Raw genomic sequence first — 57,047 nt, 5'->3', positions numbered from 1 at the left:
AAAATACCGTTCCCGCTTTTGGAGCCCCGCCATGGACCTCGCGACCCTCACCCTGTTTCTTCCCGCCTGCTTCGCCCTGAACATGGCGCCCGGGCCGAACAACCTGTTGTCGGTCAGCAACTCGACCCGCTACGGCTATCGCATCGCCTGTGTCGCCGGGATCGGTCGGCTGTTCGCGTTCGCCGGCATGATCGCCCTCGCGTCGGCGGGGCTGGCGGTGGTGCTGCAAACGTCGGAATTGTTGTTCTACGGGATCAAGATTCTGGGGGCGGCGTACCTGCTCTACCTCGCCTGGCAATTGTGGCGCGCCGATCCCGGGACGGAAAACGTGGTGGCGGGCGCGCCGGTGGGGATGTTGGCGTTGGCGCGGCAGGAGTTCCTGGTGGCGGCCGGTAATCCGAAAGCGATCCTGATCTTCACCGCGTTCCTGCCGCAGTTCGTCGACTCGACCCAAGCCGTATCGCCGCAATTCGCCGTGTTGGGCGCGTTGTTCCTGGTGCTGGAATGGATCGCCATCGGTGCCTACGCCTACATGGGCCTGCACATGCGCCGCTGGTTCGCCGAACCCCGGGGCAAGCGGATGTTCAATCGTTGCTGCGCGGGATTGTTGTCAGCGGCGGCTTCGGTGTTGCTGATGGCGCGCCGTGCGTGAGGTTATGGGTTGACTGGATGCCACGCAGGTTCAAACTGCGTTTCATCCCGTCTCAAAACCCAACGAGCCTTGAATGAACCTGAACATCGTCTACGCCCTTGGCGCTGCCGCGCTTTTTGGCGCGAGTACGCCATTGGCCAAGTTGCTGGGCCTGAACCTTTCGCCGATCCTGCTGGCCGGCTTGTTGTACCTGGGCAGCGGCCTGGGCCTGACACTCGTCAGACTGTTGCGTGACCGAGGCTGGCAGCCCAGCGGGCTGAAATCGTCGGAGTGGCCATGGCTGATCGGTGCCATCGCTTTTGGCGGCGTGCTCGGGCCGGTGGCGCTGATGTTCGGTTTGACCCTGACCTCCGGCGCCACGGCCTCGCTGATGCTCAACCTCGAATCGGTATTGACCGCCGTGCTGGCCTGGGTGGTATTCAAGGAGAACGCTGACCGACGCATCGTCGCCGGAATGCTGGCAATCGTCGCCGGTGGCTTGCTGCTGGCCTGGCCCCAGAACCCGGCGCAATCACAGGGCTGGATCGGACCGTTGGCGGTAGCGCTGGCCTGTGTGTGCTGGGCGATCGATAACAACCTGACGCGCAAGGTATCGGCTTCGGATGCGCTGTTTATTGCCGGCATCAAGGGGTTGGTCGCCGGGGTGGTGAACTGTTCTCTGGCGCTGCTGCTCGGCGCAACACTGCCGCACATGACGGTGCTGGGGCCTACGTTGATCGTGGGTTTCCTGGGGTATGGCATCAGCCTGGTGTTGTTCGTTCTGGCACTCCGGGGCCTGGGCACTGCGCGCACTGGCGCCTACTTTTCCACGGCACCTTTCCTCGGCGCGGCAATCGCCATCCTGCTGCTGAACGAACCCGTCACGCTGACATTTTGGGCCGCTTCGCTGTTGATGGGCCTTGGGGTATGGATTCACCTCAAGGAAAGTCATGCCCATGAGCATCAACATGAGGCGCTCAAGCATGCTCATCGCCACGTGCATGACGAGCATCATCAACATGAACATTCATTCCAGTGGGACGGGACCGAACCCCACAGTCACGAACATCAACACACGCCGCTGCACCACAGCCATCCACATTTTCCGGACATCCATCACCGACATAAGCATTAGGCAGCCCTCATGACGAATGGCTGGAATTCTCTGTCGATTTTCCGGTGGAGGCGCTGGGCGACGCGGCTTATGCTCGGCCCATGAACCTACAAAACGCTTTGCTTCCGCCTCACGCCGAGATGGTTCGCGCCATGCTCGAACGAGACACCGCCTACGAGGGGGTGTTCTTTACCGCGGTCAAAACCACCGGCATCTTCTGTCGCCCCAGTTGCACGGCGCGCAAGCCGAAACCGGAGAACGTCGAGTTCTTCGCCCATGCCGATGAGTGCATGTCCGCGGGCTATCGCGCCTGTCTGCGCTGCAAACCACTGGACGCGGCGGCCATCGCCCCAGACTGGGTGCAGCGGCTGCTCAAATCGGTGGATGCCGACCTCGAGCAGCGCTGGACCGATGCGCAGCTGCTGGCCGAAGGCATCGAACCGCTGAAACTGCGCCGCTGGTTCAAGCAGCATTTCGGCATGACCTTTCACGCCTGGCTGCGCACCCGACGCCTCGGCATGGCGTTGGGCGGGATCAAACAGGGCGACTCCATCGACAACGCGGCGTTCGACTCGGGCTACGAGTCCCTGAGCGGGTTTCGCGATGCGTTTCAAAAGTCCTTCAACATCACACCCGGCCGCGCCGCCAACAGCGAGCCGCTGCTGTTCACTCGCCTGACCACACCACTGGGGCCGATGATCGCCATGGCCGAACGACGCGGGCTGGTCCTGCTGGAGTTTCTGGATCGGCCAGCGCTGACCAAGGAAGTGGAAGAATTGCAGAATCGATACGGCTATGCCGTCGCGCCAGGACATAACGCGCATTTGCAGCAGATTGAAGCCGAACTGACGCAGTATTTCGCCGGCAAACTCACTGACTTCAAGGTTCCACTACACTTGCCTGGCAGCGATTTCGCCCGACAGGTCTGGGCCGAACTGGCGAAGATCCCGTACGGCCAGACCAGCACTTACGGCGCCATTGCGGCGCTATTGGGCAAACCCGGCGCCAGTCGCGCCGTGGGCCTGGCCAACGGACATAACCGTCTCTCGATTGTCGTGCCCTGTCACCGGGTGATCGGCACCGACGGCTCGTTGACCGGCTATGGTGGAGGACAACCGCGCAAGGCGTTCTTGCTCAGGCTGGAAAAAGCGGCGGTGCAGATCACGCAACCACTCGCATTCTGATCATTTGCAGGTTTCTCAAAAAGTCATAAGGAAGGACATTCGATGGACACGCCATTTCACCAACTGCACCACGACGGCTTGCTGATCCTCACCAATGTCGCCGATGCCGCCGGGGCGCGCATCGTGGAACAGTTGGGCTGTAAAGCCGTCGCCACCAGCAGCGCGGCAGTCGCCTGGGCTCACGGTTATCCGGACGGCAACGCCCTGCCCCTTGAGCGTCTGGTATCGACGGTCGAGTCCATCGCCCGGGTGATCTCGGTGCCGTTGACCGTGGACATCGAGGCCGGCTATTCCGATGACCTGACGCGGGTGGCCCAAGTGATTGATGCCGTCATCGCGGCCGGCGCGGTGGGGATCAACATCGAGGACGGTGCTTCCCCGCCCGAGCTGTTGGTGCGCAAGATCGAAGTCGCTCGTCAGGTGGCCGAACGTCGCGGCGTGAAGCTGTTTATCAATGCCCGCACCGATGTGTACCTCAAGAGTCTGGTGCCCGCCGAAGATCGCGTGGCCGAGACGCTCAAGCGCGCCGCGTTGTATCAGGCGGCCGGTGCCGATGGTTTGTTCGCGGCTGGCGTCACGGCTGAGTACGAGATCGCTGCGCTGTGCCAAGGCACTCCGTTGCCGTTGAACGTCCTCGGGCTCCCCGGCTTGCCATCGCCTGAAGAGCTGAAAGCCCTCGGCGTACGCCGTTTGAGTGCAGGCTCGCGCATTGCTGAGTTTCTGTATGGCGCCATGGGCGCACTGGCCAAGAGCTTTCTGGAAACAGGGACACTCGACAGCCGTGACCTGAAGGCCCTCACCTATGGTGAAGTGAACGCCCTGTTGGCGCCGTCCGGGAAAGCTTGAGCCCATGCCCGACGCCTATCTGCCCGCCACTGAGTTTCTATCGTCCATCGATGAGGACTGGCGTCGCCACATCGCCGCCGTGGGCCCTTGCCTGCATCAGCCCCATGCGGCTCGCGATCCTTATGAGTCGCTGGTGCGGGCGATTGCCTACCAGCAACTGCACGCAAAGGCCGGGGATGCGATTGTCGGTCGGCTACTGGCGTTGTTTGGGACGGGTGCGTTCCCCAGGCCTGAACAGATTGTCGCGACCGGGTTCGATCAACTACGCAGTTGCGGGTTTTCCGCCAGCAAGATCGCGACCATTCAGGGCATTGCCCAAGCGGCGCTGGACGGTGTGGTGCCGGATTACGCCACAGCACTGGCCATGGAGGATGAGGCGCTGATCGAGCGGTTGATTACCTTGCGTGGGGTTGGGCGCTGGACGGTTGAGATGTTGCTGATCTACAGCCTGGAACGGCCGGATATTTTGCCGGCCGATGATTTCGGGGTGCGTGAGGGGTATCGGCGGATGAAGGGGCTGGAGGTGCAGCCGACGCGCAAGCAGATGATTGAGATCGGGTTGGCGTGGAGTCCTTATCGGACGGTGGCTGCCTGGTATTTGTGGCGGATGACCGGCAAGTAGACCGCGTTATCGTTCTTCGCGAGCAGGCTCGCTCCCACAGGGGAATGCATTTCAAATGTGGGAGCGAGCCTGCTCGCGATGGGGCCTGCACAGCCACCGCATATCCGACGCCATCACACTCACTTATGGGCAATGACTTCCCCCAAACCCGACGCAGGTTACCCGGCGACGCGATTCTCGTACCGGTGGAGGGGCGCTGAAGGTCTAGGCTGTCTTGGGTAAGTTCCAGACCTGTCGGAGGTTCCCATGCAGCTCGAAGGTTCCTGCCATTGCGGCGCGGTGTCGTTCAGCTTGACCAGCGCCCACCCCTACCCGTATCAGCGTTGTTATTGTTCGATCTGTCGCAAGACTCAGGGCGGTGGCGGCTACGCGATCAACTTGGGTGGCGATGCCGACAGCCTTAAGGTACGCGGTCGCAAGCACATCGCGATTTATCACGCACGACTCAAGGACGAAGGTGATAAACGCGCCCACAGCAGCACCGCCGAGCGGCATTTCTGTTCGCTGTGCGGTTCAGGCTTGTGGCTGTTCAGCCCCGAATGGCCGGAGCTGATTCACCCGTTTGCCTCTGCCATCGACACCCCACTGCCGGTGCCACCGGAGCACACGCACTTGATGCTCGGTTCCAAGGCACCGTGGGTGGAAGTCGAGGCGCATCCTGGGGATCAGCAGTTCGACGTCTATCCCGAAGAATCCATCGCCGAGTGGCATGAGCGCCTGGGTTTGAGCCGCTAAGCCGGTTCACAGTCGTTGACATTTCGACGGTGCTGGCCGTGCAGTATCTGGCCAACAATGCGGCGGACAGCGGCGGACAGCGGCGGATGCAGGCTTCACTGGCTGGGCAGGTGGTGTACACCTTTTGACGTTGCGGTATTGCCGATGGCCTCTTCGCGGGCAAGCCCACTCCCACAGGGGTTTGTGCCGGTCGCATAATTTGAGTACGACTCGAAAGCGTCAGGCGGCCGCTGGCACACCGCTGTGGAAACGAAACTCCACATCCGGTGACTCGATCAGCTCTTGCTCGGCGGCGCGGACCTTGTCGATCACCTGGGCGATGTCCTTGGCGTCACCGTACTGGTAGGCCAGTTTCAGGTAACCCTGGAAATGCCGGGCCTCGCTCTTCAGCAGGCCGAAATAGAACTTGCCCAGCTCTTCGTCCAGATGCGGCACCAGCGCTTCAAAACGCTCGCAGCTACGGGCTTCGATAAAGGCGCCGACCACCAGGGTGTCCACCAGTTTGACCGGCTCGTGGCTGCGCACCACTTTGCGCAGGCCCGAAGCGTAGCGCCCGGCGGACAGCTGACGCAGTTCGATCTTGCGCTTTTTCATCAGGCGCATGACCTGTTCGTGGTGCACCAGCTCTTCCCGGGCCAGACGCGACATCAGGTTGATCAGATCGACGTGAGAGTGGTACTTGGCGATCAGGCTCAACGCGGTACTGGCGGCCTTGAATTCACAGTTTTTGTGATCGATCAGCAGGGTTTCCTGATCAGCCAGCGCGGCCTGAACCCAGCCATCGGGGGTGCGGCAGCCGAGGAACTCGTGAATTTCGGGAAGGATCATGGGGCTCACGGATAAGAGGTTCAACATCGAAGGGCGCCGATTATACCGGCCTGCCGGCAGACCACCAGTCGCGACCGTTGATATACATCAAGTCCCGAATGGCCAGCCAGCAACTATAGTTGTCCAACGCAGTATTTTTTACTTCATGGAGATCCCGATCATGCAAGCCATTCGCAGCATTCTGGTGGTCCTCGAACCTGAACACTCGGAAAGCCTGGCGCTCAAACGGGCCAAGCTGATTGCCGGCGTGACCCAGGCTCATCTGCATCTGCTGGTCTGCGACCGCAAGCATGACCACAGCGGCATGTTGGGCGTGCTCAAGGCCTCGCTGATCGAAGACGGCTACAGCGTCACCACCGAGCAGGCCTGGAACGAAAGCCTGCACGAAACCATTGTCGATGTGCAGCAAGCTGAAGGCTGTGGACTGGTGATCAAGCAGCATTACCCCGACAGTCCGCTGAAAAAAGCCCTGCTGACCCCGGCGGACTGGAAACTGCTGCGTTACTGCCCGACGCCGGTGCTGCTGGTCAAAACCTCGAAACCGTGGACTGGCGGGGTCATACTGGCGGCAATCGATGTCGGTAATACCGATGCCGAACACCGCACCTTGCACGCTTGCATCGTCGATCACGGTTACGACATCGCCAGCCTGGCCAAGGCCCATTTGCACGTGGTCAGCGCCCATCCGTCGCCGATGCTGTCGGCGGCCGACCCAACGTTGCAACTCAGCGAAACCATCGAGGCGCGCTATCGCGAACAGTGCAAATCGTTTCAAGCCGAGTTCGACATTGATGACGAGCACCTGCATATCGAGGAAGGTCCGGCGGATGTGTTGATTCCGTTCATGGCCCACAAGCTGCAGGCGGCGGTGACGGTAATCGGTACCGTGGCTCGGTCCGGGTTGTCAGGGGCGTTGATCGGGAATACGGCGGAGGTGGTGCTGGATGCGGTGGAAAGCGATGTGCTGGTGCTGAAGCCGGATACGATCATGGATCATCTGGAGGAGATCGTTACGCAACATTGAGATTTGCGGCGTCGGATAGATAGCCTTCGCGAGCAAGCCCGCTCCCACAGGGGGTTTTGTGAACGCCACAGATTTAATGTGGGAGCGGGCTTGCTCGCGAAGCTCTTAAGAATCAGCCGCCGAACGCGTCTTTGAGAAAACCCGGCGCAATGTAGCGCTGGTAATGCGCCTCGGAGAGCAAAAAGAACTCCCGATCAATGGCATCCCGCAGTTCCGGCAGGTTCCAGTCGCGAAACTCCGGCATCAGCACCATCCCGTAGGCTTCCAGGTTATTGATGACCCGCGCGCCCCGGGCGATCAACTGGTACGCCCAGCAATATTCCGACTGATGCGGCACAAAGCGGATCTTGCGCTGCTCCAGCTGCAGGCGCAGGCGCTGGGGATCGAAAACTTCAAGCTTGCTGGCCATCACCTGGGACAGCAGCAGCTCAAGACGCAGCCACACCGCGCGCTTTTCCTCCTCGTTGTAACCATTCCAGTTGATCACTTCATGGTGGAAACGCTTGCAGCCACGACACACCAAATCACCGTAAACAGTGGAGCAGAGGCCGACGCAGGGGGTCTTGATGGTCTGATTGGGCATAGGTTGGGAGAGCACGGGAAAGCAGAACAGGTCGGCATGTTAGCCCTTTGTCTAACATTGATCACCCCTCAAAGTTAAAGGCCTAACTTACCTTTAAATTTTTTTTGCCGTAGAATCAGCCAGCCTTTTAAGGCGCCAATGTCCGTTAGAAGCTGTTTTCAAAGCGTCACGAGCACAGTCGTTCCTTCAGAGCGGTGTTGGCGAAGGGTTTTTCCAGCGGGGAAAAACCCAACGCCAACCCTCATCAGCTCCCCGTTCTGCAGGCGTAAAACTTTGAAAGCAGCTTCTGTAAGGAATTGTCGGTAATTCTGGCTAAGCGGCCCACAACGCCACGCAGCGCATGAGTACGGCAATTTCGGGATGAGCGTCCCGGACACCCATTTGGGACCACTGATGAGGGTAATAACTGTGCTTGAAGCCTACCGCAAACATATCGAAGAGCGTGCAGCACTGGGTATCGTTCCCCAGCCGCTAAACGCCGAACAAACTGCAGGCCTGGTCGAGCTGCTGAAGAATCCCCCGGCTGGCGAAGAAGCTTTCCTCGTTGACCTGATCACCAATCGCATTCCGCCAGGTGTGGACGAAGCAGCCTATGTAAAGGCCGGTTTCCTGTCTGCCCTCGCCAAAGGCGAAGCAAAATCCCCTCTGATCGACAAGAAGCGCGCTGTTGAACTGCTCGGCACCATGCAGGGCGGCTACAACATCGTGACGCTGGTTAATCTGCTGGACGACGCCGAACTGGCGCCAGTCGCTGCCGAAGAACTCAAGCACACCCTGCTGATGTTCGATGCTTTCCACGACGTCGCTGAAAAAGCCAAGAACGGCAACGTTCACGCTAAAGGCGTGCTGCAATCCTGGGCTGACGGCGAGTGGTTCAAAAACCGCCCTGTCCTGGCCGACAAGATCAGCCTGCGCGTGTTCAAGGTCACCGGCGAAACCAACACCGACGACCTGTCCCCTGCTCCAGACGCCTGGTCCCGCCCGGACATCCCGCTGCACGCCCTCGCCATGCTGAAAATGGCCCGTGAAGGCATCGTGCCTGACGCCCAGGGCGTCACCGGTCCGATGAAGCAGATCGAAGAAATGCGCGGTCAAGGCTTCCCGATCGCCTACGTCGGTGACGTGGTCGGTACCGGTTCTTCGCGTAAATCCGCCACCAACTCGGTGCTGTGGTTCTTCGGCGACGACGTTCCTTTCGTACCGAACAAGCGTGCCGGCGGTTTCTGCTTCGGCAGCAAAATCGCTCCGATCTTCTACAACACCATGGAAGATGCTGGCGCACTGCCAATCGAATTCGACGTCACCAACATGCACATGGGCGACGTGATCGACCTGTACCCGCATGCTGGCAAAGTCTGCAAGCACGGCACTGACGAAGTCCTGACCACCTTCGAAATGAAGACCCCGGTGCTGTTGGACGAAGTTCGTGCTGGCGGCCGTATCCCGCTGATCATCGGCCGCGGCCTGACCGACAAGGCCCGTGCTGAACTGGGCCTGGGCCCTACCGACCTGTTCAAACTGCCTGAAGCACCTGTCGACACCGGCAAAGGCTTCACCCTGGCGCAGAAAATGGTCGGCAAGGCGTGCGGTCTGCCAGAAGGCAAAGGCGTTCGTCCTGGCACCTACTGCGAACCGAAAATGACCACCGTGGGTTCTCAGGACACCACCGGTCCGATGACCCGTGATGAACTGAAAGACCTGGCGTGCCTGGGCTTCTCGACCGATCTGGTGATGCAGTCCTTCTGCCACACCGCGGCTTACCCTAAGCCGATCGACGTGACCACCCACCACACCCTGCCAGACTTCATCATGACCCGCGGCGGCGTTTCCCTGCGTCCGGGCGACGGCATCATCCACAGCTGGCTGAACCGTATGCTGCTGCCGGACACCGTCGGTACTGGTGGTGACTCGCACACCCGTTTCCCGATGGGCATTTCGTTCCCGGCCGGTTCCGGTCTGGTAGCGTTTGCCGCAGCCACTGGCGTTATGCCGCTGGACATGCCGGAATCGATTCTGGTGCGCTTCAAAGGCAAAATGCAACCGGGCGTCACCCTGCGTGACCTGGTTCACGCCATTCCTTACTTCGCGATTCAGGCTGGCCTGCTGACTGTCGAGAAGAAAGGCAAGAAGAACGCCTTCTCCGGCCGCATCCTGGAAATCGAAGGCCTGGACAACCTGAGCATCGAGCAAGCGTTCGAGCTGTCCGACGCCTCGGCCGAACGTTCGGCTGCCGGTTGCACCATCAAGCTGTCGAAAGAGTCGATCACCGAGTACCTGAGCTCCAACGTCACCCTGCTGCGCTGGATGATCGGCGAAGGCTACGGCGATGCGCGCACCCTGGAACGTCGTGCTCAAGCGATGGAAGCCTGGATCGCCAACCCTGAGTTGATGGTTGCCGATGCTGACGCCGAATACGCTGAAATCATCGAAATCGACCTGGCCGACATCAAAGAGCCTGTGCTCTGCGCGCCGAACGATCCGGACGACGCCCGTCTGCTGTCCAGCGTTGCTGGCGAGAAGATCGACGAAGTGTTCATCGGTTCGTGCATGACCAACATCGGTCACTTCCGCGCTGCCGGCAAGTTGCTGGATCAGGTCAAAGGTCAGCTGCCAACCCGTCTGTGGCTGTCGCCGCCGACCAAAATGGACGCTCACCAGCTGACCGAAGAAGGCTACTACGGCATCTACGGCAAGGCCGGCGCGCGCATGGAAATGCCGGGCTGCTCGCTGTGCATGGGTAACCAGGCACGTGTAGAGCCGAACTCGACTGTGGTGTCGACGTCGACCCGTAACTTCCCGAACCGTCTGGGTGACGGCGCGAACGTCTACCTGGCTTCGGCCGAGCTGGCGTCTGTTGCTTCCATCCTGGGTCGCCTGCCGACCGTCGAGGAGTACATGGAATACGCTGGCAAGATCGACAGCATGGCGGCTGATGTTTACCGCTACCTGTCCTTCGACCAGATCGCCGAGTTCCGTGAAGCTGCTGCGAACGCCAACATCCCGGTCGTTCAAGCCTAACGCTGCAACGCAATAAAAAACGCCGCCCATCGTGAGATGAGCGGCGTTTTTTTATGCCTGCATGAAGACCAAATGTGGGAGCGGCGGTGCGACGATTCGACTTGCTCGCGAATACAGTGTGTCATTCGATGGTCATGTTGACTGACACACCGTATTCGCGAGCAAGCCCGCTCCCACAGGTTATGCGGATGACTTGAGTGCTTGTTGCACTGCAACGTCGACGCTCAAATCACTGAAGATCACCTGTGCTCGCTCCTGCGCCGGCAACTTCGACAGTACGGCCTGAGCCTGATGCTTGAGCCGCGCCAAAATCAGCTGTTTGTCCTCAGCCCGTACCTGCAAAAAGAACGCCTCCAGCGCCTCGATGCTGGTGCCATCCAGGTCAGGCGTCTCTTCCAGACTGAGAATAATCGTATGAACCGGCGTTAACGCGTGGCGGGCCAGATGCAATGCACCGCCGAGAATGCGCTCCACGTTCGCGAAAAATAACGCTTCGCTCGGTCTGACGATCAGCACACCGGGGATCTCGCGGGCCTGAGGGTGGCGCTGCAGATCGACAAAATCATGACCGCTGCCTATCCGCCCCAGCACCTGAATATCCGCCGATGACATTTGTTTCAACATCAGCACCACACTGATCACCACCGCCACCAACAGACCGTCCAGTACCCCCAACACCAGCACCGCCGCCACGGCACAGATCACCAGCAGACGGTCACGGCGCCAAATGAAATAACGGCCCAAGGGCTGCAGGCTCAAGCCACGCCCCAATGCGTAAATGACAATGGCCGCCAGCACCGGCTCGGGGGTCAGGGCGATCCAGGGCAACACCGTCAAGACGATGAGCAACACCACCCCCGCCGCTACCGCACCCGCCAGACGCGAGCCGGCACCCGCCGCCTCATTGGCCGCGGTCGCCGAGTAACCGGCGCCCGCCGGCATGCCATGAAACAGGCCCGACAGCAGATTGGCCGCGCCGAGTGCCAGCAGATCGCGGTTCGAGGACACACGGTCGCCGTGCTTTAGCGCAAACGAGGTGATCGATCCGTAAGACTCGGCATACAAAATCATCAACATGGCGAACGCCAATTCGCCCAGGCGCAGCCAGTCGGTAAACGGCAGCACGGGAAGACGAGGGACTTCCAGGCTCAGATCAATCACGCCGATCAGTTTCACCCCGTAGGCTGGCAAGTCCAGCCATTGGCCCGCCGCGATGCCGAGCGCCACCACCAGCAAACCTCCCGGCAAACGCCTGACCCGCGCGCACAGCCACAGCACCAGCAAGGACACCGCCGCCACGAGGGCGCCGACCCGGTTCCACTGCGGTAATTGCTCAAACAGCTGCGGCAGGAAACGGATCAGGTTGCCATTGCTCAAGTGCACATCGACGATGCTCGCTACTTGCTTGAGGATGATCGTCACTGCCAGGCCGAAGGCAAAGCCTCGCAGCACCGGTTTGGCAATAAACGACGTCACGCTGCCGAGTTTGAACAACCCGGCCAGCAGGAAAAATCCGCCCGTCACCAGCACCAGACCGATCGCCAGGGTCATGCGCAGGCCCGAGTCACCATTGGCCAACGTGGCTGTGGCGGCGGCGAGTACCGCTGCCGAAGACGACGTAGCAGAAACGATGGCAAAGCGACTGGTACCGAACAGCCCGTAGCACAGCAGACCAGCAAATAACGCAATGACACCCGCCTGTGGCGGCAACGCGGCAATGCTTGAATAGGCGACCGCCTCGGGCAACAACAACCCGGCAATCGACAACCCGGCCACAACGTCCAGCCAGCGGTTTGGCCTGTCGGCACGGGGTTGCGCCGATGCGCCGTGAGCACCTGCCATAAAGCGTCTCCAGAGAAAGGGGCAATCCTGCGGCAACCGGTCTACGACGCGCTGATGCAGCCGCAAGCTTAGCCGCTAATCCCATGGGACGTGTGCGCTGGATCAGGGGCGTGCGTTCTCCAATGCAAAAAAAACGCCGTCCATCGTGAGATGAGCGGCGTTTTTCATGCCTGCAAGATTTGCACTAACCCCCGGTGGGAGCGGGCTTGCTCGCGAAGGCGGTGTGTCAGCCAGCAGTTAGGTGACTGACACACCGCCTTCGCGAGCAAGTCGAATCGTCGCACCGCCGCTCCCACAGGGTTATTGCGTGTCAGCCAGTGGTTGGCTGACCTGTGATTCAAGCAGTCAGCGAATAGATCAACGCCGAAATTGCCACCAGGCCCACCGCCGTCACGAAGACGTTGGAAGCCTGACCGCGATAACGCGCCATGGCCGGAACCTTGCGGATCGCGTACATCGGCATCAGGAACAGGATCGCGGCGATGATCGGGCCACCGAGGGTTTCGATCATCCCCAGAATGCTCGGGTTCAGCGTAGCAACGATCCAGCAGACCACCAGCATGAAGGCGGCAGTCATGCGATCCAGGGTCTTCGGTGCCGGGCGCTTGCCACTCTTCACGATCAGACCTTTAAGACCTTCGCTGGCGCCGATGTAGTGGCCCAGGAACGACTTGGAAATGGCCACGAACGCAATCAACGGCGCCGCGAAGGCGATGGTCGGGTTGCTGAAGTGGTTGGCCAGGTACGACAGGATCGACAGGTTCTGCGCCTTGGCTTCCGCCAGTTGTGCGGGCGACAGAGTCAGCACGCAACTGAACACGAAGAACAACACCATCACCACCATCAAGAGATGGGCCCGGGACAGGATCTGCGAGCTGCGCTCTTCGGCGTGATCGCCGTAACGACGTTTCTGGTCCACCGCGAACGCCGAGATGATCGGCGAGTGGTTGAACGAGAACACCATCACCGGAATCGCCAGCCACAGCGTGTGCAGCAGTGCCGACGGTTCTGGCAGCGTCGATGCGGTGGCGAGGATGCCGCCGTTCCAGTGGGGAATCAGGAACACCGCGAGGAACAGCAGCGCAACAATGAACGGATAAACCATCAGGCTCATGGCCTTGACGATCGCCTGCTCGCCGCAACGTACCACCGCCAACAGGCCGAGGATCAGCACCAGCGACAGCACGGCGCGCGGTGGCGGCATGATGTGCAGTTGATGCTCGAGGAAACTGCCCACGGTGTTGGTCAGGGCCACGCTATAGATCAGCAGGATCGGGAAGATCGCGAAGAAGTACAGCAAGGTGATCAGCGCGCCAGCCTTGATCCCGAAGTGCTCTTCCACGACTTCAGTGATGTCCGCGCCTTCGCGTCCGGACAACACAAAACGGGTCAGGCCACGGTGTGCGTAAAACGTCATGGGGAACGCCAACACCGCCAGGACCAGCAACGGCCAGAAGCCGCCCAGACCCGCGTTGATCGGCAAAAACAGCGTGCCAGCCCCGATGGCCGTGCCAAACAGGCCCAGCATCCAGGTGGTGTCATGGCGATTCCAGCTCTCAAGCGTCGCTGGTGTCGCCGATACATAGCGTTCGTCGACGCTATTGGCCTGATCATTCATCCGGTGGGATCTCCGCATTCCGGTCAGTTGCTACCCGGTCAGGACGAGTCGGAAAAATCCGACAGGCAGCGCCCTGGCCGAAACAGGGGCGCGATTGTCCGGGATTAATGAGCAGAAGCAAAGACTTAGCTGAGGAGTGGTTGTGCGGATCAGATCCATTGGCACACTTTATTAAATAGATGTTTTAAAAAATCTATTCAATAAAAGAATGCCGTCATGTAATTTCGATGCTCACTGCTGACCGTCAGCCCTTACTTGCGGAGCCCTCTCATGCCACTCGTTCGCGTCGACATCAAGAAGCATCAAGACCCGACTTACGCCAAACGTGTCGGGCAATTGATCTACGCCGCCATGCACAGCGCCATTGGCGTGCCGCAGAACGATAACTTCCAGATTCTTGCCGAGCACGACGAACAGCATTTCATTTTTGATCCCGGTTACCTGGGCATCAATCGCACCGACAATCTGGTGGTGATTCAGATCACCTTGAGTGAAGGCCGCACCATCGAGCAAAAGAAACTCCTCTACAAAACCATCGCCGAGAGCCTTAACGCGGAACTGGCGGTGCGCCTGGAAGATGTATTCATCAATCTGGTGGAGGTAAAGAAAGAGAACTGGTCGTTTGGCAATGGCATAGCCCAGTACGCCAGCTGATTTCTACCTTTTATATAGCTGTGAGCCGCCAATGCCCCGAGTCTCCCGCAAACAAGCCGAACTCAACCGCGAGATCATCGTCGAGGCCGCCACCCGTCTGTTTCGCGAACGCGGCCTGCACGGGATCAGTGTCGTCGATGTGATGGCCGCGGCCGGCCTCACCCATGGCGGGTTCTATGGCCACTTCGAATCCAGGGAAGCGCTGGCAAAAGAAGCGTGCAGCCGGGCGTTCACCCAATCGATGGAACGCTGGAAGCAGAAAATAGAAGACAACGACGACAGCCTCTCGGCCCGCGAGAGCATCATCGCGCCCTACCTGTCCGCGGCCAATCGCGATAATCCGGGCGAAAGCTGCCCGGTGACCGCGTTTGCCGGCGACATGTGCCATGAAACCGCTGAAAGCGGATTGCACCAGACCTACACCCAAGGACTGGAGGCATTGTTGCAGATGCTGACACCGCTGATGGGCGCGGATCAGCCCGACACCAATCGGCAAAAAGCGTTGGTGGACTATTCGCTGATGGTCGGCGCCCTGACCCTGGCCCGCGCCACCCGGGGTGACGCCTTGTCCGATGAAATTCTCGACGCAGCCCGGACATTTCTCACCTCGGACACGGCCGTTGACACAGCCGCGACGCCGCAACGCTGAACGGTGCCTTCGCAAAGGTGTTGAACACCGTGGAGATGTAAGCGCTGCGGAAACGCTCCTACACTGAGGTCGAAGGCCATAAGCCTGCTATCGTTGGTAGATGCCAAACCGTCGCGGAATCAGCCATTTGAAGCAACGTTTTCAAGCCTCTTTCGAGCCCCGACTTTCCGATGTCCACAGGAGCCCAGCATGCCTGCAACCGTTCTGGTACTGGTTGAAACCATCAATGAGTACCTGCCGATTCTCGAACATCAGGGGTTTCACCTGATTCTGGCTCCGACACCCGCCGAGCGCGCCGACGCCATCACACGGCATGGCGCCCGGATCGATGCGGTGCTGACCCGCGGCCCATTGGGCCTGTATGCCGACGAAATCACCGCCCTGCCCAATCTCAAGATCATCTGCGTGATCGGCGCGGGCTACGAACACGTCGACCTGCAAGCTGCCGCCAACCGGGGCATTACGGTCACCAATGGCGCCGGCGTCAATGCCTCTTCCGTCGCCGACCATGCCATGGCGATGCTGCTGTCGTTGGTGCGTGACATTCCCCGTTGCGATGCCGCCGTGCGCCGGGGTGAGTGGCCGAAAATCATGCGCCCTTCCCTCGCTGGCAAACACCTGGGTGTCCTGGGGCTCGGTGCGGTCGGCATGGCCATCGCCAAACGCGCCGCCCACGGCTTCGACATGACAATCAGTTACCACAACCGCCAGCATCGCAGCGATGTGCCGTACAGCTTCCGCTCGACGCCCACCGAACTGGCACGGGAATCAGACTTTTTGGTTGTCGCCACCCCCGGCGGGCTGGGCACCAAACACTTGATCAACCGACAGGTACTCGACGCCTTGGGCCCCCAGGGCTTCATCGTCAACATCGCCCGAGCCAGCGTGATCGTCACCGCCGACCTGATCAGCTCGCTTGAGCAGCGACGCATTGCCGGCGCCGCACTGGATGTGTTCGATGCCGAACCTCATGTGCCGGACGCACTCAAGGCGTTGACCAACGTGATCCTGACGCCCCATGTCGCGGGGCTGTCCCCGGAGGCAACGCAAGGGACTGTTGAACTGGTCGGGAAAAACCTGGTGGCGTTCTTTTCCGGTCAGCAGGTGTTGACGCCCATTGCCTTGCCCACACCGATCATGGCCATGCCAATTCGCTGATCAAAGGACGCCCAACAGCGTCCACAGGCGCCGGGATTCGGCATCGGCCGAGATCAGTTCGCCCAACAGTTCGCTTAGAGGTTTGTTGCCCCACTCCACCCCGCGCTTGATCAAGTACGGGACAGGGCTGTGGGGTTCGGTGCGCGCCAGGTACTCGGCAATCAATAGCAATTGTCGATACGCCTCGTCGCGACTCGCCGGCTCGCGAAACACCTGAGGCGCCGATGTCGCTTGCGGCAAATCGACAGGTCCGGACGCCGCCACGGGTGGCGCCCCGACAGGTACCTCGGTTGACTGTCGTGGGTGCATGGCAATGAACTCCTGGACCAGCGTCAATAGCGCCTCGATCACGTCCTGCAAGGCTTTGAAGCCCGGGGCCTGAGTACCGAGATAGGCATCGCTCCAGCCTTCCAGCCGTTGCAGATGTTGCAGGCTCATCAGCAGACAGCCCTGGCTGTGCAACCAGAATGACAGGGGCGTTGCACGAATCTGTTCGGTAAGTTTTTTCTGTTCGCTGCGCGCAGTTTCCGCCGAGGCTTTCGCCGCCTTGCTGTCATTGACCAGCACCTGTTGCACCTGCAAACGCCGCCAGGCATCCAGACACAAGCCATCGAATTCGCTGTTACGTGGATCGAGCAACGGCACTCGGGTCAGTAGCACTTCACTGTAGCGCCGGGACAGCCATTCAAGCGGTATTACCCGCCATGACTGATCACCGTCCTCAGCCTGAGGATGAAGATGCTCGGGATAGCGTTCGCATAACCCGGCAACCAGCGCGAGACTGCCCGGTAACCCTTCCAGCCCGTCCTGATGCAACCAGGCCTCGCCGAGCCAGGCGCTGAGCATCAGGTCCTTGCTGCGTTCCAGCAGCAAGGTCGTGGTCAGTTTTTCCAGTTCCGGCCATTGCGCCCGTTTGATCGACGACTGCCAGACGCCCGTCGGCAGGCTCGTGTCGTCCTCGCGGCGCAGTTCACGCGCCTGGTCGAATTCACGTTCATAGCGCAAATCCTGACCGCAAGGTGCCTCCTCGCTGATCGGCTCTAGCAACCGGACAATCAGTTCCGGTAACGGTTTTGAAGGCAGGCTCACAGTCCCTCCTCATTGTTCACCAGATTCGCGGTCGCCCCTGTCACCATGAACGGCGAACGCGGCGCTCGGGTGGGCAGCGGCTGAATGGATAGCGGCAGCTTCGAGCCCTGGGTCATCAGCGACAGGCGAACAAACATCAGGGTCTGCTCAGCAGTGGCGGTCTGCGCCGTTACCGGCAAGCGCAACGTCAGCGGAAAATCGGTGTAATCCATATTCGGCTGGCGCTGCACCGACTGGTGCGAACGGATCAATCGCAGCAATGACCACGGACCGCCGTACTCCCAACCGGCTTCAAGATCGCGCACGACCAGGCTTGGCTGCAACGGATCGTTGGCCGGGCGCTGGTAGCCGTTTCTGGCCCAGCGCAAGGTCAGCCGGACGGGTTGGCCGACCATCCAGCGCAGGTTCGGCTGGGCCTCGCCGGGGTAGCTGATCTGTTGATTGCCGGCATCCAGCCCCCAGGCAATCACTTGATCGGCACCGCGCTCCTCCTCTCGATCGGTGCGCCAGCGCACGTCCATTTCAACGCCGAGGATGCCGCTCTTGTCCCGCACAAATAGCGGGCTCAGCCAGGTACTGGCCTGCTTCAAACGGTTGAGAAAATCCTCGGCGGCCAGGCGCTCCGGCGTCTGACTGAGCTGCAATCCGGCCTGGGCCACGGGCAAACGCTTGTCGATCAGTTCGAGGAAATGCTGAACCCGCGCAGGGTCCGCGTCGGAAGCCTGAATACCATTGGCAAACGGAAAGCGCTCGGCCAGGTACTGGTTGAAATAGTTGGCCACATCGTTCCACGCCGCCGATGCCTGCCGCTGTTGCAGGTACTGACAACGTTGCATGGCGCTTTGCTGCAGTTCCAGGGCGCGCATGGCCAACGTCCCGCGCCCGCCGGACAGGCTGACGGTTTGCAGCACCTGGACGCAGGACGTGGCATCCATTTCGATGAAGTCGCGGCTCACCAACTGCTCGATCTGGGCCGGCGAACTGGCGGGGTTCTGGTCCTTGTACTTGAGCAGTTCATCGTTGAGCGCGCTGAATTGTGTCACCCGCTCGTAATCCAGCGCCGAGAGATTCTGCTGCTGGGTTTTCAACCACTCCAGCGCCGAGGTGCGTCGTTCGGTGATGCCCAGCATGGTATTGAATTGCTGTTTGAGACTCAGCTTCAAATCCTGCACGTCGCTGGCGCCATACAGTTGCAGACCGAGGTTTTTAGAGCCGTCCCACTGGCTGATTTCAGTGCGCTCGCTGAAGAGCGGCTGGGCGACGATTTCACCCAGGCCGTCGACCACCTGGTTCAGTGCGCGTCGGTTCAAGGCGCTTTGCAAACGCGTCGCCAGGTCGCTGCGGCGCAACTCGACAAAGGCTTTCTGCAAGGCCACCGCCTGAGGCGCCTGTACATTGAACACCCCGTCGGCAGGAGACTGGTCATTGTGCTCCTTGAGGCTCAACCACATGGCCTTGGCCGCCGCGCCTTCGGCGGCTTGCAACAAGGCACCGCGATAATCCGGCGGGATACGCGGCAGTTCTTCGGCGGCGTAACTCTTGTAACTGGCGAAATAGTTCAGCGCGCCGTTGAGGTCATCGCCATCGACATTCTGGCCCTGCATGTCGCTGGCATCCGACTGATCCGCACGCAAGGCAATGGCCACGAAGTCGCGTTTGAACAGGGCCTGCACCGCGTTGTTCAACTGGCTGACATGCTCTTGTAACGTCAGTTGCCCGCTACCTTGTTGCACCAGCAAGTTGCCTCTGGTCCCTGCCTGAGCGATCCACTGATCGCGAAAACTCTGCTGCAACTTCGACGCTTGCTGATCCAGTTGCTGTTCGACCTGCGGACCGAGCAAGATGCTCTGGCGCACCTTGTCCATCATCTCGCGATAGCCAGGTACCAGATCCTGGCCTTTGCCGCGGCTCCATGCCGAGTTGGTCAGGCCGATCAGCGCTTGCAGGTCGTCGATCAGCGCCCGCAGGTCCTCAAGCTCAGTCAGGGAGTTGCCACTGCCGACCTCGAGCCGCTCCAGGTGCAACTTGAGATAACCGGCCTGGCGCACGAAGTTGTCCGCGAGAAAGTACTGGTCCAGCCAGCGTTCCATGAGCCCGGAAAAGTTTTCCTCTATCGTCGAGCGCTCCATGACCAGGTCCAGCGGTTTGAAGTCGCCGCCATCGGTATCGAGCAACACCCGGTTGTAAAAACCGGCATGGCGCAATGTGCCGACATTGAGGTTCAGGGACAACGCGTTGTTGCTCAACAATGCCAGGTCTTCAAGCGGCGCCTTGGGGTTGTTCAGCGCCTGATTGAACCATTGATTCTGTTGCTCAAGACGTACCGCGCGCGCCACCAGATCTTTGGCCTTGGCATAGTTCTGCCATTGGGCCGGGTCTTCGCTTTCGACGTTGCCACGTCGCTCCGTATTGCGGATGGCCTTGAGTTGCACCAGTTCCGCGCTCAGCAGGCTGTGCAATGGCTGCAACAAATGGCTCTGGGCGGTCAAGCGCAGTTGATTCTCCAGTTGCATGTCCAGGGATGAGAACCAGGAGGTGGGAAACACCACGCGAGTAAAACTCCACTGCGGGGCCTTCTCCAGAACTCGCCAGAAACCCTGGACGTTGCGCCGGGTCGACTCCAGTCGATGAGACTCATCCGTAACCGCCACGTAATTCTTCTGCGCGCCTTGCAGCAGGCGCGACAGTTCATGAGCCTCCTTGACCGAGTCCTGCCAGACCCACAGCATGCTCACGGCCCAGACCACACCGACCACCAGCGCCACCACACCGGTCAATCGCTGCCAACGCTGACGCAGGCGCAACAGTCGGGGCACGACCTGGGCCACCCCCCGTTCGGCGACCACACGCCGTTGCCACAATTGCCGGGCAAACGTACTTTGCTGCAATCCGGTGTCGTAGGCCGAAAATCCGTTGAGAGCGTCCTGCGCAGGCTGGTTGGCGGTGAAATAAACCCCTCGAAAACGCGGCGCCTCACCTTGGGCATTGCCCTGAAAAACCGGTTCCAGCAGGGTTTGCAGGTTGCGCCTCAAGGCTTCAAGACGTTCTGGCAAACCAAATAGCTCGCCACTCAAATGGCCGGACAAGGCACCGATTTCGATGATTGACTCCGATAAGGCGCGGTTAACCTGATCCAGCGCCTGATCACTCCATTGCGCTTGCCAGGTCGCATCGGGGCCATGGGGTGAGGACCAGCCCAACACCTGCTCGCGGGTTTCGACCGGCAGTGCTGTGATCAACTCTTGAAAACCCGGCAGCTCTTCCATGCCGGTAATGACCACGTACACCGGCAGGCTCAGGCCGAACCGTTGCAATAGATCGATGAACCGTCGGCGAGCCGCCAGGCCCAGGGTCGCGGCCTGTTCGGTATTGCCCAGGCGACTGACCGGCACGGTCCAGATCACCCCGTCCAGTGGCCGTCTGCTACGCAAGCGCAAGATCAACCCCAGCAAGCGCCACCAGCCGCCCCTTTGCAGGTTCATGCCTTCATCCGGCAGAAACAGCGCCTGTGGCACCACCAATACCGCGCCTTCGGAGTCCGACCACCAGCGCCCGAACCAGGCCGGTTTGTCCGTCGGTTGCAGGTGCCACTGACTGCATAACTGCGTGCCCTGGGTTTCGTTGCCGAGCATCAGCAACCATGGAATCTGGTAGCGGTCCTGAGCGCCCTGCTCCTGCTCCATGTGCCGCACCGAGGCATAAAAACTGCGGATCGCCGCTCCGCTCTGGGTGCGCAACCACCAGACCGCCACCCCGATAATGCTCAGCACCAATAGCACGGCGATGACCAAGCCGATAATCTCCAGGGTGCTCATGAGTCTTGCTCCGAGGTGGCAACCGAATCGGTCATCTGCAAAACCGGTTCGAGCTCCTGGCGAATATCCCGCCAGAACAACTGGCCGAGTCCGGTCAGCAACAGGATCATGGCGAGTATCCCCAGGCCCAGGCGAAAGCCATCGGGCAACGACTGACGCACGGGCAACTGCACCGGCGGCACGGCCGAAGGTTGCGCGAGCCTGGCGCTGACATCGACATAATCCGCTTCGTGCTGCCAGGCAAAGGTGAACAACGCCAGGCGTAATTTTTCATGTTGAGCCTGACTCTGCTCGCCCCGCAGCCGCCCCTCAAACCCTAATACCAGGCACTGCAAATAGACATTGGCGAGGTCGCGGGTGGTGGGAATCTGCTCGTCCAGCAACGTCTTGATGGCCAACGGCAGCCTCTCACCGGCCTGCCGGCTGGCGTACATCCTCGACTCCAGGGGTTTTTCCTGCCAGGCGGACTGGCCCGGCCACGGGGTAAACAACAGGGTTTCATCGATCAGCGCGACAAAGGCATAGACCAGCGCCTTGACCTGTTCGGTCGCGGCGTCGCCGACCCGAGCGAATGCCGTTCGCCACAGCCGCTGGGAAATTTGCGTAGACAGTTCGACCACGGCCTCCACCAGCGCCTCGTCGTCATTGTCCTTGGGTAACTGGTTCCATTCCTCGGACCATTGCAGCCAGGCCTCGCGAAAGGCACTGCTCAGCGGTGCTTCGTGGAGGCCCCGTGTACCCGTCCCGGCATTCCCCTCAGACATATGACGCCCCTTCCTTGATCAAGCACTTTCGCTCGCCTGGGTCACAAACAACACCACTTGCCATGGGCTGCTCGCCGGTTTTGAGGCCGGCGCGACAATCAGCAACGGCAACTGCCCGTCGAACCATTGGCCTTCGGCCGTCACCACAAACAACCGCGTATCGTCGCCGACGCTGTAGGCCACTTGCTCGTTACGGCTCATGGCCTGATGGGACAAGCCGCTCATGCGCTGGCGGCTGAGCAACGGGATGTGCGGCTGCGACGCGATGATCGCGCCGCTCAACCATTCGCTGGCGGCTTGCTCGCCCACACCGTTGGGCATGCGCAAACCGATGACCAGGCGCTGGCTTGGCTGATCGTCGGGCAGTTGAATCGAGAAGCTCTGTTCACTGCGCGAAAACGGCAGGCTGCGATAGCCGGCGCGAATCAATTCGAGGGTTTTCTCCAGCCAGTCGAGGACCGCTTCATAGCCGCGTTGCAGCTCCAGAAAATCCAGCGGTGCAAACGGCGGCACTCCGGCCAACGGGTCCAATGCAGACCAGGCGCCAGCCAGTCCGAGCAACAGGCCATACAGGGTTTGCGGGTTGGCTTGACGGCTGCTCAACGCGCCTTCGACTTCCGGCAGCCGGGCCCAGAGTGCGGTCAACTGGCGACGAATTTCCATCGCGTCGTCCTGATTGCCGGCCTGCTGCGCCTGACGCAAACGCCCGGCGAGGAACATGCATTTCTCCCGCGCCCGGGCACACAAACCGGCCACCCGACGGCCGATGACGGACTCCGGCAACAGGCTGGGGGTGGGTGGTGTGTAAGGCAACGGGATAAAACCGCCACCCTCCTTGCGGATTTTCAGCAGCGGCAGGCAGATGGAGTCGGCCTTGTTCAACTGCGTGCACAACCGCGGATTCGGACGCCACACGGTGATCGATTCGGGGGACTCGCCGCTGGTTAAATCCGGCAACGCATCGCCGACCACTGATTGCAGTCGGCCCTTGAGCGGCAGCAACTGCCCGGCACGCCACAACGGACTGACCGCCAGAAAAACCGTCACCGTGGCGTCGTCGGTGGCGTTGATGGTTTCGCTAACGTCGAGCTCCAGTGTCGGTCCCACACCGGCTTGCAGATTGACCGGCAAACCGTCGGGCATTGTCCCTTGCAGATGGAGCAACCGCACCAGCCCGGCACTGAGTGCGCCGGGGTCGATTTCGACCCGACTCACGCCCCAGAACCATGGATTACACGCCTGGGCAAAATGCGCCACCAGCGCCTCCGCCCGTAGCCCTTGTAACTGAAAATGCTGGGGCAATAACTGCATGCCCTCGTGCCAGCAAACTGCGTCAGGTAACAGGCTCATACGATTCCTTTCGACGTCGAAGTGTCGCCGCGCACATGGGCGTTTTTGCGATGCATTCAGTTCGGGCTGTCGCCAACCAACGTCATCTCGCGACTGTCGAACTTGAGCCAGACATTGCTCTGGTCATCCAGCCGCAACCGGTGTGCTCCGGGAGTGTTATAGCTGGCGAAGACCAAAAGTCCAGCCGCCCGCTTGCCCCCCAGCGGGAAGGGTTGTTTATCGATGAATTGACCGGGGACCAGCTCAAGCCCCCAGACCGTCATCAGCTGCCGGTAATCGCGTTGATACTGCTCACGCTCGGTGAACCACTGCCGCGCGGTGATGCCCGACAATTGTTTGAGCAAATCCTTGTCGTTCACTGCAATAAAATCCACGGCAATCGGGGTGTCGTCGTTGGCCTTCGGAGCAACGTCGAGGGTCAGGTTGTCGAGCTCCACACGAGGTCCGAATAACGAACAGCTGGTGAGGGTCAGGAACAAGACCAAAGCAAAAAAACGTGCAGGCAAAATGAGTTTTCCTTTTCTCGAGACAGTCCAAAAATCTTTTCGCTTGCTTTTTTATAGACCTGTTCTAGCTTCTTGGATAGTTCGGCCCACACAGCGAACGAGGAAGGTTTGTCAAAGGAACGACAGGTCCATCTGCCACCCTTTCTAACCTACGGTCCAGCAAGGGAAAGCGATGAACGGGCCTCCCGATGCATTGCGCCCGCTCATGCATCGGAGTCAGCCAACATGGCAGAAAGTACTCAGCACAAGCTCGACAGGGTCCGCCCGCCCAGGGTGCAAATCACTTACGACGTCGAAATCGGCAACGCCATCGAGAAAAAAGAACTGCCATTGGTCGTCGGCATTCTCGCCGACCTTTCCGGCAAGCCCCTCGAACCACTCGCGAAACTGAATGAACGGCGCTTCACCGAAATCGACCGCGACAACTTCAACGAAGTGCTCGCCTCGATCGCACCCCGCGCCACCTTGCAGGTCACCAACACCCTCAGCGGCGACGACAGCAAGCTCAACATCGAGCTCAACTTCAAACACATCGACGACTTCGACCCGGTCAAGGTGGTCGAGCAAGTGACCCCGCTGCGGCGCCTGTTCGAAGCCCGCCAGCGTCTGCGTGACCTGCTGACCAAGCTCGATGGCAACGATGACCTGGACAAGCTGTTGCGCGATGTCATCGCCAATACCGAGGGCCTGCAAGAGATCAAGTCTGCGCGTCCGGAAACCGCTGCCGCTGCTCCCGCAGGCGACACCGAAGCCCCGGCAGAACCGCAAGCCTGATCACTCATTCACTTAGGGAGATGTCGCCATGCCCGCTTCAGCCGCCGCCAAAACCAGTGAAAGCACCACAGAAAGTCTGTCCCTGCTAGACCGCATCATCGCCGAAGGCCGCATGGCCCATGACGACAGCCAACAGGATTACGCCCGCGACATGCTCGCGGAATTCGCCACCCAGGTTCTCGACGAAGGCATGGCCATCGACAAGGACACCGTGGCGATGATCAACGACCGTATCAGCCAGATCGACGAGCTGATCAGCGCCCAGCTCAACGAGGTGTTGCACCATCCAGACCTGCAAAAACTCGAGGCCTCCTGGCGTGGCCTGCACCTGCTGGTGCAGAACACCGAAACCAGTTCCCGGCTGAAGCTGCGCCTGCTCAACGTGACTCAGAAAGAGCTGCAAAACGATCTGGAAAAAGCCGTCGAGTTCGATCAGAGCGCGCTGTTCAAAAAAATCTACGAAGAAGAATATGGCACCTTCGGTGGCCACCCGTTCAGCTTGCTGGTGGGTGATTACACCTTTGGCCGGCACCCGCAGGACATCGGCCTGCTGGAAAAACTGTCGAACGTCGCCGCTGCCGCCCATGCGCCGTTCATTGCTGCCGCCAGCCCCAGGTTGTTCGACATGAACAGCTTCACCGAGCTGGCTGTGCCACGCGATCTGTCGAAAGTCTTCGAGAGTCAGGAGCTGATCAAATGGCGCTCCTTCCGCGAAAGCGAAGATTCGCGCTACGTCTCGCTGGTGCTGCCGCATTTCCTGCTGCGCCTGCCTTACGGCCCGGAAACCTCGCCGGTGGAAGGCATCAATTACGTCGAAGACGTCAACGGCAGCGACCACGGCAAGTACCTGTGGGGTAACGCCGCCTGGGCCTTGTCGCAACGCATCACCGAGGCCTTCGCCAAGTACGGCTGGTGCGCGGCAATTCGCGGTGCCGAAGGCGGTGGCGCGGTCGAAGGCCTGCCGGCCCATACCTTCCGCACCAGTTCAGGTGACTTGTCACTCAAATGCCCGACCGAAGTGGCGATCACCGACCGCCGGGAAAAAGAGCTCAACGACCTCGGCTTCATCGCCCTGTGCCACAAGAAAAACAGCGACGTGGCGGTGTTCTTCGGTGGCCAGACCACCAACAAGTCCAAGCTTTACAACACCAACGAGGCCAACGCCAACGCACGGATTTCGGCGATGTTGCCGTACGTGCTCGCCGCCTCGCGTTTCGCGCACTACTTGAAGGTGATCATGCGCGACAAGGTCGGCAGCTTCATGACCCGCGACAACGTGCAGACCTACCTCAACAACTGGATCGCCGACTACGTGCTGATCAACGACAACGCGCCGCAAGAGATCAAGGCGCAGTACCCGTTGCGTGAAGCCCGGGTAGATGTGACCGAGGTTGCCGGAAAACCTGGCGCCTACAGGGCCACGGTGTTCCTGCGGCCGCACTTCCAGCTCGAAGAGCTGACTGCGTCGATCCGCCTGGTCGCCACCCTGCCGCCACCGGTAGCCGCCTGACCTGCCTCTCTCCCGCCGGCCAACCCGGCGGGAGTTCTCCGTTTATCTAGCGCGATAACCTTCAGGAGTTTCATGCGATGGATGCAATCATTCTCGACCTCGGCGGCGACATCAAAGGCGACAGTCTGCTCGAGGGCTACGCGGACAAAATCGAAGTCATGTCCTACAGCCACAACGTGGCCATGCAGGTAACCAACGACGTCAGCAACTCGGAACGGACCTCCGGCAAGCCACACATCGGCGAGTTCACCCTGACCAAATTCGTCGACAGCTCCACCCCATCCCTCAACGAGTATTGCTGCGCCGGCAAACCGATCCCTGAAGCCAAGATCACCATCGGCCGCAACGCCGCCGAAGGCAGTGGGAAGCTGATGCCGTTCATCATTTACACCCTGACTAATGTCGTGCTGTCGAACGTCAGTGTCAGCGGCGGTACGGGTGGTAAACCGGTGGAAACCCTTTCCCTGAACTTCACCAAGATCAAATGGGAACTCACTGCCCAGAAAGACGACGGTACCAAGGAAGGTACGGCCGCCTCGACCTGGGACATGGCTGCCAACAAGCTCGTCAAGTAAGCGGACGCGTCGGCCATGGCAGGCACCGGCATGCTCCCTCCGTTGTTCGAGCGACTCGCCTCAAGCGAGGTCGACACTGTGCAGGTGTTCGACCGCCAGGGGTTGCTCGACTCGGTCCGCACGGAGTTGCTGCGCTTGTTCAACACCCGGCGCGGCCGACGCCCGCTGACCTCCCCTCCGAGCATTCTCGACTACGGCATCGCTGACTGGACTGCATTGCAACAGCAGCGCAGCGATGACCGCCGTCAGTTGGCGCGGGAAGTGCGCGAGGCCATCAACCATTTCGAACCGCGCCTGCGCCTGGGCGAGGTTCAGGTCGATCCGGTGCCCGGTCATCCGCAGCAACTGTGCATTCGCCTGGTCGGTGAGTTGCGCAGTGGCCAGCAGCACTGGCCCGTGGCATTTGTCATCGAGAGGGCCAGCGATGGCCTTGAGGTGCGTCATGAGCGACTCGATTGACCCGCAACTGCTCGACTACTACCAACGCGAACTGACCTGGCTGCGCCACGCCGGCAGCATTTTCGCCGAGCGTTATCCCAAGGTCGCCCGGCGCCTGGAACTGTCACCCGGCGAATGCCCCGACCCGCATGTCGAACGGCTGCTGGAAGGTTTTGCGCTGCTGGCGGCGCGCCTGCAACGGCGGCTCGATGACGACTACGCCGAATTCAGCGACGCCTTGCTGGAACAACTTTACCCCTTGGCCATGCGCCCGCTGCCGTCCTGCGCGATCGTGCAGTTCGAACCGGACCCGAGCAAAGGCAATCTGGCTGGCGGCTATCCATTGCCACGGGACACACCGTTATTTGTCACCACCAGCAAGGGCGAAAGCATCCACTTTCGCACCAGTGCAGCCGTTCGATTGTGGCCAGTGGAAATCAACGAAGCGTTGCTGCTTGGCAGCGACGAAGCTCAAGCCCTGACCGGTGTGCCTCAGGCCCGTTCGGCGTTGCGCCTGAGTCTGCGTTGCCTGGGTGAAAGCCAATGGTCGGAGCTGAGCATCCAGCATCTGCGCATCCACCTGGCCGCGTCCCCGGTGATTAATGCCTGCCTGTATGACCTGCTCGGCGCCCACGCCGTGAAGGTGTTGGCCGGGCCGGCGGGAAGCGTGCCGTCGGTGTTGACAGGGCTGCCTGAGATCGTCGGATTTGCCAGCGGCGAAGTCCTCCTGCCGGACGAGGACGGTGTGCATCCCGGCATGCGCCTGCTCGCCGAGTACTTTGCCTTCCCGGACAAATTCAACTTCTTTGACCTGCCACTGGCCGGCGCCAGCAGCGACACCCAGACGCTGTTTCTGTACATCGTCTTCGACCGCCCGCTGCCCCATCGCATGCACCTTCAGGCCAGCGACATCGCCCTCGGTTGCGCGCCGGTGATCAACCTGTTCCCGCGCACCTCCGAACCCCTGCGTCCAGATGGCACCCGCAGCGAGTACCGCCTGGTGGCCGACAGTCACCGGGAGAACAGCGTCGAGATCCATAGCATCCGCGCGGTGCGCGCCACCACCCGCCAAGGCGTGCAAAGGGTGCCGGCCTATTACGGCAGCCAGCATGTTGGCGGCGATAAACAGTGCTACTGGCATGCACGACGGGTCAGCGGCATGACCCCGAATCGGCTGGGCACCGACGTGTTGATGAGTCTGGTGGACACCCGGCTCGACCCGCTTTCCGAGGCCGTCGAATACAGCCTCACCGCCGAGTTGCTGTGCACCAATCGACACTTGGCCCAGAGCCTCGCGGCAGGTACGCCGTTGGGTTTTGAGCGACCGGGGCCGGTGGCCTGGGCACGCCTGCGCAACCCGCCGAGTCCGCAAAGTTTGCCGCGACTGGAAGGTGAATCGCGCTGGCGGCTGGTGTCGCAACTGACCCTCAATCATTTGTCGCTGGTCGAAGGACCGCAGGCGCTGGATGCGCTCAAGGAAATTCTCCAGCTGCACAACCTGCGTGACGAGGCCAGCGCCTTGCGGCAGATCGAGGGTTTGCTGAGCCTTGGCTGCGAGCGAGTGATCGGCCATGTCGGTGAAGACGCCTGGCGCGGTTGGCGCAATGGGTTGGAAGTGCGTTTGCAACTTGATTCGCAGCATTTTGTCGGCAGCAGCGCGGTGTTGTTTTCGGGCGTGCTGGCGCAATTCTTTTCACTGTATGCCACGGCCAATCGGTTCGTGCGCACGGTCCTGGTTCAGTCAGACAAGGAGGTGAAAACATGGCAACCCCAAGCCGGCATGCCGCTCTCCCTCTAAACCTGAGTGAAAAACTACGACGCGATCCGCAAGCGTTTGAACTGTTGCAGGCGCTCTTGTTGCTGGAGCGTGAACATCCGCAAGCCGAATCCCTCGGTAGCGGCACCTCACCCCAGGCGGAAGCCATTCGCCTGCGCGGGCCGTTGACGCCGTTGTTTGCCGCCAGCGAAATCGAAAGCCTGACCCAGCAACCCGGCGAGCCTCCGATCCTCAGCACACCGGTGTTCGGCCTCGGTGGCCCTGACGGTCCCCTGCCCTACGCCTATCAGGAATGGCTGCAACAACGGGCTCGAGCCAAGGATCATGCACCGGCCGAGTTCCTCGACCTGTTCCAGCATCGCTTGCTGAGCCTGTTGTACAAGGTGATGCGCAAACACCGGATTGCCGTGGGGTTCACCGTCCCCGGCGCCTCGGCGGTTCAGGCTCAGTTGAGGGCGCTGACCGGGTTGTTGCCCAAATCCTTGCAAGAACGCCAAGCCGTGCCCGACTCTGCCGTGCTGGCGTGTAGCGCGCTGTTCGCCGACGGGCGCCGCTCCCTCGCGGGTTTCGCTGCCATCGTGCGCGAACACTTCGAACTGCCGGTGGAACTCAGCGCCTACGAAGGCGCCTGGCGCGAGATCCCGCCCGCCAGCCGCAGCCGCATGATCCCGGGCGGGCGCAACCTGCAACTGGGCCGCACAGCCGTGGCCGGCACTCGGGTCTGGGATGAGCATGCCGGCTATCGCCTGACCCTTGGCCCGTTGACCTCGGCCCAGGCTGCGCGATTTTTACCGGATGGCGAATCGCACCCGGCGCTGGCCAGCCTTAGCGCGCTGTATTTCGGCCCGGATCTGGATTGCACTCTGGTGTTGCTGGTGCGCGGCGCAGGCCCGATGAAACTCGGTCGCGAGGCGCCGCCGCTGCTCAGCTGGAACGGCGGTTTGCAACGTCAGACCAGCCTTGCCGTGCAACGCATCGAAACCCGTCTTCGTCAGCTGGAGATTACCTGAACATGGAACTGGCCAGTCTGATCGGACGCCTCAACCCGGACAATCGCCGCGCCCTGGAACGGGCAGCGCAACGCTGTCTGCAACGGGGTCATCACTATGTCGAAATCGAGCATTTGTTGCTGGAGTTGCTGGACATCGAGGGCGGTGACTTTGCCTATCTGCTGCCACGCTTCGGCCTGGAGCGCGACGCCCTGACCGCAGAAATCAACAAGGCCCTGGAGTTGTTCAAATCCGGCAGCACCCGCACTCCGGCGCTGTCGACGCACACCACCGGGCTGCTGGAAGACGCAGTCGTCCAGGCCAGCGTACTGGGGTTGGACAGCATTCGCTCGGGCTTGTTGCTACTCGCTTTGATCGACCGCGATGAGCGCCGCAGCCTGCTGCTCAACAGTGCTTCATCGCTGTTGAAGATCCCGCGGGAGGCGTTGCGCAGCAACCTGCTGGAATGGACCGAAAGCTCTCGCGAGCACGTCGGCGGCCCGCGTCCTGTCGTGGCTGGCCATTCAGCGCCAAAACAGGATTCAGTACTCGATCAGTACACTCAGGACCTGACTGCCGATGCCCACGCCGGGCGTATCGACCCTATCGTCGGGCGGGATGGCGAGATCCGTCAATGCATCGACATCTTGCTGCGGCGTCGGCAGAACAACCCGATCCTGGTGGGTGCTCCGGGTGTCGGTAAAACCGCCGTGGTCGAAGGCCTGGCCCTGCGCATCGCCGCCGCAGACGTGCCGCCGTCGTTGCAGGAAGTCAGCCTGCGGGTACTCGACCTCGGGCTGTTGCAGGCCGGTGCCGGGGTCAAGGGCGAGTTCGAACAGCGACTCAAAGGCGTGATCGACGCCGTGCGCAGCGCGGAAAAACCGATCATTTTGTTTATCGACGAAGCCCACACCCTGATCGGTGCCGGTGGCGCAGAAGGTGGCAGCGACGCGGCCAACCTGCTGAAACCGGCTCTGGCCCGCGGCGAGTTGCGCACCCTGGCCGCCACCACGTGGCTGGAGTACAAAAAATACTTCGAGAAAGACCCGGCCCTCGCCCGGCGTTTTCAGCTGGTGCAAGTCGAGGAACCGGATGAAATCACCGCCGTGGAAATGCTCCGTGGCGTTGCCGCCAAACTGGAGCAGCATCACGGTGTGCAAGTGCTGGACGCCGCGATTCATGAAGCGGTGAAACTGTCCCATCGCTACATTTCCGGACGCCAATTGCCAGACAAGGCCATCAGCGTGCTCGACACCGCGTGCGCCCGGGTTGCCCTCGGCCAGCACGACGTGCCGCCGCCGTTGGAAAGCCTGCGTCATCGCCAGAACAGCCTCAAGGATGAAGTCGAACGCCTGCGTCGCGAACAGGCCACCGGGCTCGATCACCGTGAACGCATCACCCTGCTGGAAACCGAATCCGTCGCCAATGTGCAGGCCATTCGCGAACTGGAAGTGCGCTGGAATGAAGAACGGGTCGCCGTGCGCGAACTGCTGGAAACCCGCCGCGAGTTGCTCGCCTTGAGCGAACGCGCCGACAGCGACAAACCGGACGAAGGCACCGACAGCCGCATCGATCACCTGGCCGCTGAACTGGTGCGGCTGGAAGCCGGACTCGACGCGATTCGCCAGGACGACCCACTGGTGCCGGAACAGGTCGACACCAAAACCGTTGCCGCCGTGATCGCCGGCTGGACCGGCATCCCGGTGGGCAAAATGCTCGCCGACGAAGCTCACGCCGTGCGCACCCTCGGTCAGCGTATGGGCCAACGGGTGATGGGCCAAAGCATCGCGCTGGGCACCATCGCCCAGCGCTTGCAAGCCTACCGCGCCGGCCTCACCGACCCGCAGAAACCGGTCGGCGTGTTCCTGCTGGTCGGTCCCACGGGCGTCGGCAAAACCGAAACCGCTTACGCCTTGGCCGATGCGTTATATGGCGGCGAACGCAACCTGATCAGCATCAACCTTTCCGAGTACCAGGAAGCCCACACCGTCAGCCAACTCAAAGGCGCCCCACCCGGCTACGTCGGTTATGGCAGCGGTGGCGTTCTGACCGAAGCGGTGCGGCGCAAACCCTATTCGGTGGTGCTGCTCGACGAAATCGAAAAGGCCCACCCGGATGTACTCGAAGCCTTCTATAACGTCTTCGACAAAGGCGTCATGGAAGACGGAACCGGGTTAGTGGTGGATTTCAAAAACACCGTGATGCTCGCCACCAGTAACGTTGGGGCTGAGTTGTTGCTTGATACGCCGGTGGCGCAACTGGGTACCGATGCGTTTAACGAAGCGCTGCATAAAGTGCTGCTGCAAGCGTTTCGACCGGCGTTTCTCGCTCGCATGACGGTGGTGGCGTATCGACCGCTGGATGAGGCGACGCTGGAAGGAATTGTGTTGGCGAAGCTGGAGAAATTGCGTGGCCGGTATAAAGCGGCGACGGGCAAACAGTTCGAGTTTGATGCCGGGATTGTGCAGGCGGTGTTGGCCAAGTGCAGTGCCGCGGGTGCACGGGATGTCGAGAATGTGTTGATGACCCAGGTGACGGGGAAGTTGGCGGAGTGGGTGTTGGAATAACGTCCCCCTCTGTTCAAACGCTGAATTTCGAGAGAGCAGACATGACAGTTCAAGTCGTACTTCATACGTTAACGGCGGTAAAAAAAACGCCACCCACCTGGAAACAGGACAAAAAAACCTATGAAACAGGGAATAAAAGAAACCCCTGCGAACACGCTGAAATGCTGGCCTTCAATGCAAGAGGCGGCGCCAACATCATCTACCTGGCGCAAAACGCATTTCCCTGTCAGACCTGTCACGACTTCCTGATCGCCAATAGCGCGACGTGCAAAGTCATTATCAACATTCAGGCCGATGAAGGTTCGTACAGCCTGGATCACAAGAAAAAACTGGGTGTAGCCACAGTGACAGTGCCCTATACCTTCTACTACCCAGGCACCACTGCCGGAACAGCAAAGATGGTCGCGGGCAGCAATGTTGCGGACGCACCCGCCGGATTTCCGGCGATTCCGGCCTTTACCGCCTATTGGTAAGTGCGGCAAAGGGGACAGGTTTATTTGTACCGAGCCCCCCTTTTTAATGAAAGACATGGAGCCTTGGTTATGACTTACGACATTTACCAAGTAAAACAGGAACATTACGTCGAGGCCGCGAAAGCTTTCATCCTCCAGGTAAATGCTTTAATCAAAAGCAAAACGGTGATTGACCAGCGAGCCATCCAGGCAAACGACGCGCTCAACATTGCAGAATCATATTTGACCGACGGCGACGGGGTATTCAAATTTATTGCGCTGACCAAAGCAGGCGGAAGTGTTGCAGGACTGATGACACTAAAGGTCCAGGACACCGACGTTAAGGTGGAAGATCTTTGCGCCAGTCCAACCCTGCCAGGAACGGGGACAGAACTGATAGAACGTGCCGTTCAGTTTTCCGAGCGCAGAGGAAAAAATGGATGCTTGACCTTAACCGACATGAGCAAACCAAAAGTGGAAGGTGGCAAGACATTTTATGGCGCGTTGGGTTTCATCGGGCCACCTGGCGACCTTAAAAGAACACTGAACCCCAATGCCAATCCGGGAATTTGGACCCCACTCCAAAAACAGAGCGGCAAATCATGGATCAAGAAAAAATGACATTTGTCGCCTGAAAAAGAGACGGATTTAATTTTCAAGGAGTTCCCTTATGCGCCCAGTATTGCAACTACGCACCCAAAACGCCTACAACTGTGGTGCCTTCTCCATCTGGATGGCTTTGGAATCGATATATGGCATCGATAATAACCTCATTACCGCCATAGAAAAAAAAGCAAAAGTCTTTTCAAACAGCGCGGGAGGATTGTTTCGATATTACGAAATAATGAAAGTTATCTTATCACTCGACTACAACGCCGAGGCTGTCAGTTTCCACGACCGTATATCCTTTATAAATGGTCTCAACGCTCACGCTAACGACGCTATTCTGATCGCGTACTCGTTTTATGGATTAGATGGAAGAGTTCAGTCAGAACATGTAGCTGCCGCCAGTGCTCACTGGAGCGTGGCGGACCGCTGCGAGGGCGGTTACATACGGCTTGCCAACCCTCATGGAAACTGGAAATGGATCAGTGTCGACACCATTGTCAGAGCCAACCTGGACTTGGGAAATGGGAATTTCCACTGGGCCGAATTTGTTGACGAATACGAAAATACCGCCACGTTCAATCAAGAAACTACTCTGTACACAACCAGTGCTGCTGACTTACAAAATCGAGTTCACGAGCAGACCGATCTCAGCGGCTATTTCATTGCCATCAAAGGTTAAAAAAGAAACCGAGGAAGAGAAAAAGAAGAGAAAAAGGGGACGACATAGATGGCAGGCAAATTAACGGAGTGAAGTGACCGGAGTTTTCAACAGGAGATTGGCATGACAGAAATACACAAGGTCGGTCGTTACTCAGGTGGCAATGTGGCAATGACAGGGGCAAATCCCCTGTACGCCACCTGGCTGGCGGCCAACCAGGCCACGAATGGCGGGACCATTCCCGACCTGGCCAGTATTTGCCATGAGTCCTCTTCAAACCGCCGCGCCCTGGCGGGGTCAGGGGCGTCTCATGGGACCTGTTTCGCCCTGGTCGAACATTTCGATGCCGCACGGGGCGTGCTGATGTACAAATTCGGCGACAGCGCATTGAAGCTGGATCTTCTCGGCAACTACACCACAACGACCAAGAAAGTCGTAACGACCCTGCGCGGGCATGCGGAAATCAGTGCATTGGTCCAGGCTATCAATAGCGTCGCCCTTCCGGACGGTGATTACAGCAACTTCGTCACCCGTATCTATATCGAACTGAGCCCCTGTCAGCTTTGTGGACCGCAACTCGCTCCCTATGTCGCAAATTCGGTATTGATGTACAGCTACGACTATGGACAAGACCGCGACATGGATGCGTGGGTCAGTGATAACCAGGCTTCAATCCATGAAAGAGGTGGCACGTTCAGGTGGTAAGCCTTCCCCTTGTCCACTCCCTGAGGCCATTCAATGCCCCGTACCACCGACAGCAATACCAGCCTCTCCCTCACCGCCGCTTCGCTGTCGGCGCTTTACCCTGAATCGCTGTCCGGTGAAGAAGCGCTCAATTCACTCGGCTCGCAAACCCTCAACGGCCTCAACGACGGCGCCTCCCTCGCCCTGACCACCGCCGTCGCCACCCACGTCACCACCACCCTGCACAATGATGCTCTGCTCCGCCCGTTCGATGCATTGGTCGCTGAAATCCGCCAACTCCCCGCCGATGCCACCGCCGAACGTTATCAACTGGTGTTAAGACCATGGCTCTGGTGGCTGACCCTGGCCAGCAACAACCGTGTGTTTCAGAACCTTGCGACCTCGGACATCGTCACCACGATTTTCAAGGCCCATGGTTTTACCGATTTCAAACTGTCCCTGACCGGCAACTACACCCCGCGCGAGTATTGCGTGCAGTACGGCGAGACCGATTTCGCCTTCGTTTCGCGGTTGCTGGAAGAGGAAGGGATTTTCTGGTTTTTCACCCACGAGGATGGCAAGCACACGCTGGTGCTCGGGGACAGCAACGACGCTTTCCCGCAGATTCCCAACGGGCCGAAGGTCACCTATCTCGGTCAGCAACTGGGCGAGCGCGAACTGCACGGCATCCGCTCCGGCCAGGTGTGCATGCAAGCCGTCGCCGGGGTGTATCGGGCGACGGATTATGAGTTCACCACGCCGACCACGTCGCTCTATGGCCAGGCTGAAGCGGTGGCCGGATCGCTTTCGATGTACGAGCATCCAGGCGGCTACAACGCCAAGGCCCGGGGCGATGCGTTGACCAAGCAGCGGGTCGATGGGTTGCGCAGTCAGGAGAAGCGTTTTGTCGGTGAAAGCGACTGCCGTTGGCTGGTGCCGGGGCACTGGTTCACCCTTGCTGGGCATGACGACGCGACGTTGAACATCGATTGGGTGGTGACAGCAGTTACCCACGAAGCCAGTCACGAGGATTATCGCAATCGCTTCGAAGCCATACCCAAAGCCACGCCGTTTCGCCCGGCGCGAACCACGCCCAAACCACGGATGCATACGCAAACCGCTATCGTCGTCGGCAAGTCCGGCGAAGAAATCTGGACCGACGAATACGGCCGCATCAAGTTGCAGTTCCCGTGGGATCGCGACGGCAAGAACGACGAAACCAGTTCCTGCTGGGTCCGGGTGGTGCTGCCCTGGAGCGGCAAGGGCTTCGGCATGCAGTTCGTGCCGCGCATCGGCCAGGAAGTGATCGTGACCTTTATCGATGGCGACCCGGACCGGCCGCTGGTGACCGGTTGCGTCTACAACGGTGACAACGCCCTGCCCTATGCGTTGCCGGCGAACCAGACTCAGTCCGGGATCAAGACCCAATCGTCCAAGGGTGGCGGTGGATTCAACGAATTGCGCTTCGAGGACAAGAAGGACGCCGAAGAGGTTTTTCTCCAGGCGCAGAAGGATTTCAAGATCAACGTACTCAACGACACCACCGCCACCGTCGGCCACGACGAAACCCTGACGGTGCAGAACGCCCGCACCCGCACGGTGAAAGAAGGCGACGAGACCGTGACCCTGGAGAAAGGCAAACGCAGCGTGACCATCCAGACGGGGAGCGACAATCTGGATGTGAAGGACAGTCGCACAGTGACCGTCGGCGCTGACCAGACCCACAGCACCGGTGGCAATTACACGCACAAGGTCACTGGCGATTACAGCCTGACCGTGGACGGCAATCTGACGATCAAGGTGACCGGTACCCTCACGTTGCAAAGTGGCGGCAGTTTTTCAATCAAGAGCGGTGCGGATCTGGCGGCCGAGGCCAGCACCTCGATCAGCCAGAAAGCCGGCACCTCCGTGAGCAATCAGGCCGGTACTTCATTGGAAAACAAGGCTGGCACGACAATGACCAATGATGCAGGGATCAGCCTGACCAACAAGGGCGCCGCTTCGCAGACCGTGGATGGCGGCGGCATGCTGACGATCAAGGGTGGTCTGGTGCAGGTCAACTGACAAGGAGAATCCATGGCCATCACGCCGCTGGACTTGCAGCAGAACGATAAACAGCTCAAAGGTCGCTTGCTCGATGGCAGGCTCGACGGTGCGTTGCACATCAAGGATGACGGGCGCGCGCAGGCTGATTTGCACTACAGCCAGGGCGAGCTGCAAGGCACTACCCTGCTCTATCACCCCAACGGCAAGGTCTCGGCGCAACTGCCGTTTGTTCGTGACAAGCTGCAGGGGATCGCCAGTTTCTATGCGCCGCAGGGCTGGCTACAGCGCAAGGCGACTTACCGCCGAGGGCTGCTGCATGGAGAGGCGTTCAATTACTTTCCCCATGGGCAACTGGCCGAGTCGGAGTTCTACCGCGATGGCGTGCGCGAGGGGCGGTATCAGCGCTTTCATCCCAACGGTCAACCGGCCGTGGAGGCCCGTTATCTCAACGGTCAACTGCTGGAGCCGGAACAGGGTTTTGCTGCTGATGGGCGACCGCTGGACGCCGAGGGCAAGCCGATTTCCAGGGTTCGCTGGTGGTTCAGACGCTGGAGTGATCCGGCCGAGGCCTGACCCTTGTATTGGCTGAGATGCCCCCATCGCGGGCAAGCCCGCTCCCACAGTGATCACTGTTGTTCACAAATACTGCATTAACAGAAGATCCCCTGTGGGAGCGGGCTTGCTCGCGATGAGGCCCTCACATTCAACATCAATGTCGCCTGACACGCCGCCTTCGCGAGCAAGCCCGCTCCCACAGTTTGATCGTGTGAGTCAGGGAATCAGCATTTGCATCTGCCCCGGCATCACAATCTTGATCACCCCGGCCCAGTTGCACATCAGCGTGCTGTTGGCATCGATGGCCGGCATGCCGCCCAGCAGCAGGGTCGGCGCGCCACCGGGAATCCAGGGGGTGGCGGTGGCCGGGATGCAGGGCATCGGCGTCAATACGCCAAGCGCTGCGGCGGTGGCGGCCGCGACCATCGGGTTGGCCATGCTCATGCACGTGCCGAACGGCATGACGTTGACCAGCGGGATGTGATCCATGATGTTCGCCGCCGGCATGCCTGCGGTCAGCATGCGATTCACCGGCAGTACGTTGAGCACGGCTGGCGCCGCGCCGAAGCTGCACTGCAGGGTTGCGGTGGCACAGACTTGCGGACAACCCATTTCAAACCTCCTTCCTGGAAGTACCCTCCCCTGAACCATAGTCCGCCGAGGCTGCTTTCGCACATCAGGAACGTTGATTATCCAGCAACACGCTAACCTATAAGACCGTGCCACGCTTGTGGCTCCCCCGGCGCACCATTAGATTAGTCAATGATGTCTGGCCTCCAAAATAAGCAGAAGGGATAAGCATGGCGCTTACTGACCAGTCCACCCGTATCCGCACCGGCGAAGAGCTCGATGCCAGCCTGATCGATCCGTACCTCAAGGCCCACATTCCGGGCCTGAGTGGTTTGCCGCAGATCAGCCAGTTCCCGGGCGGTGCGTCGAACCTCACCTACTTGCTCGAATACCCCGAACAGGAGTTTGTCCTGCGTCGCCCGCCGTTTGGCCACAAGGCCAAGTCCGCCCACGACATGGGCCGCGAATTTCGCATCCTCAATCAGCTCCGGGACGGCTTTCCGTACTGCCCGAAAGCCTACGTGCATTGCACCGATGAATCGGTGATCGGCGCCGAGTTCTATGTGATGGAGCGGGTCAAGGGGATCATCCTGCGCTCCGAACTGCCCCCGGAACTGGGTCTGGATTCGGCGAAAACCGAAACGCTGTGCAAGAGCTTCATCGACAAGTTCGTCGAACTGCACCGGGTTGACTACAACGCCTATGGCTTGGGTGACCTCGGCAAACCCGAAGGTTATGTCGCGCGGCAGATCAAAGGCTGGAGCGATCGCTACGAGAAAGCCCTGACCCCGGACGCGCCGAAGTGGGAAGCGGTCAAAGCCTGGCTCAACGACAAGATGCCGGCCGATCACCCGACCTCCAGCATCGTCCACAACGACTACCGCTTCGACAACGTGATCCTCGACCCGAACAACCCGATGGACATCATCGGCGTGCTCGACTGGGAACTGACCACCCTCGGCGACCCGCTGATGGACCTGGGCAACACCCTCGCCTACTGGATCGAAGCCGACGACCCGGCACCGGTGCAATTGATGCGCCGCCAACCGAGCCACGCCCCGGGGATGCTGACCCGCCGTGAGTTCGTCGATTACTACGCCGAGCGTTCAGGCATCCAGATCGACAACTTCGACTTCTACTACACCTACGGCCTGTTCCGCCTGGCCGGCATCGTGCAGCAGATCTACTACCGCTTCTTCCATGGTCAGACCCAGGACAAACGCTTCGCACAGTTCATTCACATGAACAAACTGCTGGAGCAGATGAGCCTGCAAGTCATTTCAAAATCCAGCCTCTGATCACGCCACTGGCCCCAATAACAAGGAAAAACCATGTCCAAGACTCAGTTGTTCGACCTCGACGGCAAAATCGCATTCGTGTCTGGCGCCAGCCGTGGTATCGGTGAAGCCATCGCCAAACTGCTGGCCCAGCAAGGCGCCCACGTCATCGTCTCGAGCCGCAAACTCGACGGCTGCCAGCACGTGGCCGACGCGATCATCGCCGCTGGCGGCAAAGCCACTGCGGTGGCTTGCCACATTGGTGAAATGGAACAGATCAGCCAAGTCTTCGCCGGCATCCGCGAACAATTCGGGCGCCTGGACATCCTGGTCAACAACGCGGCGACCAACCCACAGTTCTGCAACGTACTGGACACCGACCTCAGCGCGTTCCAGAAAACCGTCGACGTGAATATCCGCGGCTACTTCTTCATGTCGGTGGAAGCCGGCAAGCTGATGCGCGAAAACGGCGGCGGCAGCATCATCAACGTCGCCTCGATCAACGGCATCTCGCCGGGAATCTTCCAGGGCATCTACTCGGTGACCAAAGCGGCGGTCATCAACATGACCAAAGTGTTCGCCAAGGAATGCGCGCAGTTCGGCATCCGCTGCAACGCCCTGCTGCCGGGCCTGACCGACACCAAATTTGCTTCGGCACTGGTGAAAAACGAGGCTATTTTGAACACCGCACTGCAACAGATTCCACTCAAGCGTGTGGCGGACCCGAGTGAGATGGCGGGAGCGGTGTTGTATCTGGCCAGTGATGCGTCGAGTTACACCACTGGGGTGTCGTTGAATGTGGATGGTGGGTTCTTGTCCTGATCCGATTTACCGGATGAACAAAAGGCAGCCTTCGGGCTGCCTTCTTTTTTTGCGCTAATGATCGTTCACAGAGCGTGGGAACGAACACGCGAAAGAATATTAATTCCACCATTTGCAAATAAGGAATATTTATTCCATAAATAGCCCCTCCTGAAAACAAAATCCCAAAAGGACCCCGGCTATGCGCGAACTCGGTATCGGACTCATCGGCACAGGTTTCATGGGCCGCGCCCATGCCTTGGCGTTTCGCAACGTCAGTGCGGTTTTCGAACTGCCCCTCAAGCTCAAACTCGCCGCCCTGGCCGACGCCGATCCGCAGCGTGCCCGCCACTGCGCCGACGCCTGGGGTTTCGACACCGCGCATAGCGACTGGCAGCAACTGATCGATGACCCCAAGGTCAATCTGATCGCCATCACCACACCCAACCACCTGCATTACCCCATGGCCATGGCCGCCCTCGCCGCCGGCAAACCGGTGTATTGCGAAAAGCCGTTGGCGGTGAATCTGCAACAGGCCGACGCCATGCGCCTGGCGGCCAAAGCGGCAGGCGTGGTGACGCGGGTGGGTTACAACTATCAGCACAACCCGATGATCGGGCTGGCCCGGGAGCTGATTGAAAACGGCGACCTGGGTCAGATCATCAGTTTCCAGGGTGAATTCAGCGAAGACTTCATGGCCGATCCCGCGTCGCCCTGGTCGTGGCGTTGCGATGCCAATCATGCCGGTGGCGCACTGGCCGATCTGGGCAGTCACTTGTTGGCCATGGCCCGCTATCTGGTGGGCGATGTCGAGGCAGTGAGCGCCGACACCCAGACCGTGCACCGGCAACGTCCCGCCACGGCGGGCAGCCCGGAACAACGCAGTATCGCGGTCGACGATCAGGTCCACGCCTTGTTGCGATTTGCCAACGGCGCCCGTGGCACGTTCAGCAGCAGTTGGCTCAAGCACGGCTACAAGAATCACCTGAGTTTTGAAATCAGCGGCACCCGAGGGACGCTGGTGTTCGATCAGGAGCGCCTGAATGAACTGCGTCTGTTTCGTGCCGGCCAGGACGGTTTCCAACGCTTGCTGGCAGGGCCGAATCTGCCGGGTTATGCGGCGTTCAGTCCGGCGGCAGGGCATCAGTTGGGTTACAACGAACTCAAGACGCTGGAAGTCCATGATCTGGTGATGGCGCTGGCAGGCTTGTCTCAGGGTGGAACGGATTTCGAACAGGCGTGGGAAGTCGAACGCCTGGCGACGGCGATCCGGTTGGCAGCGCGGGAGTCGCGTTGGGTCAGGATCGAGGAAGTCTGAGCGAAACGCGCGGACACCCGCCAGCAGCACAGTGCCGCTGGCGGTTCAGCGTGAGCCGATGGAGGCTTATTGAGTAACGCAACGAGTGAGCGTCGTTTCCCGGGTCACCTGCCCCTCAGCCCTCACATCGCCTTGTACATCAGTATTTTCAGTGGTTTGGCAGGTGCGCACAGGGGGTGGAGGCGGTGCAGCGGGAGGTGGCGGTGGCGGACTCGCACAACCACCCAGAATCGCCATGCAGAGTGCGAACGACAGTGTTGTAAAAGTGCGTTTCCCAAGACTTTTCATAGATTGACCCGCGGTAAGTGATCGACATATTCCGCGACCCAACGTTCTCACCGCGTATCCGCGGACCGGTCACAGAAAAATACTCTCGTATTCCTTGTACGACCGTCGGCAAAACCTGACAGTTCCTAAGATGTCTCGCGACAATGCAATGTGTTGCTCTCAAGTTCATAACGCAGCTCTTCGATCAACGCTGCCACCGCCTCCGGCGTTCTGAGGTTGGCCACGCTCAACCCACTGACCACCAGATCCACCTGCCCCGACACCGGATGATAGAGCTTCACCGTCAGTGAATGTTCACCCGTAACCTTGCACTCACAGGCCAACGGCGAAAAGCTCCGCTCCAGTTGCATACGCAATTGCGTCACATAAATCATCTGGCAGTTCCTGTCGCTGTTTTGAAAGGACGCGATACCTGAAGACCTGTATCGCACCCTTACAGCCTAAGAACTGCCGCCCCCGTCCAGAACATCAATTTGCACCCCATCGAGTAGTGCATTTGCACCTAACGCTGAGCCTTGGGCCGCCACTCGCTGGAGAACAAACCGCGCTCGCGAGCCCAGACAATCGCCTCGCTGCGACTGTGAACATCGAGCTTGGAATACACCGTCGAGACATGGTTGCGCACCGTATTCGGTGCAAGTTTGAGCCGTGCAGCGATTTCCTTGTCGGCCAGGCCTTCGCAAATCAGGCCAAGCACATCACGCTCGCGGGCAGTCAGGTCGGTGAAAGACACACTAGGCAACAGCGGCGAGTTGACGTTTTTCACGTTAGCGAGTTTCTCGATGAGCGTGCGGCTGAACCAGGAGGCGTCTTTCATGACCTCTTCGATCGCCGACACCAACTCCAGCTCCGTGCGTTTACGTTCGGTGATGTCCATAAACACCAGCAGGTAGCAGGGCCGGTCCTGAATGTTCACGGTGTCGGCCGAGACCGCACAATCGATCAGCCCGGCGCCTTTCTTGCGTACCCGGACATCGACACGATCCACGCTTCCGTTTTTTTCCAGCGCCGTAAACAGTCGCGCGCGGGCACCTGTGTCATCAATAAAATCGATCTGCGTTACCGATTTACCAAGCACTTCCTCACTGGAATACGCGAGCGTATCGAGGAAGGCTTCATTGACGTCCATCACCACCTGATCGACGGCGTTGCACACCAGGATCGGCACAGGGGTCAGTCGAAAAGCCTTGGCAAAACGTTCCTCGCTCTGGCGCAGGGCGACTTCGGCTTTATGCCGAGGCTCGATGTCGACGAAGGAAAACAGCATGCAGGCTTCGTCGTTCAGTTCAAGGGGCTGGCCAGCGACGATCACCTGTTTGCTGCCACCTTCGGCTAACTGCAACTGCGCCTGCATTTGCGGAATGGTCACCCCTTCGCGCAACCGCTGCTTGGCCAGGTCTCTGTTTTCGGCGCCCTCCAGCACGTCCAGTTCATAGGTCGAACGGCCGATCACCTGATCACGGGTATAGCCGGTCATCTCCAGGAAACCCGGGTTGACCTTGATGTAGCGTAAATCGCTGAGGCGACAGATCACCGCCGGGGCCGGGTTGGCATTGAAGGTTTTTTCGAAACGCTGTTCGGCGCTGGCCCACTCCGTGACATCGTTCATGATCAGCACCAGCGACTCCGGCTTGCCAGCGCTGTCGGCCAACACCATGCTGCGCACGCTGTGAACCCAGGTGCGCTCTTCGTCGTCGGCAGGCGTCACCTCAACCAACACATCACTGAAGGACTCGCCTCGGGCGACGCGGCTGATCGGATAATTGTCGGTCTGAACCGGGTGATTATTGCGATAACGCAAGGCGAAGCGCTTGGCGTACTCCCTGGCATCCGCCCCCAGCTCGCTGAGTTGCCCGACGCCGTGCATGGCCAACGCGGCGTCATTGGCCCAGAGAAGGGTCTGGTCGAGCTCCAGCAGAATCACCCCATCGGACAGGCCGGCGATGATCTGCTGCAACTGACGGCGATTGGTTTCGGTGGTCAGGACGTCCTGGCTCATTGGATCTCCACGCGTACGGCGGCGCATTCATGCGCCGCCCTGTGAAGATTACGACCGCGAGGGGGTGGGATAGTGCAAATGGCTCACCTGCGGGATCTTGCGAACGCGATCCCTGTGACGAGGACGGCAAATTTCCGGAGGTGAGATCTTTGTGCTCGCCTATACTCAAAAGGGTAAATAGTTCTGCTGGGCGCGATTGGAAAGCTATTGATAAATATGGAAATTTAAAGGCTTGGGTATCCTTGGAGATTGCTGGTTAAAGAATATTTCTCTGTGATGATTTGGTGTCGTGAGGATTTGATATGAACGTCTTGTTGAAAGAACTTCAGGCCTATCATCATGAGGTGGCTATAAAAATTACTCAGATCAAAGAGTTGCTGAGAAAGATGAAGCATGAACCCGATGGTGCTGATGACTGCAATCTGTTGTTCAAGATGCTGGAAACCTTGCATGGTGATGCAGAGCGACACCACCACGAAAATGAAGAACTTATTCGGCTGGCCTTGCTAGCGACTGAGGCACCGATCCACCAACGGGTCAAGGATATCGAGCGAGATCACCAAGCATTTGGACGCATTGCCGGACAGTTGAAGACATTGGAGGACACAACTCTGGAACCGAGAGTAATTGCTGACACTGTCGAGGATTTCATCAAAAAATATTTCGATCATATGGACTCGGAGGAAAATATTTTCTTTCCGGTGGCAGATAAGTGGCTGTCAGACGATCAGTGGCAGGAAATAACGCGTCAATGGCATTAATTGGAGCTCACCGTATACCGTCAATATTGCAAATCCCTTCGCTCTGGGGCACAACGCCGCTGCACTGCGTCACTGCACATCCAACAAATCCTGCAACCCCGCCAACTTCTCCGGGTTACGCATGATGAAAATCCGGCTCACCCGCCCCCCTTCATCAAAACCAAAGGTCATCGACGCAGTAATGACCCCGTCCGCCTTGATGATCACGCCTTGAGCACCATTGATTTCGCTGGGCAGCCATTCGCAAGTCTGCCAATAGACGTGCAACGACTGGCCAATGAAATCCAGCACGCTGGACATGCCAGACAACGTTTCGCGGATCGCCGAGGCCTTGCCGCCGCTGTCGGCGCAGAGTTCGACGTCTTCGCTCAGCATCGCCATCAGAGCGTTGGTCGAGCCGCTGGCGATGGCGCTATGGAAGGCGTTGAGCAACTGGTCCTGACGCGCCGGTTCCGGCTGAAAGCGCGTTTGCCCGCTGCCGAGGCTGGCCTTGGCTCGGGACACCAGTTTGCGGCAGGCAGCCTCTTGAACCCCGACCGCATCCGCGACTTGCGCGTAATCCATGTCGAAAATTTCGTAGAGCAGGTACGCCGCACGCTCCTTGGGGGTTAACCGCTCCAACAGCAACAGGAACGCGGTGGACAGCGACGAGGCCAGTTCATGCCGGTGTTCGGGTGAGTCGTGATGGGTGGTGTGAATCGGTTCCGGCAGCCAGGTGCCGATGTAATCAACCCGCGACGTGTGAGCAGAGCGCAGCAAATCGATGCAGTGCCGGGTGCACGCCGTGGTCAGCCAGGCGGCCGGCGTGGCAATGGCGGCGCGGTCGGCCTCCAGCCATTTGATGAACAGCTCTTGCACGACATCCTCGGCTTCGGCGCGGGAGCCGAGGATGCGATACGCCAGACCGAGCAAAAAGGGCCGGCGCTGCTCGAACACAGCGGCGGCGTTTTCAGCGGAGTTCATCAAATCAGTGCCTCGACACCTGCAAACGGTTCCACAGGTTGATCATGCCGATCTCGGCCGTCAAGGCACCGATTTGCGCGTCATTGAAGTGGTCGCGCAAGTCACCGCGCAGGCTGGCGTAGTCGGTCTTTTCATCGAGCACGGTCAGGGCTTCGGTCCAAGCCAGGGCGGCGCGTTCGGCGGCGCTGAAATCACTGACGTGGCGCCAGACGATCAAGCGGTCCAGCCGTTCGTTGGTTTCATTGGCCTCACGGGCCTCGCGAGTGTGCATCTTCACGCAGAAACCGCACTGGTTAATCTGCGAGGCACGCAGGTGCAGCAAGTGTTTGAGGGTTGGGTCCAGATCGTGGCTGTCGAGGGTGACATGGACCTGGGTCAGGCTTTCGAACACCTGAGGAATCGATTGCAGCAGGTTGACCGGTTGGGTATTGGACGACATCGTGTTGCTCCACTGTTTGGGGGATTCAACGAGATGACGATCCAGCGTTATGGTTTGTGACGCGCCGATAAAAACTTTGATCTTTTGGTCGTAGCGCCTTCTCGCGGCGGCTGCCCTAAGCTCAGGTAAAAGAGTGATTTAATGTTGTCCCTTACCTGCCTGGAGAGTTGCCATGATGCTGGATACGCTGCATTTCACACCTTGGTCCGCGTTGGCAGGCGGAGCGTTGATCGGCGTGGCGGCCAGCGTGATGGTCATGGCCAATGGACGGGTCGCCGGGATTAGTGGATTGCTCGGCAGTCTGCTATCGCCAGGTGATTCGGGACGGGGCGAAAAAGCCTTGTTCATCCTCGGACTACTGGCGGCGCCCCTATTGTGGGCGCTGTTTCAGGTGTGGCCGACCATTGAATTCAAGTCCGGCATCGTCGGGTTGATCATCGCCGGACTGTGCGTCGGCATCGGCACCCGTTATGGCTCTGGTTGCACCAGTGGCCACGGGGTGTGCGGTATCTCGCGGCTGTCACCACGCTCCATCGTCGCAACGTTGAGCTTCATGTTCGCGGGCTTTGTGACCGTGTTTGTGCTGCGCCATCTACTGGGGTTTTGAACATGAAAAAACTCACGGCTTTCCTCGCCGGCCTGTTGTTCGGCATCGGCCTGCTGTTGGCCGGCATGGCCAATCCGGCCAAAGTACTGGGGTTTCTCGATATCGCCGGTCTGTGGGATCCCTCCCTGGCGCTGGTGATGATCGGGGCGATTGCCGTGGCCTGGGTGCCGTTTCACTGGGCCATGAAACAATCCAAGTCATTGCTGGGGGAGCCTATGCAGTTGCCGGTCAGTCGTGAACTGGATCGACGCTTGATCGGTGGCAGTTTGCTGTTCGGGGTCGGTTGGGGCATTGCGGGCATCTGCCCCGGGCCGGCGCTGGTGCTGTTGCCGACGGGGCATTGGCAGGCGTGGGTGTTTGCGATTGCCATGCTGGCGGGGATGTTGCTATTCAGCCTGTTGCAAGCGCGTCGTTAAATCGCCTCGCCAGGTCTGCCTCTAGAAGTCGTAGCCTTCGGCGGCGCACTCATTGCCGAAGGCTACGGTTTTTTGCGTTTCAGGCCGCCAATTCTCCGCTGGCAATCGCCGCCGAAGCCGCCAGCATCGCCCGCAACAACACCGCACACCCGGCCGCCAGGTCATCCGGCGCGGCGTTTTCGATTTCGTTGTGGCTGATGCCGCCTTCGCACGGTACGAAGATCATCCCGGTCGGGCCGAGTTCGGCGAGGAAGATTGCGTCATGCCCTGCTCCGCTGACGATGTCCATGTGCGACAGGCCCAACCCTTGAGCAGCACCGCGTACCGCTTCGACGCAACCTTTGTCGAAGTACAGCGGCGGGAAGTCCGCAGTGGGTGTGAGTTCGAAGGTCAGGCCATGTTCCTCGCAGGTGGTTTCGATGACTTCGCGGACTTCGGCGATCATCGAGTCCAGCCGCGCCGGTTCCAGATGCCGGAAGTCCAGGGTCATGCGCACTTCGCCGGGGATGACGTTGCGCGAGCCGGGATAGGCTTGCAGACAGCCGACGGTGCCGCAGGCGTGGGGTTGATGGCCGAGGGCGGCGCGGTTGACTGCACCGACGATCACCGCGGCGCCGACCAGGGCGTCCTTGCGCAGGTGCATCGGTGTCGGGCCGGCGTGGGCTTCGACGCCGCGCAGTTTCAGGTCGAACCATTTCTGCCCGAGGGCACCCATCACCACACCGATGGTTTTGTGTTCGTCTTCGAGGATCGGGCCTTGCTCGATATGGGCCTCGAAATAGGCGCCGACGGCATGGCCACTGACCTTGCGCTCGCCAGCATAGCCAATGGCGTTCAAGGCTTCACCGACGGTGACGCCCTCGGCATCGACCTTGGCCAGGGTTTCTTCGAGGGTGAATTTTTCTGCGAATACACCGGAGCCCATCATGCACGGAGCGAAGCGTGAGCCTTCCTCGTTGGTCCAGACCACGACTTCCAGCGGCGCTTCGGTTTCCACGCCGAGGTCATTGAGGGTACGCAGCACTTCGACGCCGGCCAGTACGCCGAAGCAGCCGTCGAACTTGCCGCCGGTGGGTTGGGTGTCGATGTGGCTGCCGGTCATCACCGGCGGCAGGTTCGGGTTGCGGCCGGGGCGGCGGGCGAAGATGTTGCCGACGGCGTCGATGCTGACGGTGCAACCGGCCTCCTCGCACCAGTTGACGAAAATGTCCCGGGCCTGGCGGTCGAGGTCGGTCAGGGCCAGGCGACAGACGCCGCCCTTGACCGTGGCGCCGAGCTTGGCCAAATCCATGAGCGACTGCCACAGACGGTCGCGGTTGATGTGCTGATGGGTGGACTGCAGAACGTCTACGGCAGCGTTCATGATGATCTCCTCAGGCAGTTGTTATAGGTTTCTTCAGGCATTTCTTGGGTGTATTCGAGGCCGTCTTCGCGGGCAAGCCCGCTCCCACAGTGAATCGGGTGTACACAGCATTTGTGTACGACCTCAATCCCTGTGGGAGCGGGCTTGCCCGCGAAGAGGCCCGTATTCACACCGGAGATTTCGCAACAGACGGGCTGGGCCGCATCGAGCACAACCCGTAATAAATCAGCCCTCCCAGCACCGAGCCGGTGAACCAGCCATAGTCGTAGAACCAACTGAATGCATTGCTGCCGAGCGACAGCAGCGTCAGCGCCACCGGCACGCCGAACGCGATGAACCCTAACCAGTTCCACGCAGGGTAAACGTCATCGCGATAGAGGCCGGCCAGGTCCAGTTGCTGTTTCTTGATCAGGAAATAGTCCACCACCATGATCCCGGCGATCGGGCCCAACAGGCTCGAATAACCCAGCAACCAGTTGGAATACACCGTCTCCAGGCTTAAATCCGAGACGATCAAACCGAGCTTCTTCAACAGCTCATGGGCCATCAGCGCCAAGCCGACCAGGCCGGTGAGCATCACCGCTGTGGTGCGGTTGATGAGCTTGGGGGCGACGTTCTGGAAATCGTTGGTCGGCGAAACAATGTTGGCCGCCGTGTTGGTCGACAGCGTGGCGATGATGATCAGCGCCATGGCCAGTGCGACCCAGACCGGGCTCTGGATATGACCGATCAGGGTGACCGGATCGGAGACGGTGACGCCCACCAGTTTTACCGAGGCGGCGGTCATCACCACGCCGAGGGAGGCGAACAGAAACATGGTCAGGGGCAAGCCGATAATCTGCCCGACGATCTGATCCTTCTGGCTTTTTGCATAGCGGCTGAAATCCGGAATATTCAGGGACAAGGTGGCCCAGAACCCGACCATGGCGGTCAGCCCGGCGGCAAAGTAACTGACCACGCTCGCGCCTTCCGGACGTTTGGCCGGGATCGCCAGCAACTCAGTCATCGACACGTTCGGCATCGCCCATACCAACAGGCCCACACCCACCAATATCAACAACGGCGCCGAGAGGGTTTCCAGCCATTTGATCGAGTCCGCACCGCGTATCACCACCCACAGGTTCAAGGCCCAGAACATCATGAACCCGATCACTTCACCGGTACCGCCAAGGGATTTCCAACCGTCGAACACCGAGCCGAGAAACAGGTGAATGGCCAGCCCGCCGAACATCGTCTGAATGCCGAACCAGCCACACGCCACCAGCGCCCGGATCAGGCATGGAATGTTGGAGCCGAGGATGCCGAAGGACGAACGCAACAACACCGGAAACGGGATGCCGTATTTGGTGCCGGGAAAGGCGTTCAGGGTCAACGGGATCAGGACGATGATGTTGGCGAACAGAATCGCCAGCAGCGCTTCGCCGACGCTCAGGCCAAAATACGCGGTGAGCACGCCGCCGAGGGTGTAGGTCGGCACGCAGACCGCCATGCCAATCCATAGCGCGGTGATGTGCCATTTGTTCCAGGTGCGTTCGCGCACCTTGGTCGGTGCCATGTCGTGGTTGAAACGGGGGCTGTCGAGGACATCACTGCCGGCTTCGAGCTCAAACAAGCCGTCGCGCTCGGTCACTTGCGATCTGATCTGTTGCATGGCCGCTCCACTGTTCTTTGAATTATTTTTTGCTCATCAGGGGCTGGCGGCATCAATTAACGTGCCGGTTACCCCGTTTGCGCATCGGGCAGTTCCATAAAAACTTTGTAACCAACTGATGTTTATCAGTTTTATTTAAATAGCCGATGAGTCATCGGTTACTTGCTTGTTCACTCAGGCCAAATGCCAGGCAAGTTGTCCGAACAGTCAGGACTCAATCTGGTGCACACCACTTTTTTTCAACGTCGCGCATCAACCATAGACCATCCTCAAGCGGCTGATTTCACATAAGAAATCTCGTCTATTTTTACAACCTGTCAAGTGCGTCAAAATGGTGAGAGGCCTCACCATTTTGGTGATCTAACGATTTAATCGTTAATTATCAGTTACTTAAAACATATATAAGCTTATAAAAAATATTCTTGCTCAATCCTCAAACTCAGACTAGCGTTTATTCCTGACAGCGCTGACAGGAATACACCTGTTTGCGCAGGCTTCATATAAAACATTTAGAACCGGCACCAGTCGGTCATTGCCTGCGAGGAACTCGGAATGTCTCTGTTGATCCGTGGCGCCACCGTTATTACCCATGATGAAAGTTATCGCGCCGACGTCTATTGCGCCGACGGCGTGATCAAAGCCATCGGCGAAAATCTTGATGTTCCGGCGGGTGCCGAAGTGCTCGACGGCAGCGGCCAATACTTGATGCCCGGTGGCATCGATCCGCACACGCACATGCAACTGCCCTTCATGGGCACGGTGGCCAGTGAAGACTTCTTCAGTGGCACCGCGGCAGGACTTGCCGGTGGCACGACGTCGATCATCGACTTTGTGATTCCCAACCCGCAGCAATCCTTGATGGAAGCCTTTCATCAGTGGCGCGGCTGGGCCGAGAAGTCGGCGTCGGATTACGGTTTCCACGTCGCGATCACCTGGTGGAGCGAACAGGTGCGCGAGGAAATGGCCGAGCTGGTCAGCCAACACGGGGTCAACAGCTTCAAGCATTTCATGGCCTACAAGAACGCGATCATGGCCGCCGACGACACTTTGGTTGCGAGTTTCGAGCGCTGCCTGGAATTGGGCGCCGTGCCGACCGTGCATGCGGAAAACGGTGAGCTGGTCTATCACCTGCAACGCAAGTTGATGGCCCAGGGCATGACCGGCCCCGAAGCGCATCCGTTGTCGCGCCCTTCGCAGGTGGAAGGTGAAGCGGCCAGTCGGGCGATCCGCATCGCCGAAACGTTAGGCACGCCGCTGTATCTGGTGCATGTCTCGACCAAGGAAGCCCTCGACGAAATCACCTACGCCCGCAGCAAGGGCCAACAAGTCTACGGCGAAGTCCTGGCCGGGCATTTGCTGCTGGACGACAGCGTCTATCAACACCCGGACTGGCAGACCGCCGCCGGTTACGTGATGAGCCCGCCCTTTCGTCCGCGCGGACATCAAGAGGCGCTTTGGCACGGTCTGCAATCGGGCAACCTGCACACCACCGCCACCGACCACTGCTGCTTCTGTGCCGAGCAAAAAGCCGCCGGCCGCGACGACTTCAGCAAGATCCCCAATGGCACGGCCGGTATCGAAGACCGCATGGCGGTGCTCTGGCATGAAGGGGTGAACACCGGGCGTTTGTCGATGCAGCACTTCGTGGCGCTCACCTCCACCAACACCGCGAAAATCTTCAACCTCTACCCGCGCAAAGGCGCGATTCGCGTGGGTGCGGATGCGGACCTGGTGCTGTGGGATCCGGAAGGTACGCGGACGATTTCAGCACAGACTCACCATCAGCAAGTGGACTTCAACATCTTCGAAGGCAAGACCGTGCGCGGTGTGCCGAGCCACACCGTCAGCCAGGGTCGGGTGGTGTGGGTCGATGGTGATTTGCGCGCCGAGCGCGGTGCCGGGCGGTATGTCGAGCGGCCGGCGTATCCGGCGGTGTTTGATTTGCTGAGCAAGCGGGCTGAGTTGAACAGGCCGACAGCGGTGAAACGCTGAAATCGAGGCCTTCGGCCTTCGCGAGCAAGCCCGCTCCCACAGGGGAATGCATTTCAAATGTGGGAGCGGGCTTGCTCGCGAAGGCGGCAGCCCTGACGACGAAAAGCTCAATGCCCATCAGAGGCAGTACCTCAATAACCGTGAGGCCAACACCGTGATCAAGACCCTGAACCACCTCCCGCATCCGCACGAGAATGCGGCCGCCCTCGCCGGCCATTTCACCGATCTGGCGCCACCGCTCAACGACCGCCAGGCCCATCTGGAAGCCTCGCGCTGTCTGTATTGCTACGACGCGCCGTGCGTGAATGCCTGTCCAAGCGAGATCGACATTCCGTCGTTCATCCGCAATATCCATCAGGAAAACGTTCAGGGCGCCGCGCAGAAAATACTCTCGGCGAACATCCTCGGCGGCAGTTGCGCCCGGGTGTGCCCGACGGAAGTGCTTTGCCAGCAAGCCTGCGTGCGCAACAACGACCATGAATGCGCACCGGTGCTGATCGGCCTGTTGCAGCGTTACGCCGTCGACAACGCACACTTCAGCGAACACCCCTTCACCCGTGCTGCCTCAACCGGAAAGCGCATCGCCGTGGTCGGCTCCGGTCCGGCCGGGTTGTCCTGCGCTCACCGCAGTGCCATGCACGGTCATGACGTGGTGATTTTCGAGGCGCGGGAAAAGGCTGGCGGCCTCAACGAATATGGGATCGCCAAGTACAAACTGGTGGACGATTACGCGCAGAAGGAACTTGAATTTCTATTGGAAATCGGCGGAATCGAAATCCGCCACGGGCAGAAACTTGGAGAGAACCTGACCCTCAGCGATCTGCATCAGCAGTTCGATGCGGTGTTCCTTGGGCTGGGCCTGGCCGCCAGCAAACAGCTGGGGCTAGCCCATGAAGATGCACCGGGCCTGCTCGCCGCTACTGACTACATCCGCGAACTGCGTCAGGCCGATGACCTGACCCAACTCCCCCTCGCTGACCGTTGTATCGTTTTGGGCGCCGGCAACACCGCCATCGACATGGCCGTGCAAATGGCACGTTTGGGGGCACGCGACGTCAATCTGGTGTACCGCCGCGGTTTCGAGGAAATGGGCGCGACCGGTCACGAACAGGACATCGCCAAGGCCAATCAGGTGCGCCTGTTGACGTGGGCTCAACCTGAAGAAGTGCTACTCGATGATCAAGGCCAAGTACGCGGCATGCGCTTCGCCCGTACAGGGTTAGTCGAAGGTCGCCTGCAAACCACCGGCGAAACCTTCGAACTGGCCGCAGACGCCATCTTCAAAGCCATCGGCCAGGCCTTCGACGCCAGCGCCCTCGCCGACCCACTGGCCCGGGAGCTCAAGCGTCAAGGCGAGCGGATTCAAGTGGACGAAAACCTGCGCACCAGCATCCCCGGCGTGTACGCCGGCGGCGACTGCACCAGTCTCGATCAGGACCTCACCGTGCAGGCCGTGCAGCACGGCAAACGGGCCGCCGAGGCGATCAACGCCCAACTCATGCTCAACGTGGAGGCTGCGTAAATGGCCGATCTCTCGATTGTCTTCGCCGGCATCAAAGCCCCCAATCCGTTCTGGCTGGCCTCCGCGCCACCGACCGACAAAGCCTACAACGTGGTTCGCGCCTTCGAGGCCGGCTGGGGTGGCGTGGTCTGGAAAACCCTGGGTGAAGACCCGGCGGCGGTCAACGTGTCGTCGCGTTACTCGGCGCACTTCGGTGCCAACCGCGAAGTGGTGGGTTTCAACAACATCGAGCTGATCACCGATCGCTCGCTGGAGATCAACCTGCGGGAAATCACTCAGGTCAAAAAGGACTGGCCGGACCGCGCGCTGATCGTGTCGCTGATGGTGCCCTGCGTCGAAGAATCCTGGAAAAGCATCCTGCCCCTGGTGGAAGCCACCGGCGCCGATGGCATCGAGCTGAACTTCGGTTGCCCGCACGGGATGCCGGAGCGCGGCATGGGTGCGGCGGTCGGCCAGGTGCCGGAGTATGTCGAGCAGGTCACCCGTTGGTGCAAGACGTATTGCTCGCTGCCGGTGATCGTCAAGCTCACACCGAACATCACCGACATTCGCGTCGCCGCCCGCGCAGCCCATCGCGGTGGTGCGGATGCGGTGTCGTTGATCAACACGATCAACTCGATCACCAGCGTCAACCTGGAGCGCATGGTCGCCAATCCCGCCGTGGGCAGTCAAAGCACCCACGGCGGTTATTGCGGTTCGGCGGTGAAGCCGATTGCGCTGAACATGGTCGCCGAAATCGCCCGCGATCCACAGACCCAAGGCCTGCCGATCTCCGGCATTGGCGGCATCAGCAGCTGGCGCGACGCGGCGGAATTCATCGCGCTGGGCAGCGGCTCGGTGCAGGTGTGCACGGCGGCGATGCTGCATGGCTTCCGGATTGTCGAGGAGATGAAGGACGGGTTGTCACGCTGGATGGACAGTCAGGGCTACGCCAGCGTGTCTGATTTTTCCGGGCGTGCGGTGGGCAACACCACGGACTGGAAGTACCTGGACATTAACTATCAGGTGATTGCCAAAATTGACCAGGAGGCCTGCATTGGTTGCGGTCGTTGCCACATTGCTTGCGAAGATACTTCGCACCAGGCGGTAGCGAGCCTTAAGCAGGCGGACGGGACGCATAAGTATGAAGTGATTGATGATGAGTGCGTGGGGTGCAATCTGTGCCAGATCACGTGCCCGGTGCAGGATTGTATCGAGATGGTGCCGATCGAGAACGGGAAGCCGTTTCTGGATTGGAATCATGATCCGAGGAATCCGTATCACGTGACAGTCTGAACGGACGCCATCGCGAGCAGGCTCACTCCCACATTGGAATGCATTTCAAATGTGGGAGCGAGCCTGCTCGCGATGAGGGCGGCAGCTGCTCCGCAAGCTTCAAGGTTCTAATCCAATCCCCCGCAAGATCACACTCGTCACCGTCTGCACCGCCCGCTCGAACTGCATGTCCGACAACGGTTGATGGTCATTCAGAATATTCACCTGATGATCAAAGTCGGCGTAGTGCTGGGTCGACGCCCAGATCATGTACAGCAAGCTCGAAGGTTCCACCGGCAGGATGCGTTTGTCATCCACCCACTGGCGAATTTTCGCTTCTTTCATCTTGGCCCAGTCGTACAGACTGACGTCCAGTTTCTCACCCAGGGTCGGCGCACCATGGATGATTTCGTTGGCCCAGACTTTGGAGCCGTAAGGCCGGCTGCGGGAGTGGTTCATCTTGGCGCGGATGTAGCTGCTGAGCACCACGCGCGGGTCGTCGAACATCTCGAAGCACAGCGCGTCCTGTTTCCACACTTCCAGCAAACCCAACAGCACGGCGCTGTACAGCTCACTCTTGGTACTGAAGTAGTAATGGAGGTTGGAGCGCGGCAGTTGCACTTCGGCGGCGATGTCGGCCATGGCGGTGCCACCGAAACCTTTTTCGGCGAAAACCTTTTCGGCTCCCAACAGAATTTTTTCGACGTTACTGCGACGAATCTCGATCTTGTGATTGCCCATGAGGGCTCCCTGACAACAGCGTTGCTCAAGACTAGCATCCGCTCTACCTCGCGGCGACAAGGGAAAACGAAACTTCGTACAGCCAGCTTCTCGCAGGTAGACTGAGCGCCTTTTCGAACCCGCCTCAGAGGTGTTCCACGATGCTGCTCAAGAAAACCCTGACCACCGTCGCCCTGCTCGGCTCGCTGTTCGTCGCTTCATCTGTATTTGCTCACGCCCATCTGAAAGCCCAGACCCCGGCCGCCGACAGCACGGTGGGCGCACCGTCGGAACTGCGCCTGGTGTTTTCCGAAGGCGTTGAAGCAACCTTTTCCAAAGTCACGATCAGCAAGGACGGCAGCAACGTGCCGGTGAAGAGCCTCGCCACCGAAGGCAGCGACAAGAAAACCCTGGTCGTCACCCCGGCCGCACCATTGGCAGCGGGTGCCTACAAAGTCGAATGGCACGCGGTGTCGGTCGATACCCACAAAAGCGAAGGCGCCTATAGCTTCAAGGTTGGCCAGTAATTCATGACGAGCGCGCTGGTGCTGTGCCGCTTTGTGCATTTCACCGTCGTGCTGATGCTGTTCGGTGCGTGGGTGTTCAGGCCTCTGCTGGTCAATGGCGACGCTGGACATCTGGATCAGCGACTGACGAAAACAACCCGCTGGCTGGCGGCGGTGGCGTTGGTCACTGGCGTTAGCTGGTTGCTGCTGATCACCGCCAGCATGGCCGGTTCGTGGGAAGCGGCATTCGATCCGACGACCTTGCGACTGGTGCTGGGCAATACATTTTTCGGCCAGGTCTGGCGCTGGCATTTGCTGCTCAATGCGTTGTTGGTCGCGCTGCTGATGACACCCTTGCGTGCAAACCTGCCCCTGCGAATCGGCCTCGCCAGCCTGCTGCTGGCCACCCTCGCCCCGGTCGGCCACGGGGCCATGCTCGATGGCCTCAACGGCCAATTGTTGATCCTCAATCAAATCATTCACCTGACCTGCGTCGGCGCCTGGCTCGGCGGCTTGATGTTGTTGGTGATGATCCTGCGGCAGCCGACAGTGCATTCCATCAAGGCGACCTTGCAACGCTTCAGCGGCATTGGTTACGTCTTGGTGGCGGGGTTGGTGATGACCGGGTTGATCAACGTGCGGGTACTCACCGGGCAGTTCTGGCCAACGCCGTTGCTGTCCGGGTTTGCGCTGATACTGTTGATCAAGGTTGTGCTGGTCGCCGCGATGCTGGGGCTGGCGTTGTTCAATCGGCTGCAGATCAACGATTGCGAACAGCGTCCGACTGCTCTGAAAAGCAGCGTCATCTTCGAATGGTTGCTTGGGATGGGAGCGGTGGCAGCGGTTTCACTTCTGGGCACCATGCCCCCGATGATCGTGAGCTAAACACAAAACCTGTGGGAGCGAGCCTGCTCGCGATGACGGTCTGACATTCAC

At 59.8% G+C, this 57,047-nt stretch carries 52 protein-coding genes and 1 pseudogene; 36 read left to right on the top strand and 17 right to left on the bottom strand.

The window, feature by feature from the left end; translation table 11 throughout:
- Positions 1 to 31: 31 nt before the first annotated feature.
- The 7 genes and pseudogenes from KGB03_RS14250 to KGB03_RS14220 all read left to right on the top strand — a co-directional run.
- Complete coding sequence (locus KGB03_RS14250) at positions 32 to 652, top strand: LysE family translocator (RefSeq protein WP_192409490.1); 621 nt, start codon at positions 32 to 34, stop codon at positions 650 to 652.
- Between the two features lie 73 nt (positions 653 to 725).
- Positions 726 to 1,766: a DMT family transporter gene (locus tag KGB03_RS14245; RefSeq protein WP_223527332.1), complete on the top strand. Its 1,041-nt coding sequence runs from the start codon at positions 726 to 728 to the stop codon at positions 1,764 to 1,766.
- Between the two features lie 80 nt (positions 1,767 to 1,846).
- Complete coding sequence (locus KGB03_RS14240; RefSeq protein WP_223527331.1) at positions 1,847 to 2,929, top strand: bifunctional transcriptional activator/DNA repair enzyme AdaA; 1,083 nt, start codon at positions 1,847 to 1,849, stop codon at positions 2,927 to 2,929.
- 42 nt (positions 2,930 to 2,971) lie between these two features.
- Positions 2,972 to 3,775 (top strand): isocitrate lyase/phosphoenolpyruvate mutase family protein, encoded by an 804-nt coding sequence (locus tag KGB03_RS14235; RefSeq protein ID WP_218537880.1) that lies wholly within the window; start codon positions 2,972 to 2,974, stop codon positions 3,773 to 3,775.
- 4 nt (positions 3,776 to 3,779) lie between these two features.
- Complete coding sequence (locus KGB03_RS14230) at positions 3,780 to 4,397, top strand: DNA-3-methyladenine glycosylase family protein (RefSeq protein ID WP_223527330.1); 618 nt, start codon at positions 3,780 to 3,782, stop codon at positions 4,395 to 4,397.
- Between the two features lie 246 nt (positions 4,398 to 4,643).
- The gene (locus KGB03_RS14225) at positions 4,644 to 5,132 is read left to right on the top strand and encodes a GFA family protein (RefSeq protein ID WP_192409498.1); all 489 of its coding nucleotides are present in this window, start codon (positions 4,644 to 4,646) and stop codon (positions 5,130 to 5,132) included.
- 20 nt (positions 5,133 to 5,152) lie between these two features.
- Positions 5,153 to 5,260 (top strand): annotated as a pseudogene (locus tag KGB03_RS14220) (MipA/OmpV family protein); the annotation flags it as partial.
- A gap of 91 nt (positions 5,261 to 5,351) precedes the next feature.
- Here the strand turns inward: KGB03_RS14220 and KGB03_RS14215 are convergent.
- The gene (locus KGB03_RS14215) at positions 5,352 to 5,960 is read right to left on the bottom strand and encodes a tRNA-(ms[2]io[6]A)-hydroxylase (RefSeq protein WP_046032069.1); all 609 of its coding nucleotides are present in this window, start codon (positions 5,958 to 5,960) and stop codon (positions 5,352 to 5,354) included.
- A gap of 160 nt (positions 5,961 to 6,120) precedes the next feature.
- Here KGB03_RS14215 and KGB03_RS14210 point away from each other — a divergent pair, with 160 nt between their 5' ends.
- Positions 6,121 to 6,984, top strand: a complete 864-nt coding sequence (locus KGB03_RS14210; RefSeq protein ID WP_223527329.1) for a universal stress protein — start codon at positions 6,121 to 6,123, stop codon at positions 6,982 to 6,984.
- A 112-nt stretch (positions 6,985 to 7,096) separates the two neighbouring features.
- On the opposite strand, the gene KGB03_RS14205 is transcribed toward KGB03_RS14210, so the two are convergent.
- On the bottom strand, positions 7,097 to 7,567 hold the full coding sequence (locus tag KGB03_RS14205) for a DUF1289 domain-containing protein (RefSeq protein WP_008149863.1): 471 nt from the start codon (positions 7,565 to 7,567) through the stop codon (positions 7,097 to 7,099).
- 408 nt (positions 7,568 to 7,975) lie between these two features.
- Between KGB03_RS14205 and acnB the strand changes: the two genes are divergently transcribed.
- Positions 7,976 to 10,585, top strand: a complete 2,610-nt coding sequence (gene acnB / locus KGB03_RS14200; protein WP_218537910.1) for a bifunctional aconitate hydratase 2/2-methylisocitrate dehydratase — start codon at positions 7,976 to 7,978, stop codon at positions 10,583 to 10,585.
- A gap of 180 nt (positions 10,586 to 10,765) precedes the next feature.
- Here acnB and KGB03_RS14195 read toward each other — a convergent pair whose 3' ends face one another.
- Together KGB03_RS14195 and KGB03_RS14190 are read right to left on the bottom strand one after the other, a co-directional pair.
- A complete protein-coding gene (locus KGB03_RS14195; RefSeq protein WP_223527328.1) occupies positions 10,766 to 12,427 on the bottom strand; it encodes a SulP family inorganic anion transporter in 1,662 nt (553 codons plus the stop codon).
- A 337-nt stretch (positions 12,428 to 12,764) separates the two neighbouring features.
- Positions 12,765 to 14,045, bottom strand: a complete 1,281-nt coding sequence (locus KGB03_RS14190; RefSeq protein ID WP_223527327.1) for a serine/threonine transporter — start codon at positions 14,043 to 14,045, stop codon at positions 12,765 to 12,767.
- Positions 14,046 to 14,315: 270 nt separating this feature from the next.
- On the opposite strand from KGB03_RS14190, the gene KGB03_RS14185 reads away from it, so the two are divergent.
- From KGB03_RS14185 to KGB03_RS14175, 3 genes are all read left to right on the top strand, one after another.
- Complete coding sequence (locus tag KGB03_RS14185; RefSeq protein WP_111452275.1) at positions 14,316 to 14,699, top strand: tautomerase family protein; 384 nt, start codon at positions 14,316 to 14,318, stop codon at positions 14,697 to 14,699.
- Positions 14,700 to 14,730: 31 nt separating this feature from the next.
- Positions 14,731 to 15,348: a TetR/AcrR family transcriptional regulator gene (locus KGB03_RS14180; protein WP_218537876.1), complete on the top strand. Its 618-nt coding sequence runs from the start codon at positions 14,731 to 14,733 to the stop codon at positions 15,346 to 15,348.
- 189 nt (positions 15,349 to 15,537) lie between these two features.
- A complete protein-coding gene (locus tag KGB03_RS14175) occupies positions 15,538 to 16,506 on the top strand; it encodes a 2-hydroxyacid dehydrogenase (protein WP_111452272.1) in 969 nt (322 codons plus the stop codon).
- Here the strand turns inward: KGB03_RS14175 and tssA are convergent, their stop codons facing one another.
- Genes tssA through KGB03_RS14150 form a run of 5 tightly spaced genes read right to left on the bottom strand, consistent with a single transcriptional unit; the run spans position 16,507 to position 24,030 of the window.
- A complete protein-coding gene (gene tssA, locus KGB03_RS14170) occupies positions 16,507 to 17,595 on the bottom strand; it encodes a type VI secretion system protein TssA (RefSeq protein ID WP_218537875.1) in 1,089 nt (362 codons plus the stop codon).
- Positions 17,592 to 21,410, bottom strand: a complete 3,819-nt coding sequence (locus KGB03_RS14165) for a type VI secretion system protein (RefSeq protein ID WP_223527326.1) — start codon at positions 21,408 to 21,410, stop codon at positions 17,592 to 17,594. The genes tssA and KGB03_RS14165 overlap by 4 nt, the downstream gene beginning before the upstream one ends.
- Positions 21,407 to 22,174: a DotU family type IV/VI secretion system protein gene (locus tag KGB03_RS14160; protein WP_218537873.1), complete on the bottom strand. Its 768-nt coding sequence runs from the start codon at positions 22,172 to 22,174 to the stop codon at positions 21,407 to 21,409. Before KGB03_RS14160 ends, KGB03_RS14165 begins: the two co-directional genes overlap by 4 nt.
- Before the next feature lie 18 nt (positions 22,175 to 22,192).
- The gene (gene tssK, locus KGB03_RS14155) at positions 22,193 to 23,524 is read right to left on the bottom strand and encodes a type VI secretion system baseplate subunit TssK (protein ID WP_223527325.1); all 1,332 of its coding nucleotides are present in this window, start codon (positions 23,522 to 23,524) and stop codon (positions 22,193 to 22,195) included.
- 56 nt (positions 23,525 to 23,580) lie between these two features.
- Complete coding sequence (locus tag KGB03_RS14150; RefSeq protein WP_111452267.1) at positions 23,581 to 24,030, bottom strand: type VI secretion protein; 450 nt, start codon at positions 24,028 to 24,030, stop codon at positions 23,581 to 23,583.
- A 225-nt stretch (positions 24,031 to 24,255) separates the two neighbouring features.
- On the opposite strand from KGB03_RS14150, the gene tssB reads away from it, so the two are divergent.
- The 13 genes from tssB (at position 24,256) to KGB03_RS14085 (ending at position 37,682) form a co-directional block, all read left to right on the top strand.
- A complete protein-coding gene (gene tssB, locus KGB03_RS14145; RefSeq protein ID WP_008149836.1) occupies positions 24,256 to 24,804 on the top strand; it encodes a type VI secretion system contractile sheath small subunit in 549 nt (182 codons plus the stop codon).
- 28 nt (positions 24,805 to 24,832) lie between these two features.
- Entirely contained in the window at positions 24,833 to 26,314 is a 1,482-nt protein-coding gene (tssC, locus tag KGB03_RS14140) for a type VI secretion system contractile sheath large subunit (protein WP_218537870.1), read from the top strand.
- A gap of 77 nt (positions 26,315 to 26,391) precedes the next feature.
- The gene (locus KGB03_RS14135; protein WP_111452265.1) at positions 26,392 to 26,889 is read left to right on the top strand and encodes an Hcp family type VI secretion system effector; all 498 of its coding nucleotides are present in this window, start codon (positions 26,392 to 26,394) and stop codon (positions 26,887 to 26,889) included.
- A 15-nt stretch (positions 26,890 to 26,904) separates the two neighbouring features.
- On the top strand, positions 26,905 to 27,348 hold the full coding sequence (gene tssE / locus KGB03_RS14130) for a type VI secretion system baseplate subunit TssE (protein ID WP_192409507.1): 444 nt from the start codon (positions 26,905 to 26,907) through the stop codon (positions 27,346 to 27,348).
- Entirely contained in the window at positions 27,332 to 29,125 is a 1,794-nt protein-coding gene (gene tssF / locus KGB03_RS14125) for a type VI secretion system baseplate subunit TssF (RefSeq protein ID WP_223527324.1), read from the top strand. Before tssE ends, tssF begins: the two co-directional genes overlap by 17 nt.
- The gene (gene tssG / locus KGB03_RS14120) at positions 29,089 to 30,114 is read left to right on the top strand and encodes a type VI secretion system baseplate subunit TssG (RefSeq protein WP_223527323.1); all 1,026 of its coding nucleotides are present in this window, start codon (positions 29,089 to 29,091) and stop codon (positions 30,112 to 30,114) included. Before tssF ends, tssG begins: the two co-directional genes overlap by 37 nt.
- A 2-nt stretch (positions 30,115 to 30,116) precedes the next feature.
- Positions 30,117 to 32,660, top strand: coding sequence for a type VI secretion system ATPase TssH (gene tssH / locus KGB03_RS14115; protein WP_111452261.1), 2,544 nt, complete (start codon positions 30,117 to 30,119; stop codon positions 32,658 to 32,660).
- 41 nt (positions 32,661 to 32,701) lie between these two features.
- A complete protein-coding gene (locus tag KGB03_RS14110) occupies positions 32,702 to 33,133 on the top strand; it encodes a hypothetical protein (protein ID WP_218537867.1) in 432 nt (143 codons plus the stop codon).
- Between the two features lie 69 nt (positions 33,134 to 33,202).
- Complete coding sequence (locus tag KGB03_RS14105) at positions 33,203 to 33,733, top strand: hypothetical protein (protein WP_111452259.1); 531 nt, start codon at positions 33,203 to 33,205, stop codon at positions 33,731 to 33,733.
- A gap of 49 nt (positions 33,734 to 33,782) precedes the next feature.
- Positions 33,783 to 34,400, top strand: a complete 618-nt coding sequence (locus KGB03_RS14100) for a hypothetical protein (protein ID WP_111452258.1) — start codon at positions 33,783 to 33,785, stop codon at positions 34,398 to 34,400.
- A 102-nt stretch (positions 34,401 to 34,502) separates the two neighbouring features.
- On the top strand, positions 34,503 to 35,084 hold the full coding sequence (locus KGB03_RS14095; RefSeq protein ID WP_223527322.1) for a hypothetical protein: 582 nt from the start codon (positions 34,503 to 34,505) through the stop codon (positions 35,082 to 35,084).
- 33 nt (positions 35,085 to 35,117) lie between these two features.
- Positions 35,118 to 37,127, top strand: coding sequence for a type VI secretion system tip protein VgrG (gene tssI / locus KGB03_RS14090; RefSeq protein WP_223527321.1), 2,010 nt, complete (start codon positions 35,118 to 35,120; stop codon positions 37,125 to 37,127).
- 12 nt (positions 37,128 to 37,139) lie between these two features.
- Positions 37,140 to 37,682, top strand: coding sequence for a toxin-antitoxin system YwqK family antitoxin (locus KGB03_RS14085; RefSeq protein ID WP_218537865.1), 543 nt, complete (start codon positions 37,140 to 37,142; stop codon positions 37,680 to 37,682).
- A gap of 198 nt (positions 37,683 to 37,880) precedes the next feature.
- Here KGB03_RS14085 and KGB03_RS14080 read toward each other — a convergent pair whose 3' ends face one another.
- Positions 37,881 to 38,276, bottom strand: coding sequence for a DUF4280 domain-containing protein (locus KGB03_RS14080; RefSeq protein ID WP_111452254.1), 396 nt, complete (start codon positions 38,274 to 38,276; stop codon positions 37,881 to 37,883).
- Positions 38,277 to 38,464: 188 nt separating this feature from the next.
- Here KGB03_RS14080 and KGB03_RS14075 point away from each other — a divergent pair, with 188 nt between their 5' ends.
- The 3 genes from KGB03_RS14075 to KGB03_RS14065 all read left to right on the top strand — a co-directional run bounded on the left by KGB03_RS14075 (position 38,465) and on the right by KGB03_RS14065 (position 41,630).
- Entirely contained in the window at positions 38,465 to 39,532 is a 1,068-nt protein-coding gene (locus tag KGB03_RS14075) for a phosphotransferase family protein (protein ID WP_095128210.1), read from the top strand.
- A 33-nt stretch (positions 39,533 to 39,565) separates the two neighbouring features.
- Positions 39,566 to 40,333: an SDR family oxidoreductase gene (locus tag KGB03_RS14070; RefSeq protein WP_008149805.1), complete on the top strand. Its 768-nt coding sequence runs from the start codon at positions 39,566 to 39,568 to the stop codon at positions 40,331 to 40,333.
- Between the two features lie 181 nt (positions 40,334 to 40,514).
- Positions 40,515 to 41,630, top strand: coding sequence for a Gfo/Idh/MocA family protein (locus KGB03_RS14065; RefSeq protein ID WP_223527320.1), 1,116 nt, complete (start codon positions 40,515 to 40,517; stop codon positions 41,628 to 41,630).
- A gap of 413 nt (positions 41,631 to 42,043) precedes the next feature.
- Here the strand turns inward: KGB03_RS14065 and KGB03_RS14060 are convergent, their stop codons facing one another.
- Both KGB03_RS14060 and KGB03_RS14055 read right to left on the bottom strand, forming a co-directional pair.
- Positions 42,044 to 42,292: a DUF1652 domain-containing protein gene (locus KGB03_RS14060; protein WP_218537862.1), complete on the bottom strand. Its 249-nt coding sequence runs from the start codon at positions 42,290 to 42,292 to the stop codon at positions 42,044 to 42,046.
- 128 nt (positions 42,293 to 42,420) lie between these two features.
- Positions 42,421 to 43,917: a helix-turn-helix transcriptional regulator gene (locus tag KGB03_RS14055; RefSeq protein ID WP_111452250.1), complete on the bottom strand. Its 1,497-nt coding sequence runs from the start codon at positions 43,915 to 43,917 to the stop codon at positions 42,421 to 42,423.
- Between the two features lie 302 nt (positions 43,918 to 44,219).
- Here KGB03_RS14055 and KGB03_RS14050 point away from each other — a divergent pair, with 302 nt between their 5' ends.
- Positions 44,220 to 44,678, top strand: a complete 459-nt coding sequence (locus tag KGB03_RS14050) for a hemerythrin domain-containing protein (RefSeq protein ID WP_223527319.1) — start codon at positions 44,220 to 44,222, stop codon at positions 44,676 to 44,678.
- Between the two features lie 69 nt (positions 44,679 to 44,747).
- Here KGB03_RS14050 and sigJ read toward each other — a convergent pair whose 3' ends face one another.
- Both sigJ and KGB03_RS14040 read right to left on the bottom strand, forming a co-directional pair.
- Entirely contained in the window at positions 44,748 to 45,641 is an 894-nt protein-coding gene (gene sigJ / locus KGB03_RS14045; protein ID WP_223527318.1) for an RNA polymerase sigma factor SigJ, read from the bottom strand.
- 4 nt (positions 45,642 to 45,645) lie between these two features.
- Complete coding sequence (locus tag KGB03_RS14040; RefSeq protein WP_223527317.1) at positions 45,646 to 46,080, bottom strand: carboxymuconolactone decarboxylase family protein; 435 nt, start codon at positions 46,078 to 46,080, stop codon at positions 45,646 to 45,648.
- 172 nt (positions 46,081 to 46,252) lie between these two features.
- Between KGB03_RS14040 and KGB03_RS14035 the strand changes: the two genes are divergently transcribed.
- Both KGB03_RS14035 and KGB03_RS14030 read left to right on the top strand, forming a co-directional pair.
- The gene (locus KGB03_RS14035) at positions 46,253 to 46,687 is read left to right on the top strand and encodes a YeeE/YedE family protein (RefSeq protein WP_111452246.1); all 435 of its coding nucleotides are present in this window, start codon (positions 46,253 to 46,255) and stop codon (positions 46,685 to 46,687) included.
- A 2-nt stretch (positions 46,688 to 46,689) separates the two neighbouring features.
- Positions 46,690 to 47,103 carry a DUF6691 family protein gene (locus KGB03_RS14030; RefSeq protein ID WP_111452245.1) on the top strand — a complete coding sequence of 138 codons (414 nt, stop codon included), beginning with the start codon at positions 46,690 to 46,692 and terminating at the stop codon, positions 47,101 to 47,103.
- Between the two features lie 79 nt (positions 47,104 to 47,182).
- On the opposite strand, the gene KGB03_RS14025 is transcribed toward KGB03_RS14030, so the two are convergent.
- Positions 47,183 to 48,466 (bottom strand): Zn-dependent hydrolase, encoded by a 1,284-nt coding sequence (locus tag KGB03_RS14025; RefSeq protein ID WP_223527316.1) that lies wholly within the window; start codon positions 48,464 to 48,466, stop codon positions 47,183 to 47,185.
- A gap of 166 nt (positions 48,467 to 48,632) precedes the next feature.
- Complete coding sequence (locus tag KGB03_RS14020; protein ID WP_218537860.1) at positions 48,633 to 50,117, bottom strand: NCS1 family nucleobase:cation symporter-1; 1,485 nt, start codon at positions 50,115 to 50,117, stop codon at positions 48,633 to 48,635.
- A gap of 552 nt (positions 50,118 to 50,669) precedes the next feature.
- On the opposite strand from KGB03_RS14020, the gene hydA reads away from it, so the two are divergent.
- From hydA to preA, 3 genes are all read left to right on the top strand, one after another.
- Entirely contained in the window at positions 50,670 to 52,109 is a 1,440-nt protein-coding gene (hydA, locus tag KGB03_RS14015; protein ID WP_223527315.1) for a dihydropyrimidinase, read from the top strand.
- A 154-nt stretch (positions 52,110 to 52,263) separates the two neighbouring features.
- Complete coding sequence (locus tag KGB03_RS14010; protein WP_223527343.1) at positions 52,264 to 53,631, top strand: NAD(P)-dependent oxidoreductase; 1,368 nt, start codon at positions 52,264 to 52,266, stop codon at positions 53,629 to 53,631.
- Positions 53,632 to 54,906 carry an NAD-dependent dihydropyrimidine dehydrogenase subunit PreA gene (preA, locus tag KGB03_RS14005; protein ID WP_223527314.1) on the top strand — a complete coding sequence of 425 codons (1,275 nt, stop codon included), beginning with the start codon at positions 53,632 to 53,634 and terminating at the stop codon, positions 54,904 to 54,906.
- Between the two features lie 99 nt (positions 54,907 to 55,005).
- Here the strand turns inward: preA and KGB03_RS14000 are convergent, their stop codons facing one another.
- Positions 55,006 to 55,626, bottom strand: coding sequence for a TetR/AcrR family transcriptional regulator (locus KGB03_RS14000; RefSeq protein ID WP_008149783.1), 621 nt, complete (start codon positions 55,624 to 55,626; stop codon positions 55,006 to 55,008).
- A gap of 140 nt (positions 55,627 to 55,766) precedes the next feature.
- Here KGB03_RS14000 and copC point away from each other — a divergent pair, with 140 nt between their 5' ends.
- On the top strand, positions 55,767 to 56,132 hold the full coding sequence (gene copC, locus KGB03_RS13995) for a copper homeostasis periplasmic binding protein CopC (RefSeq protein ID WP_111452237.1): 366 nt from the start codon (positions 55,767 to 55,769) through the stop codon (positions 56,130 to 56,132).
- 3 nt (positions 56,133 to 56,135) lie between these two features.
- Positions 56,136 to 56,996: a copper homeostasis membrane protein CopD gene (gene copD, locus KGB03_RS13990; RefSeq protein WP_223527313.1), complete on the top strand. Its 861-nt coding sequence runs from the start codon at positions 56,136 to 56,138 to the stop codon at positions 56,994 to 56,996.
- The last annotated feature ends 51 nt before the right edge of the window (positions 56,997 to 57,047 follow it).

The organism is Pseudomonas sp. BF-B-26 (genome assembly GCF_019956495.1).
Lineage (GTDB): Bacteria > Pseudomonadota > Gammaproteobacteria > Pseudomonadales > Pseudomonadaceae > Aquipseudomonas.
Note: the sequence above shows the minus strand (reverse complement) of the source record. Positions and strands in the feature narration are given on the sequence as shown.

Excerpts from the sequence above, each read along its gene's own strand:
- KGB03_RS14250 (WP_192409490.1), top strand. The coding sequence starts at position 32 with ATGGACCTCGCGACCCTCACCCTGTTTCTTCCCGCCTGCTTCGCCCTG.
- KGB03_RS14245 (WP_223527332.1), top strand. The coding sequence starts at position 726 with ATGAACCTGAACATCGTCTACGCCCTTGGCGCTGCCGCGCTTTTTGGC.
- KGB03_RS14240 (WP_223527331.1), top strand. The coding sequence starts at position 1,847 with ATGAACCTACAAAACGCTTTGCTTCCGCCTCACGCCGAGATGGTTCGC.
- KGB03_RS14235 (WP_218537880.1), top strand. The coding sequence starts at position 2,972 with ATGGACACGCCATTTCACCAACTGCACCACGACGGCTTGCTGATCCTC.
- KGB03_RS14230 (WP_223527330.1), top strand. The coding sequence starts at position 3,780 with ATGCCCGACGCCTATCTGCCCGCCACTGAGTTTCTATCGTCCATCGAT.
- KGB03_RS14225 (WP_192409498.1), top strand. The coding sequence starts at position 4,644 with ATGCAGCTCGAAGGTTCCTGCCATTGCGGCGCGGTGTCGTTCAGCTTG.
- KGB03_RS14215 (WP_046032069.1), bottom strand. The coding sequence starts at position 5,960 with ATGATCCTTCCCGAAATTCACGAGTTCCTCGGCTGCCGCACCCCCGAT.
- KGB03_RS14210 (WP_223527329.1), top strand. The coding sequence starts at position 6,121 with ATGCAAGCCATTCGCAGCATTCTGGTGGTCCTCGAACCTGAACACTCG.
- KGB03_RS14205 (WP_008149863.1), bottom strand. The coding sequence starts at position 7,567 with ATGCCCAATCAGACCATCAAGACCCCCTGCGTCGGCCTCTGCTCCACT.
- KGB03_RS14195 (WP_223527328.1), bottom strand. The coding sequence starts at position 12,427 with ATGGCAGGTGCTCACGGCGCATCGGCGCAACCCCGTGCCGACAGGCCA.
- KGB03_RS14190 (WP_223527327.1), bottom strand. The coding sequence starts at position 14,045 with ATGAATGATCAGGCCAATAGCGTCGACGAACGCTATGTATCGGCGACA.
- KGB03_RS14185 (WP_111452275.1), top strand. The coding sequence starts at position 14,316 with ATGCCACTCGTTCGCGTCGACATCAAGAAGCATCAAGACCCGACTTAC.
- KGB03_RS14180 (WP_218537876.1), top strand. The coding sequence starts at position 14,731 with ATGCCCCGAGTCTCCCGCAAACAAGCCGAACTCAACCGCGAGATCATC.
- KGB03_RS14175 (WP_111452272.1), top strand. The coding sequence starts at position 15,538 with ATGCCTGCAACCGTTCTGGTACTGGTTGAAACCATCAATGAGTACCTG.
- KGB03_RS14165 (WP_223527326.1), bottom strand. The coding sequence starts at position 21,410 with ATGAGCACCCTGGAGATTATCGGCTTGGTCATCGCCGTGCTATTGGTG.
- KGB03_RS14160 (WP_218537873.1), bottom strand. The coding sequence starts at position 22,174 with ATGTCTGAGGGGAATGCCGGGACGGGTACACGGGGCCTCCACGAAGCA.
- tssK (WP_223527325.1), bottom strand. The coding sequence starts at position 23,524 with ATGAGCCTGTTACCTGACGCAGTTTGCTGGCACGAGGGCATGCAGTTA.
- tssB (WP_008149836.1), top strand. The coding sequence starts at position 24,256 with ATGGCAGAAAGTACTCAGCACAAGCTCGACAGGGTCCGCCCGCCCAGG.
- tssC (WP_218537870.1), top strand. The coding sequence starts at position 24,833 with ATGCCCGCTTCAGCCGCCGCCAAAACCAGTGAAAGCACCACAGAAAGT.
- KGB03_RS14135 (WP_111452265.1), top strand. The coding sequence starts at position 26,392 with ATGGATGCAATCATTCTCGACCTCGGCGGCGACATCAAAGGCGACAGT.
- tssE (WP_192409507.1), top strand. The coding sequence starts at position 26,905 with ATGGCAGGCACCGGCATGCTCCCTCCGTTGTTCGAGCGACTCGCCTCA.
- tssF (WP_223527324.1), top strand. The coding sequence starts at position 27,332 with ATGAGCGACTCGATTGACCCGCAACTGCTCGACTACTACCAACGCGAA.
- tssG (WP_223527323.1), top strand. The coding sequence starts at position 29,089 with ATGGCAACCCCAAGCCGGCATGCCGCTCTCCCTCTAAACCTGAGTGAA.
- tssH (WP_111452261.1), top strand. The coding sequence starts at position 30,117 with ATGGAACTGGCCAGTCTGATCGGACGCCTCAACCCGGACAATCGCCGC.
- KGB03_RS14110 (WP_218537867.1), top strand. The coding sequence starts at position 32,702 with ATGACAGTTCAAGTCGTACTTCATACGTTAACGGCGGTAAAAAAAACG.
- KGB03_RS14105 (WP_111452259.1), top strand. The coding sequence starts at position 33,203 with ATGACTTACGACATTTACCAAGTAAAACAGGAACATTACGTCGAGGCC.
- KGB03_RS14100 (WP_111452258.1), top strand. The coding sequence starts at position 33,783 with ATGCGCCCAGTATTGCAACTACGCACCCAAAACGCCTACAACTGTGGT.
- KGB03_RS14095 (WP_223527322.1), top strand. The coding sequence starts at position 34,503 with ATGACAGAAATACACAAGGTCGGTCGTTACTCAGGTGGCAATGTGGCA.
- tssI (WP_223527321.1), top strand. The coding sequence starts at position 35,118 with ATGCCCCGTACCACCGACAGCAATACCAGCCTCTCCCTCACCGCCGCT.
- KGB03_RS14085 (WP_218537865.1), top strand. The coding sequence starts at position 37,140 with ATGGCCATCACGCCGCTGGACTTGCAGCAGAACGATAAACAGCTCAAA.
- KGB03_RS14080 (WP_111452254.1), bottom strand. The coding sequence starts at position 38,276 with ATGGGTTGTCCGCAAGTCTGTGCCACCGCAACCCTGCAGTGCAGCTTC.
- KGB03_RS14075 (WP_095128210.1), top strand. The coding sequence starts at position 38,465 with ATGGCGCTTACTGACCAGTCCACCCGTATCCGCACCGGCGAAGAGCTC.
- KGB03_RS14070 (WP_008149805.1), top strand. The coding sequence starts at position 39,566 with ATGTCCAAGACTCAGTTGTTCGACCTCGACGGCAAAATCGCATTCGTG.
- KGB03_RS14065 (WP_223527320.1), top strand. The coding sequence starts at position 40,515 with ATGCGCGAACTCGGTATCGGACTCATCGGCACAGGTTTCATGGGCCGC.
- KGB03_RS14060 (WP_218537862.1), bottom strand. The coding sequence starts at position 42,292 with ATGATTTATGTGACGCAATTGCGTATGCAACTGGAGCGGAGCTTTTCG.
- KGB03_RS14055 (WP_111452250.1), bottom strand. The coding sequence starts at position 43,917 with ATGAGCCAGGACGTCCTGACCACCGAAACCAATCGCCGTCAGTTGCAG.
- KGB03_RS14050 (WP_223527319.1), top strand. The coding sequence starts at position 44,220 with ATGAACGTCTTGTTGAAAGAACTTCAGGCCTATCATCATGAGGTGGCT.
- sigJ (WP_223527318.1), bottom strand. The coding sequence starts at position 45,641 with ATGAACTCCGCTGAAAACGCCGCCGCTGTGTTCGAGCAGCGCCGGCCC.
- KGB03_RS14040 (WP_223527317.1), bottom strand. The coding sequence starts at position 46,080 with ATGTCGTCCAATACCCAACCGGTCAACCTGCTGCAATCGATTCCTCAG.
- KGB03_RS14035 (WP_111452246.1), top strand. The coding sequence starts at position 46,253 with ATGATGCTGGATACGCTGCATTTCACACCTTGGTCCGCGTTGGCAGGC.
- KGB03_RS14030 (WP_111452245.1), top strand. The coding sequence starts at position 46,690 with ATGAAAAAACTCACGGCTTTCCTCGCCGGCCTGTTGTTCGGCATCGGC.
- KGB03_RS14025 (WP_223527316.1), bottom strand. The coding sequence starts at position 48,466 with ATGAACGCTGCCGTAGACGTTCTGCAGTCCACCCATCAGCACATCAAC.
- KGB03_RS14020 (WP_218537860.1), bottom strand. The coding sequence starts at position 50,117 with ATGCAACAGATCAGATCGCAAGTGACCGAGCGCGACGGCTTGTTTGAG.
- hydA (WP_223527315.1), top strand. The coding sequence starts at position 50,670 with ATGTCTCTGTTGATCCGTGGCGCCACCGTTATTACCCATGATGAAAGT.
- preA (WP_223527314.1), top strand. The coding sequence starts at position 53,632 with ATGGCCGATCTCTCGATTGTCTTCGCCGGCATCAAAGCCCCCAATCCG.
- KGB03_RS14000 (WP_008149783.1), bottom strand. The coding sequence starts at position 55,626 with ATGGGCAATCACAAGATCGAGATTCGTCGCAGTAACGTCGAAAAAATT.
- copC (WP_111452237.1), top strand. The coding sequence starts at position 55,767 with ATGCTGCTCAAGAAAACCCTGACCACCGTCGCCCTGCTCGGCTCGCTG.
- copD (WP_223527313.1), top strand. The coding sequence starts at position 56,136 with ATGACGAGCGCGCTGGTGCTGTGCCGCTTTGTGCATTTCACCGTCGTG.